The organism is Reinekea sp. (genome assembly GCF_982785585.1).
On the sequence record NZ_CEYAVF010000002.1, the window covers coordinates 1 to 52,580 of the forward strand.

37 protein-coding genes and 1 tRNA gene are annotated in these 52,580 nt (G+C 51.0%); 16 read left to right on the plus strand and 22 right to left on the minus strand.

What is annotated here, in order from left to right:
- Window positions 1-12: 12 nt before the first annotated feature.
- The 5 genes from rpsA to gyrA form a co-directional block, all read right to left on the minus strand.
- Window positions 13-1,695, minus strand: coding sequence for a 30S ribosomal protein S1 (gene rpsA / locus AC4FIC_RS01130; RefSeq protein WP_100256660.1), 1,683 nt, complete (start codon window positions 1,693-1,695; stop codon window positions 13-15).
- 338 nt (window positions 1,696-2,033) lie between these two features.
- The gene (gene cmk / locus AC4FIC_RS01135) at window positions 2,034-2,714 is read right to left on the minus strand and encodes a (d)CMP kinase (RefSeq protein WP_100256659.1); all 681 of its coding nucleotides are present in this window, start codon (window positions 2,712-2,714) and stop codon (window positions 2,034-2,036) included.
- A 144-nt stretch (window positions 2,715-2,858) separates the two neighbouring features.
- Entirely contained in the window at window positions 2,859-3,752 is an 894-nt protein-coding gene (locus AC4FIC_RS01140; RefSeq protein ID WP_100256658.1) for a prephenate dehydrogenase/arogenate dehydrogenase family protein, read from the minus strand.
- Between the two features lie 56 nt (window positions 3,753-3,808).
- Window positions 3,809-4,930 (minus strand): prephenate dehydratase, encoded by a 1,122-nt coding sequence (gene pheA, locus AC4FIC_RS01145; protein ID WP_100256657.1) that lies wholly within the window; start codon window positions 4,928-4,930, stop codon window positions 3,809-3,811.
- Window positions 4,931-5,222: 292 nt separating this feature from the next.
- The gene (gene gyrA, locus AC4FIC_RS01150; RefSeq protein ID WP_287419519.1) at window positions 5,223-7,883 is read right to left on the minus strand and encodes a DNA gyrase subunit A; all 2,661 of its coding nucleotides are present in this window, start codon (window positions 7,881-7,883) and stop codon (window positions 5,223-5,225) included.
- Window positions 7,884-8,089: 206 nt separating this feature from the next.
- On the opposite strand from gyrA, the gene AC4FIC_RS01155 reads away from it, so the two are divergent.
- The 6 genes from AC4FIC_RS01155 to AC4FIC_RS01180 all read left to right on the plus strand — a co-directional run bounded on the left by AC4FIC_RS01155 (window position 8,090) and on the right by AC4FIC_RS01180 (window position 13,789).
- Window positions 8,090-9,406, plus strand: a complete 1,317-nt coding sequence (locus tag AC4FIC_RS01155; protein WP_100256654.1) for a TRZ/ATZ family hydrolase — start codon at window positions 8,090-8,092, stop codon at window positions 9,404-9,406.
- Window positions 9,407-9,653: 247 nt separating this feature from the next.
- Window positions 9,654-10,358 carry a bifunctional 2-polyprenyl-6-hydroxyphenol methylase/3-demethylubiquinol 3-O-methyltransferase UbiG gene (ubiG, locus tag AC4FIC_RS01160; RefSeq protein WP_476194728.1) on the plus strand — a complete coding sequence of 235 codons (705 nt, stop codon included), beginning with the start codon at window positions 9,654-9,656 and terminating at the stop codon, window positions 10,356-10,358.
- An 8-nt stretch (window positions 10,359-10,366) separates the two neighbouring features.
- The gene (locus tag AC4FIC_RS01165; protein ID WP_100256653.1) at window positions 10,367-11,143 is read left to right on the plus strand and encodes a YciK family oxidoreductase; all 777 of its coding nucleotides are present in this window, start codon (window positions 10,367-10,369) and stop codon (window positions 11,141-11,143) included.
- Between the two features lie 195 nt (window positions 11,144-11,338).
- Entirely contained in the window at window positions 11,339-11,926 is a 588-nt protein-coding gene (locus tag AC4FIC_RS01170; protein WP_490359363.1) for a hypothetical protein, read from the plus strand.
- 178 nt (window positions 11,927-12,104) lie between these two features.
- Entirely contained in the window at window positions 12,105-12,668 is a 564-nt protein-coding gene (locus tag AC4FIC_RS01175) for an ANTAR domain-containing response regulator (protein WP_100256651.1), read from the plus strand.
- A gap of 29 nt (window positions 12,669-12,697) precedes the next feature.
- Complete coding sequence (locus tag AC4FIC_RS01180; protein ID WP_158524302.1) at window positions 12,698-13,789, plus strand: ABC transporter substrate-binding protein; 1,092 nt, start codon at window positions 12,698-12,700, stop codon at window positions 13,787-13,789.
- Window positions 13,790-13,814: 25 nt separating this feature from the next.
- Here AC4FIC_RS01180 and AC4FIC_RS01185 read toward each other — a convergent pair whose 3' ends face one another.
- The 8 genes from AC4FIC_RS01185 to AC4FIC_RS01220 all read right to left on the minus strand — a co-directional run bounded on the left by AC4FIC_RS01185 (window position 13,815) and on the right by AC4FIC_RS01220 (window position 22,787).
- Entirely contained in the window at window positions 13,815-15,575 is a 1,761-nt protein-coding gene (locus AC4FIC_RS01185) for an alpha-amylase family glycosyl hydrolase (protein WP_100256649.1), read from the minus strand.
- 13 nt (window positions 15,576-15,588) lie between these two features.
- On the minus strand, window positions 15,589-16,818 hold the full coding sequence (locus AC4FIC_RS01190) for a glycosyltransferase family protein (RefSeq protein WP_100256648.1): 1,230 nt from the start codon (window positions 16,816-16,818) through the stop codon (window positions 15,589-15,591).
- A gap of 38 nt (window positions 16,819-16,856) precedes the next feature.
- Window positions 16,857-17,672: an HAD-IIB family hydrolase gene (locus AC4FIC_RS01195; protein WP_273285801.1), complete on the minus strand. Its 816-nt coding sequence runs from the start codon at window positions 17,670-17,672 to the stop codon at window positions 16,857-16,859.
- Complete coding sequence (locus AC4FIC_RS01200; RefSeq protein ID WP_273285802.1) at window positions 17,669-18,577, minus strand: hypothetical protein; 909 nt, start codon at window positions 18,575-18,577, stop codon at window positions 17,669-17,671. The genes AC4FIC_RS01195 and AC4FIC_RS01200 overlap by 4 nt, the downstream gene beginning before the upstream one ends.
- Window positions 18,578-18,913: 336 nt before the next feature.
- Window positions 18,914-19,747, minus strand: a complete 834-nt coding sequence (locus AC4FIC_RS01205) for a WYL domain-containing protein (RefSeq protein WP_100256645.1) — start codon at window positions 19,745-19,747, stop codon at window positions 18,914-18,916.
- Window positions 19,748-20,006: 259 nt separating this feature from the next.
- The gene (locus AC4FIC_RS01210; protein WP_145980242.1) at window positions 20,007-20,396 is read right to left on the minus strand and encodes a hypothetical protein; all 390 of its coding nucleotides are present in this window, start codon (window positions 20,394-20,396) and stop codon (window positions 20,007-20,009) included.
- A gap of 12 nt (window positions 20,397-20,408) precedes the next feature.
- Window positions 20,409-22,070, minus strand: a complete 1,662-nt coding sequence (locus AC4FIC_RS01215) for a vWA domain-containing protein (RefSeq protein WP_100256643.1) — start codon at window positions 22,068-22,070, stop codon at window positions 20,409-20,411.
- A gap of 15 nt (window positions 22,071-22,085) precedes the next feature.
- Entirely contained in the window at window positions 22,086-22,787 is a 702-nt protein-coding gene (locus AC4FIC_RS01220) for a hypothetical protein (RefSeq protein ID WP_145980241.1), read from the minus strand.
- Between the two features lie 188 nt (window positions 22,788-22,975).
- Between AC4FIC_RS01220 and AC4FIC_RS01225 the strand changes: the two genes are divergently transcribed.
- Entirely contained in the window at window positions 22,976-24,121 is a 1,146-nt protein-coding gene (locus AC4FIC_RS01225) for a toxic anion resistance protein (RefSeq protein WP_100256641.1), read from the plus strand.
- A gap of 43 nt (window positions 24,122-24,164) precedes the next feature.
- On the opposite strand, the gene AC4FIC_RS01230 is transcribed toward AC4FIC_RS01225, so the two are convergent.
- Window positions 24,165-24,848, minus strand: coding sequence for a GNAT family N-acetyltransferase (locus AC4FIC_RS01230; protein ID WP_100256640.1), 684 nt, complete (start codon window positions 24,846-24,848; stop codon window positions 24,165-24,167).
- Window positions 24,832-25,725 (minus strand): alpha/beta fold hydrolase, encoded by an 894-nt coding sequence (locus AC4FIC_RS01235; RefSeq protein ID WP_273285960.1) that lies wholly within the window; start codon window positions 25,723-25,725, stop codon window positions 24,832-24,834. The genes AC4FIC_RS01230 and AC4FIC_RS01235 overlap by 17 nt, the downstream gene beginning before the upstream one ends.
- Window positions 25,726-25,886: 161 nt before the next feature.
- Between AC4FIC_RS01235 and AC4FIC_RS01240 the strand changes: the two genes are divergently transcribed.
- From AC4FIC_RS01240 to AC4FIC_RS01255, 4 genes are read left to right on the plus strand one after another with little or no spacing between them, the layout of a single operon-like run.
- Window positions 25,887-27,104, plus strand: coding sequence for a hydroxymethylglutaryl-CoA synthase family protein (locus AC4FIC_RS01240; RefSeq protein WP_100256638.1), 1,218 nt, complete (start codon window positions 25,887-25,889; stop codon window positions 27,102-27,104).
- Between the two features lie 26 nt (window positions 27,105-27,130).
- Window positions 27,131-27,586: an FAS1-like dehydratase domain-containing protein gene (locus AC4FIC_RS01245; protein ID WP_100256637.1), complete on the plus strand. Its 456-nt coding sequence runs from the start codon at window positions 27,131-27,133 to the stop codon at window positions 27,584-27,586.
- Window positions 27,573-28,067, plus strand: a complete 495-nt coding sequence (locus AC4FIC_RS01250; protein ID WP_100256636.1) for a hotdog family protein — start codon at window positions 27,573-27,575, stop codon at window positions 28,065-28,067. Before AC4FIC_RS01245 ends, AC4FIC_RS01250 begins: the two co-directional genes overlap by 14 nt.
- Before the next feature lie 5 nt (window positions 28,068-28,072).
- A complete protein-coding gene (locus tag AC4FIC_RS01255) occupies window positions 28,073-28,957 on the plus strand; it encodes a CheR family methyltransferase (RefSeq protein ID WP_100256635.1) in 885 nt (294 codons plus the stop codon).
- 131 nt (window positions 28,958-29,088) lie between these two features.
- On the opposite strand, the gene AC4FIC_RS01260 is transcribed toward AC4FIC_RS01255, so the two are convergent.
- On the minus strand, window positions 29,089-30,066 hold the full coding sequence (locus AC4FIC_RS01260) for a coiled-coil domain-containing protein (protein WP_100256634.1): 978 nt from the start codon (window positions 30,064-30,066) through the stop codon (window positions 29,089-29,091).
- A 317-nt stretch (window positions 30,067-30,383) separates the two neighbouring features.
- Entirely contained in the window at window positions 30,384-32,453 is a 2,070-nt protein-coding gene (locus AC4FIC_RS01265) for a purple acid phosphatase family protein (protein ID WP_273284746.1), read from the minus strand.
- Window positions 32,454-33,587: 1,134 nt separating this feature from the next.
- Here AC4FIC_RS01265 and AC4FIC_RS01270 point away from each other — a divergent pair.
- The 3 genes from AC4FIC_RS01270 to AC4FIC_RS01280 all read left to right on the plus strand — a co-directional run bounded on the left by AC4FIC_RS01270 (window position 33,588) and on the right by AC4FIC_RS01280 (window position 36,770).
- Window positions 33,588-34,586, plus strand: a complete 999-nt coding sequence (locus AC4FIC_RS01270) for an ABC transporter substrate-binding protein (RefSeq protein WP_100256632.1) — start codon at window positions 33,588-33,590, stop codon at window positions 34,584-34,586.
- Window positions 34,587-34,657: 71 nt separating this feature from the next.
- Entirely contained in the window at window positions 34,658-35,545 is an 888-nt protein-coding gene (locus tag AC4FIC_RS01275; RefSeq protein WP_100256631.1) for an ABC transporter permease, read from the plus strand.
- Entirely contained in the window at window positions 35,538-36,770 is a 1,233-nt protein-coding gene (locus tag AC4FIC_RS01280; protein ID WP_100256630.1) for a quaternary amine ABC transporter ATP-binding protein, read from the plus strand. The genes AC4FIC_RS01275 and AC4FIC_RS01280 overlap by 8 nt, the downstream gene beginning before the upstream one ends.
- A 107-nt stretch (window positions 36,771-36,877) precedes the next feature.
- Here the strand turns inward: AC4FIC_RS01280 and AC4FIC_RS01285 are convergent, their stop codons facing one another.
- From AC4FIC_RS01285 to AC4FIC_RS01305, 5 genes are all read right to left on the minus strand, one after another.
- Window positions 36,878-37,369 carry a GNAT family N-acetyltransferase gene (locus AC4FIC_RS01285; protein ID WP_100256629.1) on the minus strand — a complete coding sequence of 164 codons (492 nt, stop codon included), beginning with the start codon at window positions 37,367-37,369 and terminating at the stop codon, window positions 36,878-36,880.
- A gap of 127 nt (window positions 37,370-37,496) precedes the next feature.
- Window positions 37,497-37,573, minus strand: a tRNA-Val gene (locus AC4FIC_RS01290).
- Between the two features lie 412 nt (window positions 37,574-37,985).
- Window positions 37,986-40,628, minus strand: a complete 2,643-nt coding sequence (locus AC4FIC_RS01295; protein WP_273284741.1) for a winged helix-turn-helix domain-containing protein — start codon at window positions 40,626-40,628, stop codon at window positions 37,986-37,988.
- Between the two features lie 603 nt (window positions 40,629-41,231).
- Window positions 41,232-43,523, minus strand: coding sequence for an alpha amylase C-terminal domain-containing protein (locus AC4FIC_RS01300; RefSeq protein WP_100256625.1), 2,292 nt, complete (start codon window positions 43,521-43,523; stop codon window positions 41,232-41,234).
- A gap of 168 nt (window positions 43,524-43,691) precedes the next feature.
- Complete coding sequence (locus AC4FIC_RS01305; protein WP_100256624.1) at window positions 43,692-46,310, minus strand: helix-turn-helix transcriptional regulator; 2,619 nt, start codon at window positions 46,308-46,310, stop codon at window positions 43,692-43,694.
- 488 nt (window positions 46,311-46,798) lie between these two features.
- Between AC4FIC_RS01305 and AC4FIC_RS01310 the strand changes: the two genes are divergently transcribed.
- Both AC4FIC_RS01310 and AC4FIC_RS01315 read left to right on the plus strand, forming a co-directional pair.
- A complete protein-coding gene (locus tag AC4FIC_RS01310) occupies window positions 46,799-49,444 on the plus strand; it encodes an alpha-amylase family glycosyl hydrolase (protein WP_227003773.1) in 2,646 nt (881 codons plus the stop codon).
- Between the two features lie 437 nt (window positions 49,445-49,881).
- The coding region (locus AC4FIC_RS01315) for a PKD domain-containing protein (protein WP_476194725.1) at window positions 49,882-52,580 on the plus strand (2,699 nt) is incomplete at its 3' end.

Below are 52,580 nucleotides of genomic sequence, written 5' to 3' on the forward strand. Positions count from 1 at the left end.
AGAGTTAAGCTCTTAGTTATTACCTTCTTCGAGTTTAGCCTTGATCAGGTCACCAATGTTGGTTGGGCCAGATGCTTCGATGGTCTTCTCTTTCAGGTCTTTAACAGCTGTTTTCTCGTCAGCAAAGTCTTTCGCTTTGATCGACAGGCTGATGACGCGGTTTTTGCGGTCAACACTGATGATCTTGGCTTCAACGGCGTCGCCTTCTTTCAACACGTTCCGGGCATCTTCTACCTTGTCACGTGATATCTCAGAAGCCTTCAATATGCCTTCGATGTCGTCTTGCAGGGTTATGATGGCGCCTTTAGCGTCAACTTCCTTAACGATACCGTTAACAATCGCGCCCTTGTCGTTCTCTGAAGCGTATTCAGCAAACGGATCCATATCCAGCTGCTTAATACCTAAAGAGATACGCTCGCGTTCTGGGTCGATAGACAGGATGGTCGTTTCCAGCTCGTCGCCTTTCTTGTACTTACGTACGGCTTCTTCACCAGATTCGTGCCAGCTGATATCGGACAAATGTACCAGACCGTCAATGCCGCCTTCCAAGCCGATGAAGATGCCGAAGTCAGTGATTGACTTGATCTTACCGGATACCTTGTCGCTCTTATTGAAACGGTTACCGAAGTCTTCCCATGGGTTAACCACGGTCTGCTTGATACCCAAAGAGATACGACGACGTTCTTCATCGATGTCCAGTACCATTACTTCAATATCGTCACCAACCTGAACAACTTTGGATGGGTGGATATTCTTGTTGGTCCAATCCATTTCGGATACGTGAACCAGGCCTTCAACGCCTTCTTCCAGCTCAGCAAAGCAACCGTAATCGGTCAGGTTAGTGACCTTCGCAGTAACTTTAGCATCTTCTGGGTAACGCGCTTTGATATCAACCCATGGATCTTCGCCCAACTGCTTGAGGCCTAAAGATACACGGTTACGCTCGCGGTCAAACTTCAATACTTTAACGTCAATCTCATCGCCCACTTGCACGATTTCGCTCGGATGCTTAATACGCTTCCAGGCCATATCGGTAATGTGCAACAGGCCGTCTACGCCACCCAAGTCAACGAAAGCACCGTAATCGGTCAGGTTCTTAACGATACCCTTAACTTCTTGACCTTCTTGCAGGTTAGCCAGCAATTCTTCACGTTCTGCGCTGTTGCTCGCTTCGAGCACGGCACGACGTGATACAACTACGTTGTTACGACGTTGATCGAGCTTAATAACTTTAAATTCCAGTTCTTTGCCTTCCAAGTGCAAGGTGTCACGCACTGGACGGATATCAACCAAAGAGCCTGGCAGGAATGCACGAACGGATTTAACATCAACGGTGAAACCACCTTTGACCTTACCGTTAATAACACCAATAACCACTTCTTTTGCTTCGTATGCTTTTTCGAGTTCAGCCCATGCTTCAGCGCGCTTGGCTTTTTCGCGAGACAGACGAGTCTCACCAAAACCATCTTCAACCGCTTCCAGCGCAACCAGCACTTCATCGCCGATTTGGATTTCCAACTCGCCCGCATCATTTAAGAATTGAACGCGTGGGATCACACCCTCAGATTTAAGACCTGCGTGAACAGTAATCCAATCCGAGTCGATGCCAACTACAACACCAGTTACAATGGAGCCTGGCTCCATTTCAATCGTTAATAAGCTTTCTTCAAATAGATCAGCAAAAGATTCAGTCATTTATATTAAGTTCCTAAGCTTTAACGCCGCAAATAAATTCATTTACGACTTTACCGCAGTCCAGCTAATGCGGGTCTGTCAACATTACCTGAAAACACCGACGCTGCTGGCCATGTGGTGTTTCAAGGGGATAAAACCTGAGAGACAATGCCATGCATTTACGCTCAAATCAGGGTGGCGTATTATACTGATCGAAAGGCAAAACCCAAGCTTTTTAACGATGTTTCGGGGAGTTTTTTCCCGGTGCCCCGGTTTTTGGCAAGAACGTCTTGGTTCTTTGGGGCTATGACGGGTGCGGCCCACTCTGGTCGAATGGTCGCGAAATAGCGCAAGCCAGCCTAGACTAGGTTGCGTGTGCGCGCCTCGTTTTCGATATAGTCAACCACTTCGACAATCGTCATATTGGTGGTATCGAGCACAATAGCATCGTCTGCCGGGCGCAACGGCGCTATGGCCCGATTTTGATCCCGTTCGTCACGTTCAACGATATCCGTTAGAACGCGCTCAAATTCGACCACATCGCCCTTGGCCTGTAACTGCCGAACCCGGCGCTGGGCGCGTTCGTCGGCAGTCGCGGTCATAAAAATCTTGAGCGGCGCCTTGGTGAAGACCACCGTACCCATATCGCGACCATCAGCAACCAGTCCGGGCAACTCAGCAAAAGCGCGCTGACGCTTCAACAGGGCATCTCGGACCCGATGGTGAGCCGCAACAATAGAGGCATTGATGCCAACCTGCTCTTCGCGAATGTTTTCCGTCACCCGCTCGTCTTCCAGCATAATTTGCGTGCCATTAACGTCTTGGTCAAAGCGTACATCTAGGTGCTCAGCAATGACCGCAACGGCCGAGTCCTGGCTCAATTCAATGCCGTGGTTAGAAGCCGCCAACGCCGTCAGGCGATAGAGGGCACCGGAATCCAAAAAATGCCAACCCAAACGGCCCGCCAAAAGCATACTCACGGTGCCCTTACCGGCACCACCCGGCCCATCGAGGGTTATTACTGGAGTTTCGGTGTTCATGCCTTGTCCTTTTACTTCGGGTTACTTCACTTCTGGCGCGCATTCTTGCCATCTTAACCTCGAATAGCAACCCTTTGGCCGAAACTAACCCGGATATTTTGTTTGCTTAGGGTCTGAACATCGGCACAGGCAGTAACGGCAGGATCAGTCTTTTTGGCGCTCGGCGAGCATCTGAGTAAAGTGATCCCGGGCCGATTTTGCGCGCGTGAACACGGTGTGCAGCAGGTCGCCATCACCCTGTTCGATGGCTTGTTCCAGCATCGTCAAGTCAGCCTGAAAGCGTCGTAAAACGGAGAGCGTAGCGTCTTTATTGGTCAGAAAGATATCGTGCCACATGGTCGGGTCGGAGGCGGCAATGCGCGAAAAATCTCGAAACCCGCCGGCCGCGTATTTAAAAATTTCCCGATTGTCCGATTCACGCGCCAGCGTATCAACCAAGGAAAAGGCCAACAGGTGAGGCAAATGGCTGGTGGCTGCCAGCACCTCATCGTGCCGTTCTACGCTCATTTCCACTACATCGGCACCGATCGCTTGCCAGAGTTGCGTAATCAGCTGAACGGCTGCGGGATCGCTCTCCGGTAGCGGCGTCAGAATATGCATGTGGCGATCGAACAGATCTGCTCTGGCGGCGGCTACGCCACTCTGCTCCGCACCAGCAATGGGATGTCCGGGCACAAAACAGCCTGGGAGAATGCCTAGGCGCGCGCGCACGGCGCGGACGACCTCACCCTTAACACTGCCGACGTCGGTTAACACCTGGAGCGAACCGATGAGGGGCTTGATATCGTCAATAACGTCACCGATGGCCATCACCGGCACTGCCAGCACCACGACATCAACCCGAGGCAAGTCGGCCAGATCGGTCACAGCCTGATCCAAGACCCCCAATGCGACCGCTTGGTCGGCCACGCCCAACGAGCGATCATGGCCCAGCACGAACACCGACCTGTCGTTGAGCCCCTGTGCTCGAATGGCTTTGCCAAAGGAGGCGCCAATCAGACCCAGGCCGATAATGAGGATGTTCAGTGGTTCGGTCATTCACTTACTCCCGGTCGCACAATGGACCGCTTGAGCCTAATGGGCAGCACCATGCTTTACAGCACACCCTTGGGGTAGGATCCGAGGACTTTTACATCGACTGCCGTCTTCTTTAGGACTTCCATAGCTTCGATCACCGTTGGGTCGCTGATATGCCCGACAAAGTCGATAAAGAACACATAGGTCCAGTTACCCGATAAAGACGGGCGAGACTCCAATCGAGTCATATCAATCCCAAAATCATTGAACGACTTTAACAGATGATAGAGCGCGCCGGGCTCATTGCGCATCGAAACCACCAGCGACGTCTTATCGCCACCCGACAGACCGACGTTCTGAGTGCCAATAATCAGGAAGCGGGTCGAGTTATCGGGCGAATCTTCTATTTTGGTCTCAATAATCTCCAGGTCATAGAGTTCAGACGCCATCTCACCGGCGATCGCTGCCGAGCTCCATTCGCCCTTTACCCGCTTCGCCGCTTCCGCGTTGCTGCTCACGGCGATCCGCTCTGCCAGTGGCATATGGGCGTCCAACCACTTACGACACTGAGCCAGTGACTGTTGATGACTGTAGACCCGGGTAATCTTATCGAGTCGAGTATTGGGACCGGCCATCAGATGATGGTGAATGCGCAACTCGACTTCACCACAGATCTTGAGGTTTGATGACATAAAGGTATCGAGGGTATGGTTCACCACGCCCTCGGTGGAGTTTTCGATGGGCACCACGCCGTATTGCACGGCGCCGGCCTCGACCTCGCGAAACACCTCATCAATCGCCGGCATGGGCTTGGTAATCACCCATTGACCGAAATGCTTTTTAGCCGCCTGTTGGGTAAAGGTCCCTTCGGGGCCTAGATAAGCCACTTCGAGCGGCTTTTCCAGTGCCAGACAGGCCGACATGATTTCGCGAAACAGACGCGCCATGTCCTCATTGCCCAGGGGCCCTGGGTTACGCTCCATCACCTGACTGAGTACCTGTGCCTCGCGCTCCGGCCGATAAAAGACGGCACTGCCTGGATCCGCCTGCAACTTAACCGCTGCCACGCGCATGGCGCATTCGGCCCGTTGCGATATCAAAGCGACCATTTCGGTATCGAGCCGATCGATTTCTATGCGAAGCTTTTTAAGCTCGGCTTCTTCGTTACCAGGAAGGATTGGGGTCTTATTATCGGTCATAGTTATTCTCAAATAGGTGGCGGAACTCGACGGGTGCCTGCGCGGGCGCCTGAACAATAAGCGAATCGTTAGGATAAAAAAAAGGTATCGCTATTATAGAGCGATTGTCAGCGCCGCGCATATCCAACAGGTTATGGGTATAGGGGGCTCCGCAAAGGCGATGTAATATGGCTTCGGCGGCGGCAAGCACCGCCGAAGTTGGTTGGCTGATGACGGCCGACAGCAACGTCGGCCCAGGGCAAAGATTATCGACTTGCGCAGCCACGTTCAGCGCCATACGACACTCCGATTACTAGGCTTCAGGCGACTCGTCATCGGCCGGCGGCTCATCATCGGTATCCACTGGCGATGACTCATCGGCAACATCGGCAACATCGATAGGATCGACACGGTTACCGTCGTCTTCCTCAAACTCCGGTACGTCCTCTGGCTCTTGAATGCGCTCAATACTGACCAGCTTTTCATCTTCTAGCACTCGTATCAGCGTCACACCCTGGGTGTTACGACCTAGGGTCGAGATCTCATCGACCCGGGTCCGCACCAGCGTACCCTGATCACTAATCAACATGACCTCATCGCCTGGAAAGACCTGGGTCGCCGCAACCAGTTTGCCATTGCGCTCACTGGTAACCATTGCGATAACGCCCTTAGTGCCCCGACCCTTGGTTGGGAACTCGGCAATCAGTGACCGCTTACCGAAGCCGCGCTCTGACGCGGTGAGGATCGAACCGTTTTCCTGGGGCACGATCAACGAAATTACCTTCTGGTCTGCGCCCAGGCTAATGCCTCGCACTCCCCGCGCAGACCGGCCCATGGCTCGGACATGCGCTTCTTTAAAACGCACAACCTTGCCGGCATCAGACAACAACATGACTTCCCGCTCGCCATCGGTTAGGGCTACGCCCACCAGATGGTCGCCGTCATCCAGAGACAGCGCGATCAGACCGCTACTACGCGGACGCGAGAAAGCATCTAAAGAGGTTTTCTTCACGGTGCCATTCGAGGTCGCCATAAAGATAAAATGATCAGCATCGTATTCACGAATCGGCAAAATAGCTGTGACTCGCTCATCAGGGTCGAGCGGCAACAGATTGACCATCGGCCGACCCTTGGCGGCACGACTGGCCTGGGGGATATCAAACACCCGCAGCCAGTAAACCTTACCCTTGTCGGTAAAACACAGGATGGTGTCGTGCGTACTGGCGACCATCAGATGCTCAATAAAGTCTTCATCTTTCAATGATGAGGCTGAGCGCCCCTTGCCGCCACGCTTTTGCGCTTCATAATCGGACAAGGGCTGAGTTTTGGCGTAACCGGCGCGAGACAGGGTCACGACCATATCTTCTTCGGTGATCAGATCTTCCATCGAGAAGTCTTGCCGACTGGCGATAATTTCTGTTTTGCGCTCGTCGCCGAATTCTTCCTTAACCAGCTCCAAATCCTCGCGAATAATCTCCATCAAACGCTCGTAGCTGCCGAGAATGCGCAGATATTCGCCGATATCGTTGATAATTTGCTTATATTCGCCAATTAACTTGTCGTGCTCCAAACCGGTTAGCTTCTGCAAGCGCATATCCAAAACCTGCTGAGCTTGCTCAGGCGATAAATAATAACGCTCGTCACGGACACCAAAGGCCTCGTCCAGGTCTTCAGGTCGGCAGACGTCGGCGCCAGCGCGTTCGAGCATGGTCGAGACATCGCCCAATATCCAACTGCGTGACAACATACGCTCTTTGGCTTCGGCACCTGTTGCTGATTCGCGAATCAGGCTGATCATTTCATCGATGTTGGCCAGCGCGATGGCCAGGCCCTCGAGTATATGGCCGCGTTGGCGGGCTTTACGCAGTTCAAAGACGGTACGACGGGTAACGACTTCTCGCCGGTGACGAACAAAGGCTTCGAGCAGCTGTTTGAGGTTGAGAATCTTGGGCTGGCCGTCGATCAAGGCCACTATATTGATGCCAAAGACCGTTTCCAGCTGTGTTTGGGCAAACAGATTGTTCAACAGCACGTCACCAGACTCGCCGCGTTTCAAATCGATGGCGATGCGCATGCCGTCTTTGTCGGACTCATCGCGCAGTTCCGAAATGCCTTCAATCTTCTTTTCTTTGACCAGCTCGGCGATCTTTTCGATCAACCGGGCTTTGTTGACCTGATAGGGTATTTCATTAACGATGATACTTTCGCGGCCCGACTTCTCGTTCACCACTATATCGGCTTTGGCCCGAATACGGATCCGACCGCGACCGGTGCGGTAGGCTTCGACTATGCCCAGACGACCATTAATATAGGCACCTGTCGGGAAATCTGGGCCCGGTATATGCTCCATCAAGCCATCGATGTCGATATCCGGATTATCAATCAAGGCCAACGCACCATTGACGACTTCGTTGAGGTTGTGCGGCGGAATATTGGTGGCCATACCGACGGCAATGCCGGATGAGCCATTGACTAACAAATTGGGGGTTCGAGTTGGCATCACGGCCGGAATCATTTCCGTGCCGTCGTAGTTCTCGACGAAATCGACGGTGTCCTTGTCTAGATCCGCCAGCAGGGCATGGGCCATTTTCTGCATACGAATTTCGGTATAACGCATAGCCGCCGGGGAGTCACCGTCGACCGAACCAAAGTTGCCTTGACCATCAACTAGGGTATAGCGCATCGAAAATGGCTGGGCCATACGAACGATGGTGTCGTATACCGCGGTATCACCATGGGGGTGGTACTTACCAATGACATCGCCGACAACACGGGCCGATTTCTTGTAGCCCTTGTTCCAATCGTTGCCCAACACACTCATAGCAAACAAGACTCGACGGTGCACCGGCTTCAAGCCATCACGGACATCGGGTAAGGCACGGCCAACAATAACGCTCATGGCGTAATCGAGATAAGACTGCTTTAGCTCTTCTTCGATGTTGACATTAAGTATCTCTTTGGCTATTTCACCCATGCTGGCTCACTGTCCTTTTTAAATGGCTAAACCGCGTTTCGGCCTGCCTTTATCTTGGTGACTAGGTTGACTGTTTGAAAGGCCGAAATCATACCACAAATCAATAAGATAGACAGGATTGGCGCAGGCATTTCCGTTTCGAACTGGCGAACCGGGACGCTTTTGTCTAGCATAGCGGTTTTGACCCAATAGACAGGATTACCAAGATGCAAAAAATCGATACATTAATCAGCGCACGCTGGGTGATTCCAGTAAACCAACGTCGTGACGTCCTAGACCATCACAGCGTTGCGATTGCCAATGGCGCGATCATCGCCATTTTACCGACATCCGAAGCCGTGGCGCAATACGCCCCGAATGAACATGTCGAGTTGGCCGATCAAGCACTGATTCCGGGGTTTGTGAACACTCATGGACACGCGGCGATGGCCCTGTTCCGGGGCATGGCCGACGACTTGGAACTGATGACCTGGCTAACCGGCCACATTTGGCCGGCGGAGGGTAAGTGGGTCAGTTATGATTTCGTCGCCGATGGCACCCTGCTGGCCGCGGCGGAGATGATTCGCTCCGGCACCACGACCTTTTCCGATAATTACTTCTTCCCGGATGCGTCTGCCAACAGCGTCATCAAGGCCGGAATGCGCGCCCAGCTGTGCTTCCCCATTATCGATTTCCCGACTGCCTGGGCACCGACACCGGATCAACATATCGATCAGGGCTTAAAGGTGATGGAACAGTATCAAAATCACAGCCATATCAAGGTTAATTTTGGCCCTCATGCCCCCTATTCGGTATCCGATGAGCCCTTACTGCGCATCAAGGCCTTGGCTGAACAACATCAGGTCGGTATCCAGATGCACGTCCATGAAACTCAAGGGGAAGTGGACGATGAAGTGGCCAAGCGCGGTAGCCGACCAATTCGTCGACTCAAGGAGTTGGGACTCTTAGGACCAAACTTTCAAGCCGTGCATATGACCGCATTGAGCCCTGAAGACATTGACGACATAGCCGAAACCGGTGCCCATGTGATGCACTGCCCGGAATCCAACCTGAAATTGGCGAGCGGTTTTTGCCCGGTTGACACGCTGCAGAAGCGCGGCATCAATGTCAGCTTGGGCACCGACGGTGCGGCCAGCAACAATGACCTAGACATGCTCGGCGAAATGCGCACCGCGGCCATGCTCGCCAAGGCTGTTGCCCAGAGCGCGGTAGCCTTACCGGCACATGAAGCATTGGCGATGGCGACCATCAATGGTGCCCGTGCACTGGGATGGGATACCCAAATTGGCAGTTTGGAAGTGGGCAAACGCGCAGACATCACCGCTATATCCTTAGCCGACCTGGAATCGCAACCGATCTTCGATCCGGTCTCCCATATTGTCTATACCAGCAGTCGTAATCAGGTGACCTATGTTTGGGTCGATGGCAAGACCTTGCTGAATAACCGTGAACTGACCACACTCGATAAGGACGTGATCATTAAAAACGCCCAGCAGTGGCGCGACAAAATCCAGGCCGACTAGGCCTGCCCACTCGGTCGGACCCCTTGGTCCGACTTGCCCTTCTTGGTTGATTCTACATCCCTACTGGCTCACGCCCAAACCTAACACAGCACAATCCGATCGGCCCTTGTAGCCAGAGTCGACGACCTACCTTAGGGTCCAAAAAACGCCCCCATTCGTACTCAATGACAAATTACTGTGAACTTACCGCCTTTGTCGCCATAATGTGCGCCAAAGTTTTCCCCTTCCCCCTCTCAAGGAGTTATCGGTGCCGATCAACGTTGACCCAGCAGAACTCGCCAAATTTGAAGCCCTTGCCAGCCGTTGGTGGGATCCGGAGTCCGAATTCAAGCCGCTGCATGCGCTTAATCCGGTGCGCATGAATTACCTCGATGGGTACGTCAATGTGGCCGGCCTTAAGGTCGTCGATGTCGGTTGCGGAGGGGGGATTCTGACCGAAACGCTGGCTAAGCGCGGGGGTATCGTCACAGGTATCGACATGACCGATGCGCCGTTGAAGGTCGCGCAGCTGCATGCGCTGGATCAAGGCATAGAACAGCTAACCTATAGGCAGATAACCGCTGAACAATTGGCCACCGAAGAACCGGGCCAATACGATGTTGTCACCTGTATGGAAATGCTCGAACATGTCCCTGACCCCGCCTCGGTGATAGCCGCGGTTCACGCGCTACTCAAACCCGGTGGCTGGGCCTTTTTCTCGACCATCAACCGCAACCCAAAATCGTGGTTATTTGCTGTGGTTGGCGCTGAATATGTCTTGAAACTACTGCCCAAGGGCACCCATGAATTCAAGAAGTTTATTCGTCCGGGCGAACTGTCCAAATGGGCCCGACAAGCTGGGTTAAAAACCATCGATTTTCGTGGCCTGCGCTACAACCCACTGAACAACAGCTTTAAATTAACCGACGATGTCTCGGTTAACTATCTGATGGCCTCACGTAAACCTGAATAGGCGTTACCATGCACATACCGACACTGGCAGAGCTTCAGTCCCTGCCCCTAACCGACGCCCTGAAGGGTAAGGTGATTCTCATTACCGGTGCCGGTGACGGCTTGGGTAAGGCCGCGGCACTCGATTTTTCGGCTCAGGGTGCCGATGTGATTCTGCTCGGTCGCAATCAAGCGAAGCTCGAAGCGACCTATGATGAAATCGAAGCTCTCAACCAAAGCCGACCGATCATCTTTCCCTACGATCTGAACACCCTGATTCCCGATGTTGCGCGTGAAATGGCCTTTGCGATTGAGCAGGAATTCGGTCGACTTGATGGTCTGCTATTAAACGCCGCCGCTCTCGGCAGCAAAATGTCGATTGCTCAATATCCGGAACAGCAATGGCTGGATGTGATCAATACCAACCTCAATAGCAGTTTTTATCTCACCAAGGCAATGTTGCCACTCCTCGAGGCGTCTAGCGCAGGTCGGTTGGTCTTCACCACCTCCAGCGTTGGGCGCCAGGGTCGAGCCTACTGGGGCGCCTATGGCGTGTCTAAATTTGCCACCGAGGGGCTGATGCAGACTCTGGCCGCCGAACTGGGCGCGACCAGCGCAATACGGACCTTTGCCATCAATCCGGGTGCAACCCGAACGGCAATGCGCGCCAGCGCTTATCCGGGCGAAGATCCCGAGTCGGTGCCGACTGCGGCAGCTCATATGCCACTCTATCGATTTTTGATGTCAGACGCCGCCAGTGCCTACAACGGCCAATCAATCAATGCCCATACCTATCTGGCTGACTAAGCAGTGCGTCGCTTGCAGATCCACACTCGGGTCGGGGCGACAAACGGCGAAGGTGGTGATAAAAGCGGCAATAGCTCTCCGCCCCGCCACCAAGAACAGCGCTTAAATATATCTAAACCCTTGTTTTAATTGAATTTAATATTAATGGCACAAAAATAGCTAAGTACCCTTAAGTTCAATTAATGGTACGGTGCGATGACAGCAGGCAATTTTTCAGTACTCAATTTTAACAAGAGCGCTCAAGTGCGCACCGATGCATTGACCGCCGTGGCTGCAAGCTCAATGGTGTCGCTTACGCCGGACCAAATGAAAGATTTTCGCCTTAAATTGCTCAGACATCTGCAAAAAACCATGGAATTGGATCAGGTTATTGAGATTTTTCACCATCACCTGCAGCACCTGTTTCCGGTGTCGGGCATTGAATATACCCATGGCGATAAGTTAATCAATATCCGCTCCGGCGAGATTGCCAAGCATCGCGCCAATTACCTATTATTGATGCGCGCTGTCAACTATGGTGAAATCACCTTTAGTCGCAACAAACGCTTCACTGAAAAAGAATTGGCGTGTATCGAATCCATCATGGATCTGATTATATTTCCGGTGCACAACGCCTTAAAATATAGCGATGCCCTGCTCGCGATGCCGATCGATACGACCACCAGCACCAGCAATCGTGTCGCAGTTGCCCTGACCCATCGACGCAAGATGGCACGCGCCCGCGCTCACGAGGAGCAATTTGTCAGCGTCGTCATGGTCGACGTGGATTACTGCGAAGGCTAGACCCAACCCCTAGCCCAGTGGCGATCGCTAGCGCCCCAAGCTGGTGCGGTGGTTTCGTCGCTCGACCGCCGAGCGCACTGAGATATCACCTCGTCCCCACCCTATCGCCCTAAATGGGCATGATTTTTAGGTACAATAATTGCTCTAGTACCTATTAACTCCCTGCTATACACGCCGTATGAACATTCTATTGATCGATCAAATTGCTAACCGGGCTAAGCCTCTAGAGGCCGCGTTAACAGCGCTTGGACACCAGGTTGTCGTCCGGCCATCGGGCAAGTATACCATTTACCATATGGTGGAAACCTTCCAACCCGACGTGGTCATAGTCGAGGCCGACTCGCCCGACCGCGACACGCTGGAAGATGTCTCCGCAACATCCGATCGTTACCCGCGACCGATTATTTTTTTCGCCACCGATGAAGACGACCAAGTTATCCGCCAATCAATTCAGGCCGGGGTCAGCGCCTATATTGTCGATGGTCTGCAGCCGAGCCGCGTTAAGACCCTGCTCAATGTAGCCATAAGTCGCTTCGAGGAACACCAGCGACTCAAAGGCGAGCTGCGGAAGACTCGCAACGAACTCTCGGATCGAAAAATCATCGACAGGGCCAAAGGCCTGCTGATGAAGCACAAACAATGCGATGAAGACGCCGCCTTCAGTGCGATGCGTAAAATGGCGATGAACAAAAACGTCAGACTGGCCGAAATAGCCCAAGACGTTATCGATTTATTTAGCTGAACACTGCCGATATGGAACCTATGAACCCTATGCTTATATCCCCCACCACCAACCCAGATGCCGTCCATATAGGCTATGTGCCGCTACTTGACTGCGCGCCGTTAATTATCGCGCAAGAGGCCGGCTTCTTTGCCGCCGAAGGTCTTCAGGTCAGCCTGGAGCGCGAATCCAATTGGGCTAGCATTCGCGATAAATTATCGTTTGGCATCCTCGATGCCGCTCATATATTGGCGCCGATGGTCTTGGCCAGTCAGCTGACAGCGACCAATAACGACAGGACAAAAACCTTTAAGACCGCATTGGCGATGGGCTATAACGGCAATGCCATTACCCTATCGAGCCAGATCTACAATCGACTGACGCCTTCCGATGGCGGGTTTCGAGCCATTGCGGCGGCGCTAAAGACCCACCTCAGCCTAACCACTGGGACGTTGAGGGTGGGCACTGTACATCCGCATTCGATGCACACCTATCTGCTCCATCTGTATCTAGATAGTGCCGGCATCGATACTGCTCGGGTAACCATTAAGGTGATTCCGCCGGTCAATATGGTTAAGGCTATGCTGGAGGGCGAGGTAGACCTGTATTGTGTGGGTGAACCCTGGAATACGGCCGCCCAAATCGCCCAGGCCGGGGAGATCATTTGCTACGGCAGCGAGCTATGGGCGCACGCGCCAGAGAAGGTGTTAGGCGTTAACCGGGGTTTCGCTGAAAAACGCCCTGAGGTGCATGAGAAGTTGTTGGCGGCCATCATTCGGGCCTGTCAATGGCTGGAATGCGCCGATCATATTGCCCAGTCTGCACTCTGGATGGCCGGACCAACATATCTCAATTGCTCTTCGGATTTGCTTATCCAGGCGATGCTGAGTCAATGGCACACCCAAAGTAGCACGCATCAACGTAAGGTGTTTTACAGCAATCAGGCCAATGCCCCCTGGCCGGCCCATGCCCGATGGATATTAGAGGCCATGCAGGCCTATAACCAGGTTGACACTACCGAGCTGATCACCTCGCTCCAGGGCCTGTACGATTGGGATACCTACCAACGGGTCATGACCCGCTTAGACTTGCCGGTACCGGAGCGGGAACGCTTTCCAGGCCTGCTGCCCACCATCCTGTGACCCACTTCCGGCTAAGGTAAGGGATCTAAGCATTACTGAGCCAGAGCGATCCATAGGGGGGCAGTGACAGCGTGGCTTGATGGTCGGGAATGGCCTGCCCGGTCAGCAGATCAATCCAGGTGACGCTATCGATCAGATTGATATCGATTAGGGATAACTCGACGGTCTGGTCGCTAACATTGTTTAGGCAGAAAATGCTCTGTCGGCGATCGATACTTTGGCGCCAAATACCGAAGATATGCGGCCCCAATTGCAAGGTAAACTGAGTGGCATTGGGGTGAAAGGCCCGCTGTTGCCTGCGGATCGCTAAGATGGCAATCAAGCGGTTATATACCTGTGCGTGAGTCGACTGCGCATCGCCTAACTGCGCCTCCAATTCGCCGAGATCCCAGCGATGTCGATTGATATGCCGATTGTGCTGGGTATTTTCAAAGCGGGCATAATCGTTACGGGTACCCAACATACTGTGAATATAGATACCCGGTATACCTTCCAGCGCCAGCATGATCACGTGAGCCGCGATAAAGCGTTGCACGCCCCACTTATCGGGCCCGGCATGAGTGCCCTGCAAGGCATCGAACAACGCTATGTTGATCTCATAAGGCCGAGTTGAGCCATCATCCAGGGTGCGCATCGACACTCGGCCACCAAAACCCATCATGGTATTAATCAACCCGTTCAACTCCTTCTCGCTCAACAAGCCTTCGACAGGTCGGAGGCCGATGCCATCGTGCGAGGCCACGAAATTGAAGTAAGCGGTGCCATCTTGGCACGGCGGCATGGTCATCAGCCAACGTTTCAGATGGGTTGAATCGCCGCTGACAAGGGTGTTCACCAATAGGGGTGGCAAGGAGAAGTTATAGATACAGTGGGCTTCATTGGCATTGCCAAAGTAGGTTAGATTTTCCTGATTGGGGATGTTGGTTTCGGTAATGATCACCGCATCGTGACAGGCATGCTCGACCAGCGTGCGTAATAGGCGGATGATCTCATGCGTTTGACGCAAATTAATACAGGCGGTACCGGTCTCTTTCCATAAAAACGCGACCGCATCGAGGCGAAAAATGCGCACGCCCTGATCAAGATAGAGGCGCACGATCTTAACAAATTCAATCAGCACGTCGGGATTGGTAAAGTCCAGATCGACCTGATCAGGACTGAAGGTGCACCAGACGTGTTGCACACCCTGGACTGTCTGGGTTTCGCGCAGCAGCGGCGTTGTTCGGGGACGGACTACCTTGGTTAGATCGGTACTGGGCAGTTCGGTTCTAAAGTAGTCACGCCCGGGTGATTCGCCCTTAATGAATTGATCGAACCAGACACTGCGACTGGAGCAATGGTTAATAACCAGATCGGACATGAGCCTAAAATCAGCCGACAACCGTCGAATATCATGCCAATCGCCGAGCGCCTCATTGACCACCGAGTAATTAATAACGGAAAACCCATCGTCCGAACTGTACGGGTAAAAGGGTAAAATATGGATCGCGTTGAACGCCGCCTTTAGTGGTCCACTGACAAAGGAGTGCAGGGTTTTTAGCGGGGCCTCAGTAACGCTGTAGCCGTTCTTGCGCTCGATGCTATCACCATAGCTAATCAACACGGCGTCGCTTTCATCCCAATGGTTGGTAAAGGGTTTTGGCTCCTGCGTTACATCGTCCAGATTCATCCGGTCGATCAATTCATCCGCCAACTGGTCCGTTGACCGATTAAGGCTGATACCTGAATAGATCACATCGAGCTGATGTTTAAGATTCGCGGTCAATTTTTGCACTAGGTCACTCATCGGTAAAGTCCCTCTATTGGTCTGCCACAAATTCGGCCCGGTCTGCTTCCACTGCAGCGATCAAGCGATCATAGACATCGGGCATGGCGCTCACCACTCGGTTCCAACTGGGAATAAAGGGCCGTTCCATCGGCACTTCGAGAAATTGTTGGCCCGCCGTTATAATGTTTTGAGCAAACATTTCAACGGCTTTTTCCTCCTGGTGTATATCCAGTTTTAAGCCATTCATGATCGCGTCGTTGTTATAGGTCTCGACAAAATCGAGAGCAATTCGATAGTAGGTAGCCTTCACCGAACGAAAGGTTTCCGGACTGAATACGGTGCCATTGGTGGCCAATTTTCGAAACAGCGCCTTAGCGATATCGATGGACATTTTCGACAAACCATTGTCTTCATCGGTCAGGCTCAGGTCCTGATGCTTATGGTCGTAAATATCGGCGATATCGACCTGACAGAGGCGATTATTGGAGTAGTTGCGATACATTTCCGATAACACGCCAATTTCCAAGCCCCAGTCGCTGGGGATCCGTATGTCGGTTAGTACATCTTTGCGGAAGGAAAATTCACCTGCCAAGGGGTAACGAAAGCTATCCATGAAATCGAGGTATTCGATCGGACCCAAGACCCGCTTCAGGGCGCGTAGTAGGGGCGTAACCAACAGCCGGGATACGCGACCATTAATTTTTCCCGCGGCCACACGAGCATAATAGCCCTTACAAAATTCATAGTTGAATTGCGGGTGTGCGACGGGATAGAGCAGCCGAGCCAAGAGGCTGCGGTCATAGGTCAGAATGTCGCAATCGTGCAATGCAATGGACTCCGACTTTCCGGTTGCCAACATATAGCCCATGCAATACCAAACGTTGCGGCCCTTACCCATCTCTCTGGGCGCAACCGATAGGGCTTGCAACTCCTTATCCAACGCCATCAAGCGCGGCCCGTCATGCCACAAGACACGATGATGTTGGGGCAGCTGGGCGAAGAATTGTTCAGTGTGAAAATATTCATCACGATCGGCTCGATCTAAACCAATCACAATCTCCGAGAGGTAGGGCACCTCCTTCAAATGCTTAATGATATTAGGTAGCGCCTCACCTTCCAGCTCGGAAAATAATGACGGTAGGATAAGCCCCATGGGTCGAAAGTGGGAGAAGTGTAGCAGATCGTATTCCAGATCTTCGGTAGCTCGATCGGCCAGATTATGCAGCGTCGTAACAATGCCATTTTGATGAAAATCACCCATAGGGAGCCTCTTAATTCAAGTTAGGTTTAGAGTGTCTATCAATCTGTTTGCAGCAAATACCAGATCGCTTCATTCCAGCCAGCCGGACCCGTTTGCTCGGTTCGATAAACCGACTCACGCGCCAATTGGGGGAACTGGTGACTGGCGGAGCGAACTTGCACTGCCAGATCGGCTATTTCCAACATGGCACTGTCGTTGGCCCCATCGCCCAATGCAATGCTCTGCAAGGCTGTCGCCGGATCTCGCTGCTGCAAAAATGCTTGCAGCCAGAGCACAGCGTTACCCTTGTTGGTGTCCTTGAGAAAGTGGATAAAGCGACCCCCTCGCACCACGCTAATCGCTAGAGCTAGGCAATGTTGGGACAGCTCATTCAGCTGCGCTTGATCGCCCAGCCACAAGCAGGGGTCACTATATTCGCGTTGCTGGGCCCGTTGTGCCGAGGGTCGGTCCAGCCCGGTAAACTGCATCAGACGATCAATACTGAGCTGACTCATGGGCCACAAGCAGCCAGGAAATAGTCGATCCATGGCTTCCAAAATGGGTTGCCAATATGACAGCTGAGGTGCCAAGATCTTCACACAGTAGTCCCCGAGCCTAGGCAGGGTTGCTTGTTCAGCGGCCGATAGATCAAGCACCGGCAGAAACACCGCGGCGCCGTTTTCGACAATAAAGGGGGCATGCAAATCCAGCGCTGTACGTAAAGGCACAATTTCAGCCCGGGTTTTGCTCGAGACCGGTATTACCGGTATATGACGTTGCGCCAGCAACTGCAGAGCGGGTCTTGCGGCGGCAAAACTGTAGCTGTCGTGGTCCAGTAGCGTGCCGTCTAGATCACTAAAGACTAAATAGCTCATAGATCCAAGCCCCGGCCAAGATCGAACCCTAACAGCCCACGCTGATCGTTCAGCTCGATTAAATCATGAGCCTGATTGGGCAACGCACGCAAACAGGACTCGGTGATTCGTTGATAATACTCGATAAAATTTTCCACTTGAGCCCGACTCATAAGCGCGGCCGTGTCTCCGCCGTTGCGATCAAGTTGCTCCGCCAGCCGCTCTTCCTGCTCGATGCGCCACTGTTTCACGCTGTGAAAACCGGGTGCTTTAAGCATTACCAAGCGATCCAGCAGGGCGAATAGCGGTTGATATTCCTCGCTCAGCTGGCGGTTAACATAGAGACGCCAAGCCATGTCGACATCCGCCGTCGCCTCTAAGTGATTCAACGGCCGCGTCAACTCTGACAACGTCTGAGGTTGCGCCCCCACGCACCAACCTTCGAATAGGATGATTTGTACCGGATCTTTGACGGTGCTCCATTGATCTGGAGGGGTGCGATCATCACTCCCCTTGGCAAAGCTGGGGATGGCGACCGGGAGATCATTCATGATCAGCTGCGTCAGCGTTTGCTGTATTAGGCTAGTATCATGGGTGCCGGGCACGCCACGGGTAAGCAAGAGCGGATGGATGGCTTGGCTCAGGGCTTTACGCTGGCTCAGGGTCAAGTAAAAATCGTCGATCGACAATCCAATGGCATGGACGCCATAGTGCTGCTTCAAGCAGTAAACCAGAAAGTCGGTTAGGGTCGACTTGCCAGAGCCCTGGCAGCCATTAATGCCCACCAGCAGGGGCGCACGCGCGCCCCGGGACTGCTTGAATAGGCTCTCCGCGAGCGGCATAAAAACCTCTTGCGCCGTGGTTTCGAACGAGATCGGTAACCGCTGCCGGTGTGCAAAATCTCGAATTAGTTCTGTTATTCCCACCTTGATCGCCTTATAAATACCTATCGTTTTTTTTGCACAATGTATGCCAGCCTAAGAGCGAGCGTTCGCCACGATTCGGGGCAAAACAGGCAAAATACACGCTCACAATTGAGGCGTTACGCTAATTAAGCACCAATTTAGTGCACTGCTTCGATAGGGTCACACATTGCCGGGTCTCGCTAGATGCAACGGCAAGTAGATATAGGGCGACACTAGCCATAACATCCAAACGAGTTTTGGCTGCGATTTTGATTGCTGGGACAGCAGAGGGGTGGTGTGCAAGGGCGATGATAAGGTAATTGCATTAGGCGGGGCGTTGCGCCCCGCTGACTCTGTTTAGGGCTGTAACCAGAACTCGAACTTACCCGGCTCAGTGGCGGGCGACGATCCAACATCCACACTCCATTGCGCCATAAGATAGCCTTTCAGAGCCGAGCGACAGGTCATCGTTAATACCCCGTCGCGCAGACCGAACTCTTGGGCGATGGCATCGGGAAACGGCAAAGCCGGATGCGGTTTGAGCCGAATCTCGGTGATTTGGTTCCACTGTGTGTCGGACTCCATCAACTCGGCAACCTCAGGTTGATCACTTTCGCCGCCAGTGCTTACCACCCGGTTGATGACAAAATCATCAAATTGCTGATTCAACCGATCGTAGGCTCGAACCAACCAGCGGGTACCAGAGTTGATTAGCGCATGCGGCACTATGACCAGTTCCTTACGGCCCTTCATCTCACCATAATATTCAATCGATAAAGACTGGCCTTTATGGATCGCACGCGTTAGGGCGGCCAAGATGTGAATCGAGGGCAAAGGCGACTGGCTGGGCGCTTCGGTGGCGATTTCAGGGTACTTAGGACCGGCGTAGTCATCCCCGAAGCCATGAGTCAATGCAGTCAGCACTTGCGTCGCCGTGTAAGCATATAGCGGTGTAAAGGACTCCTGTGGAATATAGGACTTGATGCCATAGTCATACACCACGTTTTCTGGGGCCAGTTTTTTGTAGAGGGCTATATCACGTGACGCTGACGACTCTTTGAGCCCGAAACGTTTTTGCAAGTCGCTCCGGTTAGCGTGACCTAAAAAATAGAGCCGAAACTCCAGATAGAACAAACGCTCTTGCTGAGGCTGGCTTTGTTCGGTAAGTATTGGTTTAGTCGAATCATTCATCCTGTAGATCTCTGAACCTATTTAATCTTCATGAAGCAACGGTAAAGTTGCAGTACAGGAATGCCCTTCGACTGTATTAAATACAGGTCAACATCCCCCGTTGACTCTTTTTGAATCCTATTTGCTAACCAAAATACTATTGGGTTACCAAAAACTGCAAAATCCTATGCTCTATTAAAGGGTTTCAGCAGCAGAAAAACAAGGTGTCTGTGCATTAAAATTTAACAAAACCGAAAGACAGGTTATTAAAATTCAGAACTTACTTTTCAAAATGAATAACATTCCAACCGCTGAGTTCGTCTGCCGTGAAAGACAATAAAAATCGATCAGTGTACGCCTTCCCCGGATATTTTTGATTTAAGGTACTAATATTCATCGAACCAAAGCTGACCCGATACAGCTTGTCCCGGTTGGCCGCACCCAGACCTAAGTAACTTTTATCGGTCGCGTAATGAACGTCACGGTAGCGTTGCGAGCTTTCGTAATCTGCTAACCATTTGGCCATACGGGTTTGATAAGCACTCAGGCCATAGGACGTATCGACGACGATTAAGACATTGCGCGGATTGGCCGAGTAATAAAGATGAGCGCCCAACAACCCGCCAACTTGCATAGCAAGCGCCAAACCCAGCGCGATTAACTTACCCACTGGGTCACCCGCTTACATCTGCGCATTGAGAAGATTTCCAATCTGGTAGGCCGCAGATCCGGTCGAGGATTCGGTGTAGGAAGCTTCCACCAGACTGGAGACAGCTTTCAGATCACTGGACTCAAAGCCATAGGCAATGCTGTGGATGGGAATTTGCAGCATTTGAATGACCTTATCGACCTTGCTCAGGGCGAGACCGTTACGCGTCTCGCCATCGGACAGCACAAAGATGGTTAACTTGTGGTCGGGATGGGTTTTGGCAAACTCGAGCAGGTCATACGCGGCGACCAGGATGGCATCATTGGTTGCCGTGCCACCGCCGGCACTCATCCTTTCGACGGAGCCGAGGAACTGTGATTTTTGCTGCAGACCAAACTCGCGTACCGGTAGATCCACATTGACAGTGTCGTTAAAGGTCACCAAACCAATGCTATTGCGCGACGAGATAAAGTTAGCCGCTTCGGTCATGGCCACGCGCAGCGCTCGGATGCGATCCCCATCCATAGAACCACTAACGTCGGCAACAAACATCGCGGCAATAGGCCGCCCGCCGGATTTTTTGTCTTTCCATAGTCTCTGTGCGTTGAGAATCACCGCTCCATCGTTGAGTTCATACGAGGACTGGTAACTTGGATTGGCTGCAAAGCCATAGCGTTTAGCGATGCCGGCATTGGCTTTAATAAACTGCGCAAACTGGGTTAGCACCAGGCGCTCATCGTCCGAGGCTTCGGCCGTCGCATAGAGTGGCGAGTCATGGCGCACACCAAAGGGCACGAACTCATATCCGCCCAGGCCATTGGCATTGATAAAGGTCTGATACTCCATCACGAAGGCATCGAGGACGCCGCTGTTGACCGTTGCCTCGCGCATTTGCAGGGTGTTCTGCGCGACGAAGGGCACGCCGCGCTGGAACGCTTCAAAGGCACTGGCCACATCGGGGTCGAGCATTTGGCGCTCTTCACCCTGCGCAAAGGCGTGAAGCACCGTGAGCAGAAAATTCAATCCGGTCGAGGATTGGTAAGGATTGGTATAACCCATGGCAAATTCACCGCTAGTCACCGCGGTCAAGAGTTTCTGTAAATTCAGCTGACCGTTGTCGCTAATTTGATCGACCTTCTGCTTTTGAACTACCACTCCAGCAACATTGGGCGCCGTGGCCTTGTCGATCAGCGTTAAGTCCACGCCCTGGGAGGCTAGCATCTGCCCCCACAACAGGTTCGACGGCGAGTAGGCATCCGGAACGTGTTGATTGGCCAATAAGAATGAAGCAGCCGCGCCGCTAGCAATTTTTCGGATAGCGATCTGGCCAATCTTACCGTTGGGCAGACGATTACGTTGACTGTTATATTGATTAGCCAAATCGACATAAATACCATCAACACCACTGCCGCCCTTCTCCGAACTGGTGAAGATCTCTACCGCCTCAACCTGCGAACTGTCGCGTGCGTCTACGGACCGAGCGTACTCATTAATATCCGGCAAGAGCTCCAGGAGATTGCTCGCGCTCAATTGAATATTGGCACGATATTGATTTTCAATCCGACTCGGCTGGATGGTATTCTCGATGATATCGGTCAACCTTTTCTCGGCTGCAACGAAATCTTTAACATTATTGGAGTCGAAACAGGCGGTTAGCAAACTCACCGCCACAGTTAAGCCAATCAGTCTTTGCATTGAGTGCCCTTCCCTTTAGTCCTTGCTGAAAGCTTGAGCGCGTGCGCCCAGCTCGCGTAAACGATTTAACGATTCTTTGAGTTCAAAAGAATCAATATCTTTAATATTGGCGACCTCAACCGTGGTCACGTTGAGCGCGGTGAGTAATTCTCGATTTTGCTCAACGAGCACACTAATCCGGGCTTCTTGTTGAATCAGCAGAGCGCGTCGCTGCTGCAGTGCGGCATTTTCCGACATCTCGGAATGCACTTCGTCACCCTTGGTGGTTCGCACGCTGCGAGCCGCCGCGACTATATCGTTGAGATTGGTGATCACAAGTTTGAATACGCGTCCGGTTTCCTGGCTGTAGCTCGCCATAGTGATGGTGGTATCACCCAGCTTCTGCTCAATGACCTGTCGATAGTCCGCCAGCATACCCATCAATCGACTGGCCTGTTTGGCCGATTCCGGTTGATCCAATTCGGCTAACTGATTGGCGATGGACTCGACTTCGGCATAGAGGCGCTGTTCTTTGGCAATTTCGTGCCCGATAAGGGCTGCATGGGCGTCCCGCTTGGCATAGCCCGCCAACAGGTAGAAGCCAACAGCGATCGCCACCGACAACACCGCTAAGGCACTGTAGAGGGCCAGAGCCAATAGCTGGGGCGCAAACCAGAACCAAAAGACACCAATACAGAGCACTGCGGCGGATGACGACACCCCTAAAACTCGTCCCATACTTTCCTCATTCGTCATTATGTCGACTACATTGCTCCCGATTGTACGCAATTTAAAGCCAAATTCGGTGGAAAATTACCCTTCCCTTATCTTTTGTGACTTCCTTCCAAAGGGATTTACTGTTCAATGGTGGCCGAATCGCGTCATAATCCGTGCAGAGCCATACCATTCAGTAAAGGATACAAGCCATGACCAGCCAAACGACCATTGCCCAAGTCGCGACCATGTCCGCCGAAGAAATTGCCACCTCGTTAGGCACGAAAGCCCCCAGCACCATTGCTGACGACATCCCAGATGACGTTAAGCAGCGTGCCAAAGGGCTGCTGGAGCGGATTCAACAGGTCGGCGATCGAGACATCAGTGCGCGTAATGACCTCACCAGCGAGGCTAAAAGCTTCGGTCAAGAAGTTCGTCGCCAAATCGCCCACCAAAGCGATCTGCTCAATGCGCCCATTAAGGACATTATGGGTAACTCGGGCGAATCGAGTGATCTCAGCCAGGACTTGCTCGCCCTGCGCACGAGGGTAGAAGAAGTAAATCCGAATAAGTTCGATTTCTCCGAAGGCACTCTGCGTCGACTGCTCAGCAAATTGCCTGGCATCGGCACCAAGCTTGAGGCCTGGTGGTCCCAATACCAGAGCGTTTCAACGGTTATCAACGATATATTGGCCAATCTGGAAAAGGGCAAAAATGTCCTGACCAAGGACAATATGACGCTCAAGATCGATCGCGACAAGCTGATGGAGTTTACCTGGCAACTGCAGGATCAATTGCAGATCGCCATGTTACTCGACAGTGAGCTGGCACAATGGTCGGCGGATCTAGAAGCCGCACAGAAAAAATATATCGAAGAGGACATTCTCTATTACCTGCGCCAAGAAGTTCAGGATATGCAGTTGTCTTTGGGCGCGGCCAACCAGGCCATTTTGGTGTCCGATATCATTCGCCGGGCTAATGAGGAGTTAATCCGCTCAACCGATCGGACCCTGAACGTCTCGGCTCGTGCCTTGCAAACCGCGGCGGCCCTGCAGGTCGCGCTGTCACACCAAGAAAAACAGATGAAGGCGGTCAAGGCGACGCAAGAAATGACGGTTGAGCTCCTGAAATCAACAGCCGAAAAGGCCAAGGTCCAGGGCATTCAAATTGTTAAGGAAGCCAATGATGTCAGCGGTATGATCGAAGGACTGCAGCAGGCCTTCAGTGACACCATTGAGGCCATGAATCTGCTCGACGCCTATAAGCAGGAAGCCCTGCCAGCCATGCAGAGTAACGTCAACCTATTGGATGACCTCAACAAGCAGATGAAAGAACAGGTCGAGCGCAACACCAAGTAGCGGCCCATTTCCGAAACGCCCTGCCGGCCCATGCCGGTAGCGGCTATACCATGGGACACCCCATGTCGTCCAATACTGGCTTACCGGGCCAAAAATCGGCGTTGAGGCGCAATCGGGTCTGCACCCGTTGGCCTGTCTTGCGAATCAGCAACTCGCCAACCACCTGATAACCACTTTTCCGCACCCCACGAAATGACCGAGTATTTTCGCTCGCGACAAATCCAAACAACTGCCTAATGCCATCGGGTCGTAACAGCTCTAATAATTTGACATGACGTAGGCCTTGAAAACCGAAGCCTCGGTAGGCTGGTAAGGTCAGGGCTTTGTAGTTATAGATGGCATCGTCGGGCAAGTTCAAATAAAAACCATCGGCTATATAGGCCAATTTTTTTAACCATACCCAGGTATAGCCGGTGAGTTGATCGCCATCCCATTGCACTAAGCAGCGGGCAATACCCATCCGTACTCGATCGACATCGAGTTGGGCAATTTCATAATCTGGTTTTTTTTTCATCGCCATCAGTTCATCCACCGAAGCAAAATGAAAATCGTAAAATCGTTCGTCAGCGGAAGACCGCTGGACATAGGTCGGTTTGGTGAGCGCAAGGAGCACGAGTCGATTGGCACCATGATGCCACAATCCGAGCCACCCGATGCGCAGAAATTCTCTGAAGCCGTACTCTCTATAAATCTTAAAAAGATAGTTGAGCTTAGTCACTAGTGTCATCCTTGGCAGTCCTTTGGTTTTGTAGATCACAGAGTAGCTTGGCAATAGGGTACGGATCTCGGTTGGGTATGTCATGACCCGCCGCATCGATCGCAGTTACCAACTGGGCAGATGGCACCAGGCCGACTATGCGTTCGCCATATTGAAACGGCACGCGCCGGTCGGTTTGCGACCAGACCACCCATGTTGGCTGATGAATTCGTGCCAGCGCGGCAAGCCATTGCGCGTTATAGGAACGCGTCACCGTTAGGGCCTGCAGCAGGCGGCTGTTGCCAAAGAAGTAGTTAAAGACTGCGCTCTGCGCCGTATAACGGGCGAGTTTATGGGCAAAAATATTTTGATACAATAATTTTTCGAAACCCTTTATCGACATCGAGCCGGGGTAACCAGACGGCGCTATCAAAATTAAGGCGCCCACTCGGTTAGGGTAGTGAGCCGCAGCCCAAGCGGCCAAGCTCGCGCCCATCGAGGTGCCGACTAATGTAACTCTGTCGAGGTCTAGGGCGTCGACAAATTGCATCAGGTCGCGGCTTTGTCGCGCCAGGGAATAATCTTCGCTCTGCCAAAATGACTGACCAAAGCCCGGCAAGTCTAGGCGAACCGACGGGCCGCACTCCCTGATGAGCGGCCATAGGGCCGACCAACTATTGAGTGAACCATTAAAACCATGCAGCAGGACAACCGCATCAACGCGCTCGGATATATTTTGAGTTTGAAAACGAATGACGCCTTTTTGAGTCGTTAGAAACTGTTGACCGGCCACCTCATCGACCCGATAGGCTGAGGGCCCAACCCAACCCAGCATGAGCGCCCAAGTCAGATACATCGTCAAAGTGAGCAGGCATATCCAGCAGGCACACAGAAAATATCTCGTCACACAGAATTCCTTTCTACGTTACCGTAAAATTTTTTCTTAAATCATTTTGATTAGCTAAAATTTATATTTTTTAAAATTTAAAAATATTTTTGCCTTTTAGCAAAAGCATAATTAGACTAATAGACACAAATTGTCTAGTAATTTTGTAAAGGAATATAAGAATGATAATAGGATTGGAAGCCATCTCTTTTCACACCACGCAACACTATATCGAGTTATCCGATCTGGCCGAGGCTCGGTCAATTGCGCCAGAGAAGTTCACCCGCGGTTTGGGTCAGCAGCAAATGTCTATTGCCTGCTTGCCCGAAGATACGGTGCACCTGGCCATTAATGCCGCCAAAAAAGCCCTCGAACGATTTAATATTGCACCCGAAGAGATCGGCATGTTGGTGGTGGGCACCGAAAGCGGTGTGGATCACAGCAAACCGGTAGCTGTTTATGTGCATCAGGCCTTGGGCTTACCCAGCAATTGCATCAGTTACGAAACCAAACACGCTTGTTTTGGCGCAATGGCGGCCATTTCCGCGGCGGGCGATTGGCTAATTTCCGGTCGAGCCAACAATCGGAAAGCACTAATAATTGCGGCCGATATTGCCAATTACGCGCTCCATTCTGCGGCTGAACCCACCCAAGGCGCGGGAGCTGTCGCTATGGTTATTTCCGATCATCCGACCCTGGTTCACTTTGATCGCAATGTCGCCGGTCATTTCACCCACAATGTCATGGATTTCTGGCGACCGCTCTATGCCAAGGAAGCCCTGACAGACGGTCACTACTCCATCGAATGCTATCTCGATGCTTTAACGCACACCTTGACAGACGCCAAACCCGAGCTACCTCGGCTGTCCGACTTACAGGCGTGCCTGTACCATGTACCCTTCGTCAAGATGGCCAGTAAGGCCCATCAGCGGCACTTCGAATACGATCAAGACCTAAAGCTTGAGAAAGCCTCAACCGATTGGCTAAACTTTGAGCAGTCCTATCAAACAAAAACCCTGCCCTGGCTCGATTACAACGCGCGCGTCGGTAATATCTATACCGGCTCACTGTTTTTGTCGTTAATGGCCCTGTTGGTCAACGGCAACCTAACCCCAGACCAACTGATCAGCCTTTTTTCCTATGGCAGTGGCAGCGCAGCGGCATTCAGTTTAATCCGTCCCATAGCCGGTTATGAACAATTCAAAAGCTGCATCGACCCAAGCTTGGAACTGGCTGGACGCACTCGACTGTCGATTAGTCAATACGAGGAGATCATGCAGCAACGCGATCAATCGATCACCGAAAATGACCGGATCGATCCAGCCGACTGGGGCCTCACCACACCCTATCTATACAACGGAAATCAGGCACACATACGGCAGTATTCCGACCTTCTCTAGTCAAAAAAATAATTATAGGCTGCTATATGACCTTCAATGGCGCACCGGTAAAAGAATTTAGCTATCTGGTTACGGCCAGAGATATACGACGCTTCGCTCAGGCGATTGGGGATACCAACCCGCTCTATCAGGTTGCCGATGATGACCTAGCGAAGGACGACGACCGAATGCTGGCCCCGGCACTTTTTTGTCAGGCGATGGCCTATCAGGACCTACCCATCGAAGCTTTACCAGCAGATCTCGCACCCGCTGAGCTGACCATCTCGGTACCGGGATTACGATCTGTTGGCGGCGCCAGTCACTATGAGTTTTATCAATACGTTCGGGCCGGCGATAAGATTCGTATCCGATCCTGCATTGAATCGGTCACCGAAAAACAAGGTCGCACCGGACTGCTGTTTCTGGTCAGTGTTACCACCTGTTTTACCAACCAACTCGGCGAACCCGTGGCCAAGGAGGTAGCGACCTATGTTAAACGATAATCCGATACCCGCCAACACCTTAGCCAATGACCTGGCCAATGATCTTAGAGTCGGCGACCCTCTGCCTATCTTTGATTTCGAGGTCTCTGCGGCGCAGGTTTTCATGTACAGCGCCATTACCTGGAATCGCCATCAGATCCACTACAACCAAGCCCAAGCGCGTGCTGAAGGCCATGCCGACATAGTGGTCCAGCGGGGTCTATTGGGGAATCTCTTGGTCCGATATATCAATTCGTATTTCGACAATATCTATATTGAGACCCTTGCTTGGAAGGTGGTATCCAGTTTAACGCCTGGTCAGGTCATTCAGTGCACGGCGAGTGTTATCGATATCAGCGGCAGCGGTTGGCAGCAAGCACTGCGGCTCCACCTCAGCCTAAAGCACAAAGAACGCTTAATATGCGATGCCAGCGCGGCGATCCGCGGCCGTCATAGGGCAGATGTTTTGGTGCCCTATAATTGGGGCAGTGAAGGGGTCTGAAGCGCATGTTCAATTTACAACAACTGGCCACGATGGCTCAGTATGTCGGTCGGGCGCGTGATTTTTTACGCACCGACATCTACTACAATCTGATCCTCTATCCGCTGGTTAGCCGGAAACAACGCAAACTGCTGGCGGAATGTCGGCCGAATCAAAGCCATACTTACACTTCGTTCAATCGATCACCAGGTCAACTGGAGGCGTTGATCGGTCCGGTGCTAAACTTTATCACCCAAGGTGCACACAGCCCTGGCCAGACGCCATTGCAGATTAACGTAATGGCCGGTTCCATCGGAGCCGAAGCCTACACTCTGGCATCGACGTTGCTCAACCTGCGGCCCGATGTTGATTTCCATATCCACTGTTCGGATTTGCACGAGGAGACCGTTGCTCGTAGCATCGACGGCGTCTACAGCGCCGATGAGGTCTTGGCCGGCCAACTGCCCGAGCGCTTTTTTCGTAATACCTTTGAACGGGTCGACGGCTTCTATCGGGTTAAGTCGGCCATCCGGAAACGGGTCACCTTCTTTAAGGCGGACATCGTCACCGACCCCCTCGCTAAGTTGTATCCACCCGGAGATATTATATTTTTGCAGAATGTCCTGTTTCATCTCGATTGTGGCGCGGCTTATCGGGCTTTTAATAATGCACTGAGTACCTGCAAAACCCACTATGCGGTCTTTATCGATGGTATGTCCTTGGATATGCGCGTGGATTTAACCCATCGGCATCAACTGGTACCGCTCGATTATAAGATACGCGATATTCATCAGCATGCTCGGCGGCATGTGCCCGAAGATTGGTGGAACTACTACTTTGGCGCCGAGCCTTACTTGTTTTTCAAACCCGACCGACAACGGCGCTATAGCACCATTTTTTTAACGCCTTAAGTAAAACGGGTATGGCGCTCGCCGAAACGATCGACGCGCCAAACCCGCAAGCGTTATACTAGCCTTTAGTTTCTAGCAACCTTCTTTTGGCAGCAACGGTCCGCCTTAATTCAGCCATTGTCGATCCTGGATCAAGGTGCCACGCGGATGCACTGGGCGTAGACCCGTGCCCCTAAACCATTAGTATTGCCGGCATAAAAGTTTTTAAAACGGCCGTACCAACGGTTTCCGGATGGAATTGATGCACTAACCTGTAGGGGTTCATAGTCAGTGGCCCAAAAGCCACCACCACTGAGCGCAAAACCTGCCGGACAACTAACATAGTCGTATTTAGTTGCATAATGATAACTATAGGATGTGCCATAGCTCACGCAGATTCCCAACACAGAGACGCTACAGTATGTATGGGATGTCACGCTGTTATCCATATCGAGATAGTTGCCATAGACCGTATTCGCAATCACCGTGCCGACATCGTTTGAGACACTGCACATTAGATTGCCATTATCGAGTACGGTACTGACACTGGTTCCCGCTGGGCAGACGCCCACCACATCGTTTTGTTTTCGGGCGTCCAATTCCGCTATGTCTTCGGCCAATACTTCGATCAGAGCGCTATTGAGGGCAATATCGGTCAAGGCGGTTACCAGGCTTTCATCCATTTGCGCCATATCTGCTAGGATGGCATTTTTTTCGGCCTCCAGAACCTCGATTGCGGCGCTGTTATCGCCCATGGTATTGCTCATATCGATGATGGCCAAATTCACATCCGACAAGTCGGTTAACAACTCGTCTATCTCGAGGCCCTGATCAGCCATATTCTCGACGAGTTCCACAAGAGATCCTTGCATTTCACTGTCCTTGGCTTGCAAAGTCAGCATTTCGACGTTCAGGGCATCGATCTGCCCTTGCAGATCCAAACCCAGATCGTCGACTCGCTGCACCAGTGCTAAATGCTGTGTCTCTAAGGCATTGAGATCAGCCAATACGGCGATAATTTGGTTACGCAACTCGATGAAGGGCCGACCATTGGGGCTCGACCCGTTAGCCGCTAGAACCCCAGTGGACAATAAAATAAGTGACACTAGGCCCAGAATTAATTTTTTCATAAGACAAACTCCTTTTAGCAAAATGAATCGAAATGCTCATACAACAGCCTGTTGTGAGCACAGTAATTTTACCTCATTGAGCTGCCTCCGCCGCTAGGTTTAAGCGGGGAACTATCTATGTTTTTATGGTAATTGATTTGGATCAACGAGGGACAAGGCGACCACGGCAGGCACGATTTTATTGCCGCTCAATATGGCTCCCTGGATGGGCGATGGGCGATGAGGGATGGGGGATGAGGGATGAAAATTGTGTTTAGAGTGACACAACCATAACCCCTCAAAACGTCAAAGATTATGGTGTGTCGGAGCGATACTGCCTATTGCTTCTCTACTCGATACGAACGGGTGTTGTCTGTCAGAGTTATGGTGTATAAACCTGGTCCTTGAGTGAAGGAGATATCAGGCTGCTCATAGTTATTGGTATAACCATCCGGCTCTTGGTCGCCGTACCAACGGTAGTCGGCGTAAAACTTAAAGCGTGGCCAGCCGTCCGTATTACTTACAGTGACGTCGAATTGCCAAGTGTTGTCGGCCACTAAGTTCATGGGGGTTCTATTCCAATTATTGGAACTTCCGCGAAAATCGACAAAGCTAAAGACCTTGGCATAGGGCTCGTCTGCTTTGCTGTAATCGACGGAGTCGATTAATTGCTTGGTGCGGTCATCGTTCACGCGGTAACCGGCAGGCTGCACTCGATTGCCCACGCCACCTAGGCCATAGGTTTTCAGACTAAAGTCATCGCCGTCGACCCTGATGATGCTGAAACCAATTTCATAGCCCACACCGTTTTCGTTGTGCGGATAGAAGGCCAGTTGGTCCATCTCATCGCTGGTATTATTTCTCGGCCATTGTCCGGCTGGTGGTGCAATAAGATAGCCGACACCTTGATTGTTGCGACGGCCGTAACCGGTTTTGTTAAAATCGAGACTCCAGTGGGTCGCTTCTACCGGCTTAACCCGCTGATACTCATGGACATGGCCGGTTATCGACCAATCGAGCTTACCGTTGAAGTAATCCACATAGGGCCGCAGGAATGGCACCTCATCTTTGCCACCGGCCGGATTGATGGGCGGTACATGCCAATAGGCAAAGCTCCAAGCACATTGCTGTGCCTCATTCACCTCAGCCTCGAGCCATAGGGCCTGCCGGCGTTCATTGTCGTCGGTGTTGCGTTCCGGATGACGACCATAGAAGACCGGTATTTCGGAATTCACACTGATCAGGCAAGCATTGCCATAGCGGAAACTGTAGTAGTCGGGCTGGTTCATATCGGGGTTAAGATAAAAATACTTCCTAAAGGTGCGTGTGTCTTCAGCGTTACTCCAGTATTCTTTTTCCCACTGTTTGTCGGGATCTTTGCCGCTGAGCGCTGGGTTTGCCGGGGTTTCATGATTACCAATGGCCGGCAGCATAGGTTTATAAGCGAATAGCTCCTGACCCTTGTCAAAAAACACCTTCCACCAATGAAAGCGGTCGCCGTTCTCGGGCATGTCATCCTTAACCATATCACCGACGGTGATGATGTAATCGAATTCGTCCATATGATCAGCAACGATCGACTGGGCCACGTCGTGCCAACGCTGCGCCATCTGCTCATCTTGCATATCGCCAACCACTAAGAAGTGGCTGTAATCCATATTGGTTTTCGCCGTGGTGAAGTGGTACTGGGGCGAAAACTGATCGCCCTCGCCCGTTACCTTATAAAAGTACTGGGTATTGGGCTGGAGATTTCTTAATGTGATATGACGGACCTTACCAAGGTCCGGGTCGACCGGCTCGACCGCGTCTTCCTCCTGCACGATCCAATCGTTGCTATAAGCTGGACGATAGTAGGCTTGGCCGACAAAGTACTCGCTCACATCACGCACCTCGTAGTTGATTACCATGCTGGTGGCCGGGTCTAAAACGGTTGGGGTATTGTCGCTATCGGCAAAGGTCGGATTCAAGAGCGTCAAGTACGGACCGATGTATGGCGTAAAACCTAGATCCAGGCACTCGGCATAGCTGTCATACCACTGATTGTCGGTGTAACAGCCCGAGCGATTACGCGAAAACTCATCCGCCCTATTGATAATAAAATTCAAATTCAGCCCTAAATCCAGTTCCGCTTGATATTGGCTGTTCATAGTCCAGCTGTAAAAGCCTGTGGCCGCATCGAGCTGCATAGCGGGCTGGGTGTTCCAGGTGTAGCCTTCGGCCTCGGAAATCGCTGTGCCGCCGGATACCCAGGCCCAGATGGTCGGTGCAGACTGAAACTCGGCACCGTTAACTCTGATGGTCAGGCCGGTTTCGGTGGTCGCGGCAACGGTTGGTGAAAACAGCATGGCGCCAAGCGTAATCCAACAGAAGGCTAGCCAATATGATGGGGATTTTCTATTTACAGACATGGTAAAGCTCCTTAGCACATTCAACCTCAGAAACGGACACACCAAGCTATCGGGCATTGGTGTTTAATAGTAAGAAGGATGCCTGAAGCGAAAAGCCTCGCCTAGAAATGACGTTCAATTGTGTGATGGAGATCAAATTTTATCACCGAAGCCAAAAAGGATGCTTACCGCGGCCGTTTGGTCAACCTAATTCGTCAATATAAATAATAAAGAGGATAGGCAAAGCCTTAGGCCGGCTCCGCAAATAGAGGATCTTTTTTTGTGATCTTAAGGAGTCGAGTTTAAAACCAATCGCCATGCCTTTTTTAAATATAGTTTTGTATTTTTGAAATACATATAAGATTAAGATCTAAATAACTAAAACTCCAACAGCCCAGCATTATTTTTTTGTCATCTTGCCTTTTCGTATTAAAATCGACCCTGATTATTAGTAAAACAATAGAACAGAGGTCCCAATAAAAACCAACTAAGTTTGGGCATCTCTAACTCACAAAAATATTCTAATTAGCCTTAGCTCCCAGACCCCATCATCATGGCCAACGAAGCGTCCCAAAAGGGTCAAAACCCTCCAGCTAGGCGACATACCAAAAAAATGCTCACATTGGTTGTCACTGCAACAAGAAATAAAGTATGAAACTTGCATGACGGCAAAAAAAACTCAAAATCTGCATTTAGCCCAGCCACAGCAAACCATTCGCTATAAAGCCTTGGCTGGACTATATTTAAGACATATATGGCTATTAAAAAAATAAATCAAAAACATTCCATCTCGCTACAGAGTCTATAGAGCGGGCCATACAGCGGAAAGCCTAGGGCGTAAGTGGGTGTTTACGTAGCCTCCCGCCTTGAGGTACTTGGGTAGTGGTGTTAAGATTGCCATTGTTATAGGCGGATAGGATGGTAATACAGGATACAGATTGCAGTTTCTGGTTACGTTAATGCGATTCATCTGTAAGACCACGGCAGTAATAATTACGCAGTTTAAAAGTCGACATCCTCAGGGAGCCAATAAAAATTCGGTTTCCAAATCCTCTATCCCGCAATAGAATAATTCCAATAAAAACAACGTAGCTTATTTATTTACGCTGTAAGACTTTTTTGAGTCTTTAATTTACCAAACGAACGGGAAAAATTATGAAGAAATTTCAAACAATAGTTGCGACATCCGTTGTAGCACTTAGCGCCTCATTGAGTTTCGGCGCAGATTGTGGCGATGTCACCATTGCTGAAATGAACTGGGCTTCTGCATCACTGCTGGCCAACATTGATAAAATTATCTTAACCGAAGGCTATGGCTGCAACGCCGAGCTGGTTATCGGCGACACCATGCCAACCAGTACTTCTATGGTTGAAAAGGGCGAGCCGGACATCGCACCGGAAATGTGGACCAGTGCAATCGCGGAAGTGCTTGAGCGCGCAGTAGCAGACAAGAAAATCCGCTACGCAGGTCGTTCACTTAGTGAAGGCGGCGAAGAAGGCTTCTGGATCCCACAGTATATGGTCGACGAATTTCCAGAGATGGCCACCATTGAAGGCGTAATTAAACATAAAGAACTCTTCATCAACCCAGAAAACCCAGATACGTTCCGTTTCATGGGCTGCCCTGCAGGTTGGAATTGCCAAATCACCACTGCCAATCTCTTTAAAGCCCTTGAGCTAGAAGAAGCTGGCTTTGAATTGGTTGATCCAGGTTCAGGCGCAGGCTTGGCAGGTTCTATTGCTAAGGCTTATGAGCGTGAAGAGGCTTGGTTCGGTTACTACTGGGCCCCTACTGCTCTGCTAGGCAAGTATGTAATGCAAAAGGTCGATTTTGGTAGCGGCATAGATGCTGAACATTTCAAAAAATGCATCGGTAACAAAGATTGCATGGATCCAAAGGTAACTATGTACCCACCATCCGATGTTTGGACTGTTGTTGGCGAAGAATTTGCGGCCAATGCTGGAGCGCCGATAATGGAATATCTTAATAGCCGTTCTATGACCAATGCTCAAACCAACGAACTGTTAGCCTGGATTGAAGAAAATCAAGCAGATGGCGAATTTGGTGCGATGTATTTTCTAGACAACTACCCAACGATCTGGAAGCAATGGGTAAGCGACGACGTAGCTAAAAAAGTAATGTCTTCACTGTAAGCACAACCTATCGGCTCCGCAACCTTGTTGACGGAGCCTTTCATTTTCTATAGAACGCCTGGAAATTATATATGTCCTGGTTTACAGAATTCCCTCAGTTAGACCGTTACCAACTTCTTTCAATCCGAAAAACACTGGACGAAGGTTTTCGAGAATTTACTCGATCCTACGGAGATGCGATCGAGCATTTTTTCGATCCGCTCCTAGTCTTCTTGATTGGATTTGAAAAGCTCCTGCTGGCCAGCCCTTGGTGGCTAGTGATCGGCGTCATTCTATCTATTACCCATTTCGCAGCACGATCTGTTCGCTTGACGATCGGCGTTGCCATCGCCTTAATCCTGATTGGGGTTTTCGGTATGTGGGAAGATACGATGCGCACCCTAAGCATGATTACTGTCTGCACCCTACTTTCTATAGTGGTGGGCGTCCCTGTCGGGATTGCAATGTCACGTTCTAATAGAGCACAGAGCATCATTACACCAATACTCGATGTAATGCAGACCATGCCCGCCTTTGTTTACCTAATTCCCGTGGTGATGCTGCTCGGCATAGGCCGAATTCCAGGCGTCATCGCCGTTGTTATCTACGCGATCCCCCCCGTCATTCGTTTAACCAACCTCGGTATACGACTGGTCGACGAGGATGTCCTTGAAGCTGCAGACGCCTATGGCGTTACACCTTGGCAGCGCTTGTGGAACGTCCAACTGCCGCTGGCGATGCCCAATATTATGGCTGGTGTGAACCAAACTATCATGATGGCTCTGGCAATGGTTGTAATCGCCTCAATGATCGGCGTGAAAGGCTTAGGCCAGCCGGTATTGCAGTCCATTACCAATCAGTACTTTACCCAGGGACTGCTTAACGGCTTAGCCATTGTGGTAATTGCCATAATATTCGACCGGGTCTCACAAGCCTATGCCAAACGTTCTCAACAACAATTCAGAGGTCGCGATGACTGAACCAATAATCAGCATCAAGGGTTTATCCAAGCTATTTGGCAAATCACCCGAGAAGCATATGCACTTGGTCGACGCCCAGATGGGCAAGGATGCGATCCTCGCTGAAACGGGCCACTCGTTAGGCTTGAACGATATCAACTTGGATATTTATCCGGGTGAAATCTTCGTTATCATGGGCCTATCGGGCTCAGGCAAGTCGACTCTGATCCGCCATTTCAATCGGCTGATCGATCCGACTCGCGGCCAGGTTATCGTAAATGGCGATGACATCATGGCCTATGATGAGAAGGCCTTGCGTGAATTTCGGCAGAAAAAGATGTCCATGGTATTTCAACGCTTTGGCCTAATGCCTCACTACACCGTGGTTGAAAACGTTGCCTTTGGCCTTAACGCACAAGGTGTTGCGAAGCCGGAACGTACCGAACGCGCTATGCGTTGGATCAACGACGTCGGCTTGGCCGGTTATGAAAATCAGTTTCCGGCGCAACTCTCAGGTGGCCAACAACAGCGGGTCGGCCTGGCCCGTGCCCTCTGTACCGATGCTGAGATTCTGCTAATGGACGAAGCCTTTTCGGCTCTCGATCCGCTTATCCGTTCTGAAATGCAGGACCAGCTGGTAGAGCTGCAGGACAAGTTGAAGAAGACGGTGGTTTTTATTACCCACGATCTCGACGAAGCGCTGCGGATCGGCGATCGAATCGCCATGTTAAAAGATGGCTGCTTGGTTCAGGTCGGCACTCCGGCCGACATCCTGTTGAACCCTGCCGACAGCTACGTCGAGAGTTTCGTACGCGATGTTAACCGCAGCAGAGCCTTGACCGTCGATTCCGTTATGCTACCCGCCATCCAGCGCATCTCGGCTAAAACGGTCGGTGAAGCCTTGGCGGAAATGCGCAGCTCTAAACACGCCTATGCCTTCAACGTCAATACCGAGGGCTATCAGGGCGCGCTATCCTTAGACGATCTGGAAGAATACCCAGATACCGAGCACAGCGCGGCTCTGTCAGACGAACATTACTACGATTCGGATCTGACAGTCGGACCAGAAAGCGTGATTGAGACGGTCATCCCAGAAACTCTAGAGCATGAATATCCGCTACCAGTAGTGGACAGCGAAGGAGAGTTACGCGGTGAGTTGAGTCGTGATGTCATTGTTGAGGTTTTAACGCCACTAGCAGCTGAAGAAACGGAAGAGCCTGACGCAACGCCGAAAGATAAAGAATGATCTAAGGCCAACGGCCTTGCTAGCAATAAGCAAACCCCCAAAACTCGCCTTCTTGGCGAGTTTTTTGTTGTCACAGACCTATCACGTAGCTTCTTAAATCTAATTCCCTACTCGCTTACCAGCCACCGATACATCACCAAGGCATCTATATGACCCTGCTGAGGATGATTGAACGCATTCGGCAGCCTTCCTATGGTTTCGAACCCAAGCCTACCCCAGAGCCTAATGGCCCCCTTGTTACTCGCAGCCACGAAATTAAACTGCATCGCCTGGTAGCCCAGCTCTAGGGCAACTCGCTGCGAGTGCTCACACATCTTAGTGGCCAAGCCTTGGCCCCTCGCTGCAGGGGACACCATATAACCGCAGTTGCAAACATGACTGCCCGGGCCGGCCTGATTCGTTTTGATATAGTATGTGCCCACAATCTCACCCCGATTTTCTATGACAAAGGTCTTTCGCGGGCTATCCAGCCAAGTTTTTTCGGCTTGCTCGGCCGTAATCGTAGGCTCATAGGCATAGGTATCGCCAGCAGAGACTATGTCATGGAAAATGGGCCAGATAGCACTCCAGTCTGCTTTGGTTGCCGCTCGAATAGTCATATTTAAAACTCTTGGCAAAGATACAATTACAGGGGCACGCGGTTGGATAGAGCCTTGGGTTTGATAATACCGCAGATTGGCGGTCTAGAACGCAAAAAACCCGCCGTTTGGGCGGGTTCTTAAAATTTGGTAGGACTACCCAGATTTGAACTGGGGACCTCTGCCATGTCAAGGCAGCGCTCTAACCAACTGAGCTATAGTCCTAAAGATGGCCGTATATTACGGATCTTCACGGGGCTTGCAAGCTTTTTTCAAAAAAATCAGACTTATCAGTGGCTTAGCCCATCATTGCGGGTCAAGGTTGGCTAGGACCAGGCTGCCATAAACCTCGAATTGACGGGGCTATGTCTGCCTATTCAGACCGAGGGATCCACCAGGGCCAGTGCCCTCTCGGCCAGCCGATGCTGCAATGTTAGGGACAATCCCTTATGGGCTTTTTGCAATAAATAGGTCAACTTAACCTGATCCGAGCGTTTTAAGCGTGGCAAGCGCAACCTCATGTTGCTGCGAATCAATCGAATATCTTGCCGGTCGGCATGGCTTCGCAACGCGATCGGGTCGTAAAAAATCTAAGATGCGGCCCAATAGGGCGAAGTATCTTGAGTCGGAGTGGTCCTTAAAGATGCTTACTGATCTCAATGGCTTGGGCTCGCTTATTGATATTCAATTTGCGATACAGTCGACGAATATGGCTTTTCACGGTCGAAACCGCTATATGCATGCTGGTGCCTATTTCATCGTTGTTCAAACCTTCGCCGATCAGCAACAACACCTGAACTTCTTTCGGCGTCACTAGATCATGGGCATTGGCATGCTGCCGATTCAGGCTGTCCAGTATACCATCCAATTGTTGAGCCACATTGCCGCTATCGAGCGCACTGTGACTAAACCAAACATTCCAGTCCGGCCAATCTCGCTGAAGATTCTCCGCACAGAATAGGGTACTTAACCAGATGGATTGGAGTGGTTTCAATTCACTGAACTTGGGCATTTCGGCGGCCCAAATCCGCAAACCTTCATTATCATTAAGCCATAGGGCTAAGAGCAATTTGTTTTTAAAGGCTTGCAGCGTTAATCCAACTCGCTCTGCGGCAACAATAAGCCGCCTCAATTGGGCGATCGCTTGCACCTTATCGCCGGCAAGGTAATGTCGAATCGCATAGGCGCGTTGATAGTGTTGGTAAAAATGGTTTTCAGGCGCACAAACCAAGTGTTTTTGGCGCCAAATACAATTAGGTTCAAATTCCAATATCCCGCTGCTTTGACAGGCGAGCAGGAATTCATTGGCATGGGCCAACCAATCGGTATGGTATTCGTAATTTTGCAGCAGATAGTTGACCTGAAAGGCCAAATTGCGCGCACTTTCCGTCTGCCCTCGCCACAGCGCGATCTGTCCGCGCTGGACATGGATATTTAACAAACCATAGTTACCCAGTGGTTCAATAACCTGCTCGCTCTTGAGCAGTAGCCGATCGGCCTGGGCAAGATCACCCTGTTCAAGCAGCAGCTGGGTTCTATTGCGGTATAAGAACTCCATATGGGGCACGTCTTCTATACAATTGTCATGCGCCATATTGATCGCATCGAGTTGCACCTCCAATGCCATGGTAATTTTGCCCCATGCCGCATAGACATCGGATATTAGGCACATGGACCATAACCGCTGTTGGACCAGACCGTGATCAAAGGCCAGTTTTTCCGCCTCTTTGAGCAGCGACAGCGCATTACTCAATTCACCTCGACAGAGGGCACTCTGACCCAGAACCGAATAGGTTACGGTACGCGATACGAAGCTGTCCGGTTTGAGGTGTTTCATGCCCTGCTCCGCCAGGTTTTTAGCCAACTCAAACTCCTCAACATTGTTTGCGGCTTGCGCTTGAGCGACTATGTGTTCGGCCCACAACTCCGGATAGTCTTCGCCCCCGGCATCGGGCAACAGCTTGGCGACCTCGTCCTCTCGATAGGTGGCTAACAACACCCAGGCCTTTAACAAGGACAGCTTACGATTTTGTTTGGTCGCATCCAGGCTGACGTAATGAAACATTTTAGTCAGAGTGGCAAATTGCCCGCGCTGATAGAGCTCAACCCCGGCGCTCTCCAAGACCATGAGGATGTATTTTTGTTCCTTAAGATGCAGACAGTGTTGCACCGCTTCGATGGTTAAGCCGTTGTTTAAAAAGGTGTGAATCAGATTCTCTTGCAGTTGATCCCAGTGATCTTTGCAGCCCGCCTGTAACTTCTTAATTAGGCAGTCACGGAATATATCTTGCAATCGATACCAGCGTTCCTGCCCCTGTACGCGATAAATAAAGAGCTGGCGTTGCTCCAGCTCGTAGATATAGGTTTCGCTGTCAGACTGTCGCACCAGACTATCGCAGAGAGCGGCGTTAAATTGCTCAAAAACACAAATATTAAGGAGGAAAAATTGTATTTTTTCCGGTTGCTGATAGACCACCTCATTTAGAATAAAGGAATCAACCTCGAACGCGCCCTGCCCCAACCGACCCGAGGCATCGATAAGATCAGTTGTGGAATGAGCGTTATGTGAAATTAATTGCATCGCCGCTGGCCAACCACTGGTCTTCTCAACTAGTTCTTGTACCACGTTGACCGGCACATCAAAGTTTAAATTCTGCTTCAAAAAATCTGCCGCCTCGGCCTCATTAAAAGCCAATTGGGTCGAGCCAATTTCAATCAACTGGCCCTTGACCCTAAAACTCGACAAGGCAAATGGGGGTTCATTTTGACAACATAGTATGACGTGAATTTGCACCGGTAACATTTTCAACCAGTGCCGCAATGCCTGAATAATAATCGGATCCGTTATGGATTGAATGTCATCTAGGATCATAAAGAAGGGCGTGGTAGCGAGCGCAATCTCCATCATCGCTTTCGATAACAGGCTGTGCAGATTGGCATATTCTTGCTGTTGCACTAAGGCCAAACTCTGCGGGCAGCCGCTGTTACTGGCCTGGTGCAGAGCCTGTATAAGATGATTGGCAAAATAGCTGGGATCGTTATCATTGATGTCTAAGGAGTACCAACCATAGGTCAATTGGCGCTGACGCAACCAGCTGACTACCAGTGTGCTCTTACCAAAACCAGCAGGCGAATAGATACAGGTCAAGGGATTGACCTGGCTCTGGTCTAGCAGTAAAAACAACCGTTCTCGCACCAATAATTTTTGATTGATCGATGGACAGATGAGCTTATAGGGTTGAATCCAGAGGCTCTGATTGGCTTTTTTTTTCAGAGGCATCGAATTAGTCACACATATTTATGTGATTTTATTCTAAGCAACTCCGGACCCTTTAGGCAGTAGCAAAAACTTTGCAGAGGGAAACTCCTTGTAAAGAAGGTGGAGAAATTGAGCGCGATCATGCCACCCATCCTTTTGGTTTGGACAAAGGAAATATATTTAAAATAATGTGCTCTGAGGCGCTCGCCACCTTGCCAATGCTTGCTCAATTGGCTTTGTCGCGCGACCGTCTGCTTGTTTATTGGCCACAACCTTGCTTTCGCTGGGCCATTCTTGCTCAGTGCTTCTGCAAGCCAATCTGTTGGGGGTTTTAATAACTGCATCCCGATCAGGTTTTGAACTGAGCTTTAATAGCTTTTTGTTATTATTATATTACCAAGCGCTATATCAAAATATTGCCAGAGTATCGTTCAATGATCGGTAGCTGTATTCCTCCTTAGGGGGCGCAATTGCAGGCGGAAGCCCAGGCATTTTTCTGCACCAGAGCCAAAACCTCTCGCCTATGTATGGGTCAGGCCCCGAAAGCTGGTTTCGGGGCCTAGAGTCACGATCGACAATTAACCCACACTGACTTGAGTTGATTTCTCAATCTAACGGGCCGAGTTAAAAACTAGCACCGGTCGCACCATCATCCGCACCGATGTTAAAGACATTATCAGGGCCCCCTTGCCATTCAGAGATCACCCAAGAATTCTCATCGGCTTTCACGCATTTCCATTGGACGACGGTGTTTTTTGGTAGACGCATCGTCTCGCTATCGGTCCAAGTTGGGTAGTTCATCGGTTCCAGTTTTTGCTTAACGCTGACAATCGCCCAATTACCCAAAGCAGGAACATTACCGACTATATATACACTGGTACCCAGCCGCGTCAGACCATTATTGCAACTAAAGTTAACGTTAACGGTTTCGGTCGGTCGGATATCGCCAATTAATTCATAGGACAGATTAGCATCATTGAAACGAATGCTATAGGTACCCGAATTACGGATAACTATATCCTTACCAGAACGTTCGGCGATTAGGTCGGCGTTATTGTCGCCATAATTTTCCACCCAGTTACTGAAGCGGTCAAATTTAAAGCGCGGCAGCCCGTTGTTATCGCCACTATCGAACACCACGCCGTCTATCTGCCAGATGTTATCGCCCATACAGGTCATAGGGCTGCTGCCCCATTGGTTCACGGTACCGCGCAGATTCAGTGCGTCAAAATTGCAATCTTCAGGTGGCGGTGGTGGCAGGGAGCCGATTGGGGCGCCAACATGAATTGCTGAGGCCGTCATGGGTGGTACATTAAAGGCTGCTAAACCGCTACCGTCTACACTTACTGAAGCACCGGTACAGCTTTGGCCAACAAAGTCATAAGAACCTTGGGTGACATCACAGTAGTTACCTTCGGGTAATCCGGTTGAAAAGGTCTGATTCAATGCAGACCCTTCTCGGTTGATCACCACGAAGGCTCGACTCTCACCGGTGTCAGTCTGACGGGCAAAGGCAATCTGATTGCCATCATTATGCCAACTGTGACCGATATTCCACGCATCTTGGCTGTAGTTATTGAAGCCCACCATGCCGGCGATGGCGTGCCATTGGTGCTCGCAGACCCAACCATTGCCACAGGCCACATCTTGGGTCGCCCCGTCGTTGGCAGGAGGGCCCATCCAATCGTTGATATCTTTGCGTTTCAATTGCCCATTCTCGTTATACTCGATCACGTTTCGAGGCCAGTCATAGCTGGACATCACCTTGGGTGACCCATAGGGCCATGCCAGCATAAAGACATTGGCCAAGTTATACACTCCGCCGTCATAATAGTTGGTAACGATGCCGCCGATAGAGTTGTTATCTGTGCTGGTCCAGTAGCCGTTACCATGACCACGTTGATTGTCGTGATTATCGGTAAACACCACCGCATAGGCACTGTCGACCAAACCCCAACCGGCGCTGCCTATTGGGAAATCATATAGCAGGTAGTCGGCCAAGGTGCCGTTACCATCGTCTCTGAATTTTTCACCGATGCGTTTACCATAACTGAATTCGGTAACCTGCATTCTTTTTCCCTTAACGGTAAACATGAACTCATCGATGCCTACTGCTTCGTTCGGTCCACCACCTATTACTTCCTGATATACAACCGGGCGCTGATTGGCCGAAAACCAGTTCGCCTCAGAACGAAGATCATGCATACCGGAATAGATACTGTCCAATTCACTCGCTTTAACATGTTTAGCGGCATCGATGCGGAAGCCGGCCACGCCCATATCGATTAGACTGTTAAAGTAGCGGATTATTTTACCCCGAACATCCTCGTTCTCGGTGGCTAAATCTGGCAGTCCGCCTTCTGCAATCCAGCAATTTTGAATTTCATCGGCGGAAACAAAGGGTTGGTTCCAATTTATCTCACACCAAGGATGAAAATCGTTTTGGGAAAAAACTACCGCGCCATCCGAATCATCGAACAATCGATAGTTTAGATTGCCAAATGGGGTACCGTTTGAACCGATGCCTGAGTCACCCGCCATATGGTTGATAATGGCATCAACATAGACCTTAACGCCGTGGTCTTGCCAGCAGGTCGTGACCATTTGTTGGAACTCACCGAGCGTACCGCTGCGACTGCGACCTAATTCATAGCTGACCGGTTGATAGCGTTGCCACCAAGGATATTGCTCTGTGTTGGTGTTGATCACGGCATGTTCATTGGGCGGAGACACTTGAATGGCGCCATAGCCCTTAGATTCCAAAAAAGCACATTCGTTTTGGATATCGGTCCATTTCCATTCAAATAGATGTACCGTCACATCTTTCGCCGGTGGTGCCTGCATGGCAAAAGCCATTGCGCCGGTAAAGGCTGCCAAACCCAACACACTGATTGATGTTCTTATTCTGTTTTTCATAATTTCATTAGCCTTTTGTTTTTGTATTGATTGCGGCCAAACCTTGTTGGCTGCACCCGGGGTTCCGAACTCTAATGTACCAAGATTCCGGTCCGGCAACGGTCACAAATAGGGTCACTTTTTTATGCCCTGTTCCCTACCTGAACACAATCTATGACCCGATCCAATTCAAGCCACTTCAGCCAGTGACTTATAGCGACTGCGTGCAGCTCCACGACCACTGACACCCAATTTCCGGTATATTTTGGTCAATTGATTCTTAACCGTCCCCAAACATAAATTCAAATGATCGGCAATGTCTTCATTGGTCATCCCCTTAGCAACACACTGCAGTAATTGCCATTCCCTAGGCGACAAGCCTAGATTTTGTGTCTGCTCCGGTTGGGCTCGATCTTGGCGAACCACCCGCGTCTTGACCCTATTGCCCCAGATCGCATGAATACGAGAAATAAAGGTCGACTGAAAACGTTGAATGGTGAAATTACTCTTGAACAGCGGCTCCAACCAAGATGGATGATACGCTAAGGGTTCGGCCAAATTATTGGCTTGACTGAAGAGTCCTATGCACTTAAATATCCACGGCATACGCTGATCGGTCGGCTCATGAAAATCTATTAGGGCATACAGCAACACCGCCATAGGGCCCACAGTAGGCCATATGGCAAGCCATTTTTCTAACTGAAGATCGGTGAAATCAACCCATTTGGGTTGCACCTCAATATCGTGTTGTTGCAGGACCAGATAGGCAAAAATCAAATTGCGCAAATGCAGTAATTCATCGGCCCCTTGAGGATGAACAACAGGCTGATTGTGCCGGCTGTACCACTGACTAATGGCATGGATCTGTTCAGTTTGATGCCAATGATTCAACAGCGTCTGTTCTGCCCTAACCAGCACATGGGGGTGTTGGGCACGCAATAAGGCTCGTTCAATCATCTCGACCGTTGGGCTAATATCATAGTGGTATTGGGAATCGACCCAGCATCTCAATCGATGCAATTCCAGCCGCAGCATATTGATCGGCAGACCGTCGATATCGCCTATTAATAAACAACGTTGTTCCAGCTCATTTAAAAAGGGCTCGGCCTCATAGGTGCGCAATTCGCGTAGCAACTGCTCGCAATGGGCGCGCAATAAACACTCATAAGAAAACAATGCCATGCCATTCTTTTCACGTGCGAACTGTATGGCTGCAAACCGTACATTGGTAGCGAGGTTTATTTGCCCCATTTGGGTCATCACCTGGGCTCGTTGATGGCGGTGCCACAACACAGAAGAGAGCAGATCAGATTGCATGGCGACCAGTTCACCCTGCTGAAAATAGTGCAATGCCTCCGCCAGATCCCCGCTCAGCATGGCCACCTCACCCAATACGCCGAGCGCCTGAGTTTGATAATAGTCGGGTAATTCACAAACATTGTCTCGAATTCTGTTGGCAAAGGCCTGCGCTCGTTCGAGGTCCGATTTGCGCATTATGGCCTGAGCTTCTACACACTCGATCCAGACCCGATACTGCCGTTGTTTATCGCACGTTAAGGTCTTCAACAGCCGATAGGACTGGTCGATTTTGGACTGCAAGATCTTTTCCGGCTGGAGGGTATGAGCGGCCAGATCAATGAACAGCAGATCTATATTTTCTTCAATCGGCGTGTGTTGACGAACCAAGGCAAGGGCTTCGCGCAGTAGGTTAGCCTTGCCCGATTCCTGGACTTGCCGACCGGTACGGATCAGACGAGTTATGATCTGTGCCGGATTATCCAATTGCAGGGCAAAATTTAGACCATCGGCCCAACGCCCTGTGCGATCGGCCCAGGCTAATAGGCGTAATAGCTCTAGGCGAGAAATTTTTTTCCGAGCAGTGCCATGCTGCAGTGCTTTTCGGACCAAGGAGGGCCAGCGAAAGTGATATTGAAAACCATAGTGCTGTAATTGAATCAGAAAGCCCGTGTCGACCAGTTCCTTTACAATTTCGGCGTCATGGCCGCGAAAGCAGGTCAATAATTCAGAGTCGAATTCGGGCACTTCTACTAGGAGGTTGGCAAACTGCAGCGCTGCAGGGCTCAAGCTGTGACTCATAACTTCCTTGATATAGCGGATTAACACCTGCTCTTGCAAACAGAAGTCATTTTCCTGTTTCTCCTGCTGCACCATTAAACCTAGCAACACTGGCCAGCCCTCACATGCGTTAACCAACTGCATGCGGTGATTGTCTTGGCGCCATGTTGGCGGCACGACGGTTGCCGTTTCCACGCTGTTAAAACGCAGGGCCGGGGCGGTGAATATCTGGATATTGCCCTGACAGAGCAGCCGCTGACTGGGCCGAGCAACACCATTGAGGCCATTTATTAGGATCTTGTGTTGGCTGGGCAAATATTGGGACAACTCATAGAACAGTTCGATAATACGGCCATCGTGTTGAGGGGTGAGGCCATCGACGACCAGTAAAAAGGGTTTGAGAATGAGATGCAATCGATCACCGATTTGTATTGCCAATTTGGCAACGTCGTTATAGTCGGCCTTAAAAGAAAAACCGCCATCGACGGTGCGCGCCAAGTAGGCCAACAAAATACGCGCGCCCGATACGAAGTCCTCATGGTGTTCAGCATTAACCCAGATTCGGCTTTCCGTCCAAGTCTCATAGACATCCAGTGCGAGTGCTGTTTTGCCATAACCTGAGGGGGCTAACAGAACATTGAGCGGGGCGACACCATCAATAATCCTCGGACAGAGTTGACGTTTGATCAATTTACCGGTGACATTGACCGGTCGAAATATAACTGAATCCATGATTATCTCTCCTTCAATGCAATCTTAACCGTTACATAATCGATCAACATTGACGTGAACACTGCAAGTCCCACTGCCAATATGTCGTCCCTATCGAATTCCCATATTGTTAAAATTTAATGGCCAAATGTATTCCTCCCTAGGGGGCGGAATTTGCTCTGGGGTCGATCGAAACCCTCTAGACAAGGCGTCTATCTTGTATATGCCGTTACCATTGACTGCAAATTGAGAACCTATTCGGGCCATCAAAATGCCAGATTGGCTCAATACAATTCCGTCTGCTGAGGAGGAATACAAAATATTTAAAAGTATTAGGATGGTTACAAACCAACAATAACAAATAAGTACTTTATCTAACGCATCGAGCTGTTAACGCACGGACTGGTTAATCAAGTTGCCGCCCTAAAGTAGACCTTTCACCTCAATCAGACGGACCACCTTTGGTGTGCCAATCCCTGTTTTAACCGAACAATAGATCGGAGTTCGATATGACATTAAGATTTTCCCTGCTGCTTACCTTATTGGTAAGCCAAATGGCCAGCGCAGACTGGTATTTCCGTGGCACACCAAATCAATGGGCCGCTACAGCGCTGGATGACCGAGGCCAGGGTGTCTATGCCACCTGCCAAACCTTCGCTCAGGGCGATGGTCAAGGGAGCCCTCGTTTCAAGATTGATCGCTTTGCCAATTGGGCGGAAAACTACCCTTCTGCTGACTACGAGGTGTCCGCCAATAGCAGTGTTGAGATTCGCTTTAACGCCCTCAACCAAGCCATCGATAGCGTAACTGTCGCCAACTGTGACGATGAAAGTACGCAAGACAGTTGGTACTTTCGCGGCACCGCCAATGGCTGGTCCACCACGGCCATGCTCGATGCCGGTCAGAACAACTACGAAGTTAGGGTGAGTTTTGCTGGTGAAGCCGATAATGCTCGTTTTAAGATCGATCATCGCGGTGATTGGATTGAAAACTATCCCAATGCCGATATAGTCGTGGCTGACTTCACCACCTATGACATTCGCTTTAATTCGGTGACCAAAACTATTAGCGTGGCCGAGGTAGGGGGTGATGATTCGATACCCGCGCAAGTTAGCGCCCTACCCTCGCCGGGCACCTATAGCAACAGTCAACGTATTCGTCTTCAGGTGAGCGACAACAAAGACGCCCAGCCGAGCCTGTATTTTACGCTTGATGGCAGTCAGGCAACGCAGGACTCTGCGCTATATGTCGAGCAGATTTTCTCGGCGCACGATATCGGCAGTGGCGATGACCTAACGATTCGGACCCTCACGGTCGATGCCAGCGGGAATGAGGCGGAGCAACGGTTTGCCTATCAAATTGACCCGATCCAAACCGGTACAATCGACTTCCGTTCCGAAACCATTTACTTTGTTATGACCGCGCGTTTTTACGATGGCGACGCGTCGAATAACTATTACAACCGGGACCGGATCGAACCCAATGATCCCCAATGGCGCGGTGACTTTAAGGGCCTGATCGCCCAATTGGACTATATAAAGGACCTGGGCTTCACCGCTATCTGGGTGACCCCGCCAGTGGTCAACCGCAGCGGTTTGGATTACCACGGTTACCACGCTTACGACTGGACCCAGGTGGATCCTCGCCTCGAAAGCTCGGATGCGACCTACCAAGACTTTATCAATGCCGCCCATGCTTTGGGTATGAAGGTGGTGCAAGATGTGGTGATCAATCACTCCAGTCAGTATGGTATACGCGATCAGGTTTGGATCGACCATCTGCCGATCAAATACTATGTCCCGGCCGGCGCCGAACAAGGTTTGGTTGATAACGGCGCCTACCAGGGAAACCTAGGTGATTATCAAAGCACCTTTCGCGATGACAATGACAACTCCGTTGCACCCTTCTGGTTTAGCAGTCGCAACAGAATCGATGCCGAAGGGGTGCTGCCGCTCGTCGATCCCCTAACCGGCGTCACAGTGCCCAAAGCAGGCTACAACCCCGGTCGATTCTTTGGGATCGATGCCGCGACACTGGACCCGGACTGGTATCACCAAGACGGCTTTATGGCCGGCGGTGACTGGGAGAATCCGACCTCACTGCAAACCAAACATATGGCCGGGGACACCATCGATTTAGCGACCGGCAACCAGAATGTGAAGGACTACATCAATGGCGCTATGCACAAGTATTTGGCCATGGGCGTTGATGCGATCCGGCTCGATACCACCAAACACATTGAACGCAACGAGCTGCTGACCTATATAGAGGATTGGCAAACCTTTAAACCCGGCACCTTTGTCTTTGGCGAGGTCCTGGTCAAGGGTCTGGGCTTTGGCACCGAAATCGGTAACGACAATGGCCCTGCGGCGATCCGCCCTTGGTGGTACACCCGGACCGGCAATGACCCGGCCAATCCAAGCGGCGACTCGAACCTATCGGTACTCGACTTCCCGCTGTTCTCAACCTTTCGAGACAATGTGACCCATGGCTCATTGGGTGGCATCGGCGGCGCCCTCTCGATGGATTGGACCTATGCTGACCCGACTGAACTGGTGACCTTCTTTCAAAACCACGATGTCGGCCCGGACAATGACTTTAAATTCCGTTTCGGCGGTGCCGAGGCTAACGCGGCCCTTGCCTACAATCTGTTGTGGACCATAAGGGGCATTCCATCGCTCTACTATGGCGAAGAAATTATGTTTAAGGCCGGCTTTCCGCACGATATCCAGAGCAATGATGATACGGTCGCCGACACTGGTCGTGCCTACTATGGCGATCACCTGGACGACCGCGCAGCCACCCAAAGCCACCCACTTTATCAGCACATTAAACGCCTGAATCAAATCCGCCATGCCGTTCCTGCGTTGCAAATGGGCGTGATGGATAAGGTCAACGAATGGGGCTCGGGCATGAGCTTCGTGCGTGATTATAATAATCAAGAAAGCTACGCCGTAGTCGGCCTGGCCACCGGTAACGGCCAGAGTATCTCGGTGTCGGGCGTGCCCAACGGTACCTACCGTGATGCGGTGACCGGCAATACCATCAACGTCAACAATGGCACCCTGGCCTTTAATGTTCAGTCTAATTCGATCGGCGCCTATGTATTAGACGGCCCCGGTAAGGTTGGCGAACATGGACGTTATCTGCGCTAGCGAGAATAAGAAAAAAGAGCTATGAAAATAGCCAAAACTTATAAGCCCCTTTATTGGGGCTTTTTCTATCGGTCGCAGAACTATTTCGTAGAATGTTTTAGATGTAGTTCTCAATCTAGGAACATAATACCCACTTAGAAATCCAGGTTCGGTATACTTTTTCGCTCAGACAGTGTTCGGTCTATACTCCGGTCATCTATACTCCGGTCATTAGTTAAATCTGTCTGTTTTTACACCACAAAAAATACCTACAGGGCCGTAACAGACCTCACGAGCAAAGGATTGCTACTACAGTGCCATACCCTCTCAGACAACTAACCGGTCTGATGTTGCTGTTGCTTACGTTTATTTCTCGGTTGCCTGCAGCCGAGTCCATTCCGGTTTTCAATCAAATTTATTCTACAACGAACATGGGGCGACATCCGTCTGAGCACAATATGCTCTTGGCACCGCAACAGGCCGCCGAAGCGTTGGCCGGTCACCGTATCCAGAAACTGTTGGTCGGCCCTAGCTCGACCGACCTGGTCCAGGTCGATATGCGACAGGGCGCGACCGGAGCCTATATCACTTACCAGCAGTCCTACTCCGGGCTCCCCATTTGGAACTATGACTGGGTACTAGTGCTCGACACTAACGGTACCCCGACGCAGGCCTATGGTGAATTAGTCACCCATTTGGAACAAGACCTGCCGACGGTCGAGCATCTGTCCGTTCACGCACAACAAAGCCTAAGCGATGCCTTTATCCAAAAATATTATTCCGACGCAGAAAGGGTCTTCCGTAACCGAGAGTCGAGTCAGGTCATATTCCTCGACGCCAACCAAAAAGCCCATAACGCCCTGAAACTGTCTTTTTTCACCGATCTAGTTAATGCCAACAGCCAGCCTGAACGGCCCTTGGTGTTTATCGATGTCGACACAGGAGCGGTCATCGACCAGATGGACACTTTGTTCCACCTTATTGAAGTGGGGGGCGCTGGCCCGTCTGGCAATAGTAAGGAGCCCCGGCGGGACTTCGACTCCAGCCTAGATGGTCGGGACGGCAACAAACCGGCCACCTTTATACTTACCAAAGATAACAATAACCGCTGCCATATGGACGCACTCAATGTCGAAACCCGCACTTCAGCAAACCTCAAGGCACCGGGCAGCGCACCCTTTAATTTCGACTGCACACACTCCACTCGTAACGACTACCAGGCCATCAACGAGGCCAAATCACCACTCAATGACGCGCACTTTAATGCCCAGGTGACCCGCCGTATGTATCAGGCCTACCTGGGCGAAGCACCCTATCTCGATAGTAAAATCATCCAACATGTCCACTACGGCAACCGTTACGACAATGCGTTTTATGAGGATGGGCAACTCTATTACGGCGATGGCGATTATATATTTTATCCCATGACCAGCCTAGACGTGGTGTCACACGAAATTGCCCACGGCTATACGGCCAACTATGGTCGGGGTCCAGAGCGATTGTTGGTGTCCGGCCAAGCACGAGCGATAAACGAAGCTTTTTCCGACATGTCTGGCGAAGCCGCCGAGTTTTTCCTGACCGGCACTAATGATTGGATGAGCAGTCAAGCCAATTACAAGCTTGGTGATGCGCTGCGCTATCTCGACACACCTACCCGCGACGGCCGTTCAGTCGATCAACTCGATGATTTCCAAGAGCAAAACGGCGAACACTATAATGCCGGTATTTTTAACAAGGCCTTTCACCGGCTGGCGACCACCGAAACACCCTGGAATAGCCAATATGCCTTTACACTGTTTGCAATCGCCAATCAGCAATGCTGGCTTGCCAATACTACCTTTGTGCAGGCAGCAGACTGTGTGATACAACAAGCCGGGGTAATCGCTACGCGGTTGGACAACGACACCGTGCTAAAGCCCGACGGCAGTTATTGGACCACGAGCGAACTGCAAAACCAGATCCGTAAAGCCTTTGCGCAGGTGGGCATCGCACTGATCACGGCAACCGATCTGGAAAGTGAATTTTCCATGAGCAGCCGTTTTAACCGCGTCGAATTCACCAATACCTCTAGGCTAAACGGTTTTGCGTTGAACCCGGGCGACTGGCGCTACGAATGGGACTTTGGCGATGACTCGGCGCTAAGTTCTGAACTCAACCCGATCCACGAATTTTCCACCGACGGCCCCCACACCGTCAGCCTGACGGTGACGGAAAAAAATGGCTCGCGCCAAGACCGGTTCAGTCTGGTCGTCACCACCCACAACGATTACTGTGCCGCCTTCGGTAGCAGTTTCGACAAATACTTCGTACAGGCTACGCGCTTGCACAACCGATTAACCACCAGTGACAGTCGAGGCTACAGCGATTTCAGCGCCGACCTAATCGACCTTAACCAAGGCCAACCGTTGGACTATGAAATTATATCCGGCGACCATCCCGATACACTGGGTAAAGACAAAAAATATGAACTGTGGCTCGATATAAACGACGATGGCGAGTTTCAGTACATTGAAAGGCTTATGTCTCATTACAGCACAGACGGCAAGGTGAGCGGTGTAATCCAATACATCGGTGAGCTCAATAAAACCTACCGAGTGCGTCTACTCGTGTCTGGCCTCAACTCCGACAAATTGCCCTGTGGTACCTACAACTCCGCCGAAATTGAGGACTACAGCATCCGCTGGAGCGATTCGGAGCTTGACTTTGTTATCACAACACTGGTTCAGGAAAACGCCGTAGAATTCCGCAATGACACCCACGATAGCAGGGTAACTCGTTGGCACTGGGAATTTGGCGATGGCACGCAGTCGAGCGAGCCATCCCCTTACCATCCCTATGCCCGGAGTGGAGACTACTCCGTGTCCCTAACCGCCTATGACGTCGACGACGCAGAACTGGCCCGCTGGGATTCGACGGTGCCGGTCCGAAACCATACCCAAGCGACTATCGTAATTGATGACATTAGCGCTTTAACGGTCACCGTCTCGGCCAGCATGCTGCGCTACCCGATCGGCACACAACTGCTCTGGCATTTTGATGATGGCGCCACGGCCAACGCAGAATCGGCGGTCCATTCTTATGCCGCGAGTGGGCAATATGATATCAGCCTGACCCTAACCAACGCCGATTATCCCGGCGGTTTAACGGTTATTCAGCA

Bases quoted from the DNA above. Each gene is read 5' to 3' on its own strand.
- AC4FIC_RS01190 (WP_100256648.1), bottom strand. From the start codon at position 16,818: ATGGGTGATTTTCATCAAAATGGCATTGTTACGACGCTGCATAATCTG.
- AC4FIC_RS01295 (WP_273284741.1), bottom strand. From the start codon at position 40,628: ATGCCTCTGAAAAAAAAAGCCAATCAGAGCCTCTGGATTCAACCCTAT.
- AC4FIC_RS01205 (WP_100256645.1), bottom strand. From the start codon at position 19,747: ATGAATGATTCGACTAAACCAATACTTACCGAACAAAGCCAGCCTCAG.
- pheA (WP_100256657.1), bottom strand. From the start codon at position 4,930: ATGACCGATAATAAGACCCCAATCCTTCCTGGTAACGAAGAAGCCGAG.
- AC4FIC_RS01140 (WP_100256658.1), bottom strand. From the start codon at position 3,752: ATGACCGAACCACTGAACATCCTCATTATCGGCCTGGGTCTGATTGGC.
- AC4FIC_RS01285 (WP_100256629.1), bottom strand. From the start codon at position 37,369: ATGACTATTCGAGCGGCAACCAAAGCAGACTGGAGTGCTATCTGGCCC.
- AC4FIC_RS01310 (WP_227003773.1), top strand. From the start codon at position 46,799: ATGACATTAAGATTTTCCCTGCTGCTTACCTTATTGGTAAGCCAAATG.
- cmk (WP_100256659.1), bottom strand. From the start codon at position 2,714: ATGAACACCGAAACTCCAGTAATAACCCTCGATGGGCCGGGTGGTGCC.
- AC4FIC_RS01225 (WP_100256641.1), top strand. From the start codon at position 22,976: ATGACCAGCCAAACGACCATTGCCCAAGTCGCGACCATGTCCGCCGAA.
- AC4FIC_RS01245 (WP_100256637.1), top strand. From the start codon at position 27,131: ATGACCTTCAATGGCGCACCGGTAAAAGAATTTAGCTATCTGGTTACG.
- AC4FIC_RS01230 (WP_100256640.1), bottom strand. From the start codon at position 24,848: ATGACACTAGTGACTAAGCTCAACTATCTTTTTAAGATTTATAGAGAG.
- AC4FIC_RS01165 (WP_100256653.1), top strand. From the start codon at position 10,367: ATGCACATACCGACACTGGCAGAGCTTCAGTCCCTGCCCCTAACCGAC.
- AC4FIC_RS01265 (WP_273284746.1), bottom strand. From the start codon at position 32,453: ATGTCTGTAAATAGAAAATCCCCATCATATTGGCTAGCCTTCTGTTGG.
- AC4FIC_RS01170 (WP_490359363.1), top strand. From the start codon at position 11,339: ATGACAGCAGGCAATTTTTCAGTACTCAATTTTAACAAGAGCGCTCAA.
- AC4FIC_RS01240 (WP_100256638.1), top strand. From the start codon at position 25,887: ATGATAATAGGATTGGAAGCCATCTCTTTTCACACCACGCAACACTAT.
- AC4FIC_RS01250 (WP_100256636.1), top strand. From the start codon at position 27,573: ATGTTAAACGATAATCCGATACCCGCCAACACCTTAGCCAATGACCTG.
- AC4FIC_RS01185 (WP_100256649.1), bottom strand. From the start codon at position 15,575: ATGAGTGACCTAGTGCAAAAATTGACCGCGAATCTTAAACATCAGCTC.
- AC4FIC_RS01300 (WP_100256625.1), bottom strand. From the start codon at position 43,523: ATGAAAAACAGAATAAGAACATCAATCAGTGTGTTGGGTTTGGCAGCC.
- AC4FIC_RS01220 (WP_145980241.1), bottom strand. From the start codon at position 22,787: ATGGGACGAGTTTTAGGGGTGTCGTCATCCGCCGCAGTGCTCTGTATT.
- AC4FIC_RS01280 (WP_100256630.1), top strand. From the start codon at position 35,538: ATGACTGAACCAATAATCAGCATCAAGGGTTTATCCAAGCTATTTGGC.
- AC4FIC_RS01195 (WP_273285801.1), bottom strand. From the start codon at position 17,672: ATGAGCTATTTAGTCTTTAGTGATCTAGACGGCACGCTACTGGACCAC.
- AC4FIC_RS01260 (WP_100256634.1), bottom strand. From the start codon at position 30,066: ATGAAAAAATTAATTCTGGGCCTAGTGTCACTTATTTTATTGTCCACT.
- AC4FIC_RS01155 (WP_100256654.1), top strand. From the start codon at position 8,090: ATGCAAAAAATCGATACATTAATCAGCGCACGCTGGGTGATTCCAGTA.
- AC4FIC_RS01255 (WP_100256635.1), top strand. From the start codon at position 28,073: ATGTTCAATTTACAACAACTGGCCACGATGGCTCAGTATGTCGGTCGG.
- AC4FIC_RS01275 (WP_100256631.1), top strand. From the start codon at position 34,658: ATGTCCTGGTTTACAGAATTCCCTCAGTTAGACCGTTACCAACTTCTT.
- rpsA (WP_100256660.1), bottom strand. From the start codon at position 1,695: ATGACTGAATCTTTTGCTGATCTATTTGAAGAAAGCTTATTAACGATT.
- AC4FIC_RS01180 (WP_158524302.1), top strand. From the start codon at position 12,698: ATGCTTATATCCCCCACCACCAACCCAGATGCCGTCCATATAGGCTAT.
- AC4FIC_RS01270 (WP_100256632.1), top strand. From the start codon at position 33,588: ATGAAGAAATTTCAAACAATAGTTGCGACATCCGTTGTAGCACTTAGC.
- AC4FIC_RS01305 (WP_100256624.1), bottom strand. From the start codon at position 46,310: ATGGATTCAGTTATATTTCGACCGGTCAATGTCACCGGTAAATTGATC.
- AC4FIC_RS01175 (WP_100256651.1), top strand. From the start codon at position 12,105: ATGAACATTCTATTGATCGATCAAATTGCTAACCGGGCTAAGCCTCTA.
- gyrA (WP_287419519.1), bottom strand. From the start codon at position 7,883: ATGGGTGAAATAGCCAAAGAGATACTTAATGTCAACATCGAAGAAGAG.
- AC4FIC_RS01215 (WP_100256643.1), bottom strand. From the start codon at position 22,070: ATGCAAAGACTGATTGGCTTAACTGTGGCGGTGAGTTTGCTAACCGCC.